44 protein-coding genes and 2 pseudogenes (1 of these 46 running past the window's edge) are annotated in these 57,671 nt (G+C 55.3%); 30 read left to right on the forward strand and 16 right to left on the reverse strand.

The features are described from left to right. Nucleotides 1-278: 278 nt before the first annotated feature. Entirely contained in the window at nt 279-875 is a 597-nt protein-coding gene (locus AACY07_RS21390) for a recombination protein NinG (protein ID WP_339477362.1), read from the reverse strand. Next, entirely contained in the window at nt 872-1,342 is a 471-nt protein-coding gene (locus AACY07_RS21395) for a hypothetical protein (RefSeq protein ID WP_339477365.1), read from the reverse strand. The genes AACY07_RS21390 and AACY07_RS21395 overlap by 4 nt, the downstream gene beginning before the upstream one ends. A 42-nt stretch (nt 1,343-1,384) precedes the next feature. Between AACY07_RS21395 and AACY07_RS21400 the strand changes: the two are divergent. The 3 genes and pseudogenes from AACY07_RS21400 to AACY07_RS21410 form a co-directional block, all read left to right on the forward strand. After that, nucleotides 1,385-2,911: pseudogene (locus tag AACY07_RS21400) on the forward strand (Heme peroxidase); the annotation flags it as partial. Then, entirely contained in the window at nt 2,908-3,150 is a 243-nt protein-coding gene (locus AACY07_RS21405; protein ID WP_339477368.1) for a hypothetical protein, read from the forward strand. The pseudogene AACY07_RS21400 and the gene AACY07_RS21405, both read left to right, overlap by 4 nt. Next, nucleotides 3,147-3,608, forward strand: coding sequence for a hypothetical protein (locus AACY07_RS21410; RefSeq protein ID WP_339477371.1), 462 nt, complete (start codon nt 3,147-3,149; stop codon nt 3,606-3,608). The genes AACY07_RS21405 and AACY07_RS21410 overlap by 4 nt, the downstream gene beginning before the upstream one ends. Nucleotides 3,609-3,846: 238 nt before the next feature. Here the strand turns inward: AACY07_RS21410 and AACY07_RS21415 are convergent, their stop codons facing one another. Beyond that, nucleotides 3,847-4,164, reverse strand: coding sequence for a hypothetical protein (locus AACY07_RS21415; RefSeq protein ID WP_339477374.1), 318 nt, complete (start codon nt 4,162-4,164; stop codon nt 3,847-3,849). A 125-nt stretch (nt 4,165-4,289) separates the two neighbouring features. Beyond that, a complete protein-coding gene (locus AACY07_RS21420) occupies nt 4,290-4,727 on the reverse strand; it encodes a hypothetical protein (protein WP_339477377.1) in 438 nt (145 codons plus the stop codon). Nucleotides 4,728-4,847: 120 nt separating this feature from the next. On the opposite strand from AACY07_RS21420, the gene AACY07_RS21425 reads away from it, so the two are divergent. Then, nucleotides 4,848-5,276, forward strand: coding sequence for a hypothetical protein (locus AACY07_RS21425; RefSeq protein WP_339477380.1), 429 nt, complete (start codon nt 4,848-4,850; stop codon nt 5,274-5,276). A 79-nt stretch (nt 5,277-5,355) separates the two neighbouring features. Beyond that, nucleotides 5,356-5,640 carry a pyocin activator PrtN family protein gene (locus AACY07_RS21430; protein WP_339477383.1) on the forward strand — a complete coding sequence of 95 codons (285 nt, stop codon included), beginning with the start codon at nt 5,356-5,358 and terminating at the stop codon, nt 5,638-5,640. Here AACY07_RS21430 and AACY07_RS21435 read toward each other — a convergent pair. After that, complete coding sequence (locus AACY07_RS21435) at nt 5,618-6,751, reverse strand: tyrosine-type recombinase/integrase (protein ID WP_339477386.1); 1,134 nt, start codon at nt 6,749-6,751, stop codon at nt 5,618-5,620. The two genes, AACY07_RS21430 and AACY07_RS21435, sit on opposite strands and share 23 nt — an antisense overlap. Before the next feature lie 100 nt (nt 6,752-6,851). Between AACY07_RS21435 and dusA the strand changes: the two genes are divergently transcribed. Continuing rightward, complete coding sequence (dusA, locus tag AACY07_RS21440) at nt 6,852-7,862, forward strand: tRNA dihydrouridine(20/20a) synthase DusA (protein ID WP_339477389.1); 1,011 nt, start codon at nt 6,852-6,854, stop codon at nt 7,860-7,862. A 68-nt stretch (nt 7,863-7,930) separates the two neighbouring features. On the opposite strand, the gene rssC is transcribed toward dusA, so the two are convergent. The 3 genes from rssC to AACY07_RS21455 form a co-directional block, all read right to left on the reverse strand. Next, entirely contained in the window at nt 7,931-8,413 is a 483-nt protein-coding gene (gene rssC, locus AACY07_RS21445; protein WP_133078382.1) for an anti-sigma factor antagonist RssC, read from the reverse strand. Next, nucleotides 8,410-9,594 (reverse strand): two-component system response regulator RssB, encoded by a 1,185-nt coding sequence (gene rssB, locus AACY07_RS21450; protein WP_019821883.1) that lies wholly within the window; start codon nt 9,592-9,594, stop codon nt 8,410-8,412. The genes rssC and rssB overlap by 4 nt, the downstream gene beginning before the upstream one ends. A 341-nt stretch (nt 9,595-9,935) precedes the next feature. After that, nucleotides 9,936-10,625 carry an MlaA family lipoprotein gene (locus AACY07_RS21455; RefSeq protein ID WP_219261427.1) on the reverse strand — a complete coding sequence of 230 codons (690 nt, stop codon included), beginning with the start codon at nt 10,623-10,625 and terminating at the stop codon, nt 9,936-9,938. Between the two features lie 306 nt (nt 10,626-10,931). Here AACY07_RS21455 and AACY07_RS21460 point away from each other — a divergent pair, with 306 nt between their 5' ends. After that, a complete protein-coding gene (locus tag AACY07_RS21460) occupies nt 10,932-11,195 on the forward strand; it encodes a DUF4404 family protein (protein ID WP_133078380.1) in 264 nt (87 codons plus the stop codon). A gap of 76 nt (nt 11,196-11,271) precedes the next feature. On the opposite strand, the gene AACY07_RS21465 is transcribed toward AACY07_RS21460, so the two are convergent. Beyond that, on the reverse strand, nt 11,272-16,128 hold the full coding sequence (locus AACY07_RS21465) for an NAD-glutamate dehydrogenase (protein WP_339477396.1): 4,857 nt from the start codon (nt 16,126-16,128) through the stop codon (nt 11,272-11,274). Nucleotides 16,129-16,622: 494 nt separating this feature from the next. Here AACY07_RS21465 and AACY07_RS21470 point away from each other — a divergent pair, with 494 nt between their 5' ends. The 11 genes from AACY07_RS21470 to AACY07_RS21520 all read left to right on the forward strand — a co-directional run bounded on the left by AACY07_RS21470 (nt 16,623) and on the right by AACY07_RS21520 (nt 30,580). Further along, nucleotides 16,623-16,979 carry a hypothetical protein gene (locus AACY07_RS21470; RefSeq protein WP_133078378.1) on the forward strand — a complete coding sequence of 119 codons (357 nt, stop codon included), beginning with the start codon at nt 16,623-16,625 and terminating at the stop codon, nt 16,977-16,979. A 129-nt stretch (nt 16,980-17,108) separates the two neighbouring features. After that, complete coding sequence (locus AACY07_RS21475) at nt 17,109-17,855, forward strand: amidohydrolase family protein (RefSeq protein ID WP_339477400.1); 747 nt, start codon at nt 17,109-17,111, stop codon at nt 17,853-17,855. Nucleotides 17,856-18,221: 366 nt separating this feature from the next. After that, a complete protein-coding gene (locus tag AACY07_RS21480) occupies nt 18,222-19,181 on the forward strand; it encodes an AAA family ATPase (protein WP_016780594.1) in 960 nt (319 codons plus the stop codon). Between the two features lie 3 nt (nt 19,182-19,184). Further along, entirely contained in the window at nt 19,185-20,129 is a 945-nt protein-coding gene (locus AACY07_RS21485) for a DUF58 domain-containing protein (RefSeq protein WP_095023509.1), read from the forward strand. Then, a complete protein-coding gene (locus AACY07_RS21490) occupies nt 20,126-20,620 on the forward strand; it encodes a DUF4381 domain-containing protein (RefSeq protein WP_095023508.1) in 495 nt (164 codons plus the stop codon). The genes AACY07_RS21485 and AACY07_RS21490 overlap by 4 nt, the downstream gene beginning before the upstream one ends. Then, complete coding sequence (locus tag AACY07_RS21495) at nt 20,613-21,689, forward strand: vWA domain-containing protein (RefSeq protein ID WP_339477404.1); 1,077 nt, start codon at nt 20,613-20,615, stop codon at nt 21,687-21,689. The genes AACY07_RS21490 and AACY07_RS21495 overlap by 8 nt, the downstream gene beginning before the upstream one ends. Next, complete coding sequence (locus AACY07_RS21500; RefSeq protein WP_339477406.1) at nt 21,686-23,419, forward strand: VWA domain-containing protein; 1,734 nt, start codon at nt 21,686-21,688, stop codon at nt 23,417-23,419. The genes AACY07_RS21495 and AACY07_RS21500 overlap by 4 nt, the downstream gene beginning before the upstream one ends. Next, nucleotides 23,416-25,050 carry a BatD family protein gene (locus tag AACY07_RS21505; RefSeq protein WP_095023505.1) on the forward strand — a complete coding sequence of 545 codons (1,635 nt, stop codon included), beginning with the start codon at nt 23,416-23,418 and terminating at the stop codon, nt 25,048-25,050. Before AACY07_RS21500 ends, AACY07_RS21505 begins: the two co-directional genes overlap by 4 nt. Before the next feature lie 66 nt (nt 25,051-25,116). Continuing rightward, nucleotides 25,117-26,358, forward strand: a complete 1,242-nt coding sequence (locus AACY07_RS21510) for an exonuclease SbcCD subunit D C-terminal domain-containing protein (RefSeq protein ID WP_339477413.1) — start codon at nt 25,117-25,119, stop codon at nt 26,356-26,358. After that, the gene (locus AACY07_RS21515) at nt 26,355-29,996 is read left to right on the forward strand and encodes an AAA family ATPase (protein ID WP_339477416.1); all 3,642 of its coding nucleotides are present in this window, start codon (nt 26,355-26,357) and stop codon (nt 29,994-29,996) included. Before AACY07_RS21510 ends, AACY07_RS21515 begins: the two co-directional genes overlap by 4 nt. Then, nucleotides 29,993-30,580: a glutathione S-transferase gene (locus AACY07_RS21520; protein ID WP_339477418.1), complete on the forward strand. Its 588-nt coding sequence runs from the start codon at nt 29,993-29,995 to the stop codon at nt 30,578-30,580. Before AACY07_RS21515 ends, AACY07_RS21520 begins: the two co-directional genes overlap by 4 nt. A 112-nt stretch (nt 30,581-30,692) precedes the next feature. Here AACY07_RS21520 and AACY07_RS21525 read toward each other — a convergent pair whose 3' ends face one another. From AACY07_RS21525 to AACY07_RS21545, 5 genes and pseudogenes are all read right to left on the reverse strand, one after another. Then, the gene (locus AACY07_RS21525) at nt 30,693-30,866 is read right to left on the reverse strand and encodes a hypothetical protein (protein WP_162837101.1); all 174 of its coding nucleotides are present in this window, start codon (nt 30,864-30,866) and stop codon (nt 30,693-30,695) included. A gap of 141 nt (nt 30,867-31,007) precedes the next feature. Next, nucleotides 31,008-32,180, reverse strand: a complete 1,173-nt coding sequence (locus tag AACY07_RS21530) for a lactonase family protein (protein ID WP_339477422.1) — start codon at nt 32,178-32,180, stop codon at nt 31,008-31,010. Further along, a complete protein-coding gene (locus tag AACY07_RS21535) occupies nt 32,170-32,469 on the reverse strand; it encodes a DUF5629 family protein (RefSeq protein WP_095023500.1) in 300 nt (99 codons plus the stop codon). Before AACY07_RS21535 ends, AACY07_RS21530 begins: the two co-directional genes overlap by 11 nt. Nucleotides 32,470-32,793: 324 nt before the next feature. Next, a pseudogene (locus tag AACY07_RS21540) lies at nt 32,794-36,009 on the reverse strand (hemagglutinin repeat-containing protein); the annotation flags it as partial. A gap of 516 nt (nt 36,010-36,525) precedes the next feature. Next, the gene (locus AACY07_RS21545; protein WP_339477428.1) at nt 36,526-36,975 is read right to left on the reverse strand and encodes a carboxymuconolactone decarboxylase family protein; all 450 of its coding nucleotides are present in this window, start codon (nt 36,973-36,975) and stop codon (nt 36,526-36,528) included. A 132-nt stretch (nt 36,976-37,107) separates the two neighbouring features. Here AACY07_RS21545 and pdxR point away from each other — a divergent pair, with 132 nt between their 5' ends. Continuing rightward, complete coding sequence (gene pdxR / locus AACY07_RS21550; RefSeq protein WP_339477431.1) at nt 37,108-38,526, forward strand: MocR-like pyridoxine biosynthesis transcription factor PdxR; 1,419 nt, start codon at nt 37,108-37,110, stop codon at nt 38,524-38,526. Between the two features lie 130 nt (nt 38,527-38,656). Here pdxR and AACY07_RS21555 read toward each other — a convergent pair whose 3' ends face one another. Beyond that, on the reverse strand, nt 38,657-40,447 hold the full coding sequence (locus tag AACY07_RS21555; RefSeq protein ID WP_339477434.1) for a putative bifunctional diguanylate cyclase/phosphodiesterase: 1,791 nt from the start codon (nt 40,445-40,447) through the stop codon (nt 38,657-38,659). Between the two features lie 302 nt (nt 40,448-40,749). Further along, nucleotides 40,750-42,945 carry an OsmC domain/YcaO domain-containing protein gene (locus AACY07_RS21560; RefSeq protein WP_339477437.1) on the reverse strand — a complete coding sequence of 732 codons (2,196 nt, stop codon included), beginning with the start codon at nt 42,943-42,945 and terminating at the stop codon, nt 40,750-40,752. A 950-nt stretch (nt 42,946-43,895) separates the two neighbouring features. On the opposite strand from AACY07_RS21560, the gene AACY07_RS21565 reads away from it, so the two are divergent. The 11 genes from AACY07_RS21565 to AACY07_RS21615 all read left to right on the forward strand — a co-directional run. Beyond that, the gene (locus tag AACY07_RS21565) at nt 43,896-44,336 is read left to right on the forward strand and encodes a low molecular weight protein-tyrosine-phosphatase (protein ID WP_445261396.1); all 441 of its coding nucleotides are present in this window, start codon (nt 43,896-43,898) and stop codon (nt 44,334-44,336) included. 40 nt (nt 44,337-44,376) lie between these two features. Continuing rightward, nucleotides 44,377-46,605 carry a polysaccharide biosynthesis tyrosine autokinase gene (locus AACY07_RS21570; protein ID WP_339477443.1) on the forward strand — a complete coding sequence of 743 codons (2,229 nt, stop codon included), beginning with the start codon at nt 44,377-44,379 and terminating at the stop codon, nt 46,603-46,605. Nucleotides 46,606-46,911: 306 nt separating this feature from the next. Further along, a complete protein-coding gene (gene wecB / locus AACY07_RS21575) occupies nt 46,912-48,039 on the forward strand; it encodes a non-hydrolyzing UDP-N-acetylglucosamine 2-epimerase (protein ID WP_339477446.1) in 1,128 nt (375 codons plus the stop codon). 71 nt (nt 48,040-48,110) lie between these two features. Beyond that, complete coding sequence (gene wecC / locus AACY07_RS21580; protein ID WP_339477449.1) at nt 48,111-49,373, forward strand: UDP-N-acetyl-D-mannosamine dehydrogenase; 1,263 nt, start codon at nt 48,111-48,113, stop codon at nt 49,371-49,373. 129 nt (nt 49,374-49,502) lie between these two features. After that, entirely contained in the window at nt 49,503-50,708 is a 1,206-nt protein-coding gene (locus AACY07_RS21585) for an O-antigen ligase family protein (protein WP_339477452.1), read from the forward strand. A 46-nt stretch (nt 50,709-50,754) separates the two neighbouring features. Continuing rightward, nucleotides 50,755-52,221 (forward strand): lipopolysaccharide biosynthesis protein, encoded by a 1,467-nt coding sequence (locus AACY07_RS21590; RefSeq protein ID WP_339477454.1) that lies wholly within the window; start codon nt 50,755-50,757, stop codon nt 52,219-52,221. A 77-nt stretch (nt 52,222-52,298) separates the two neighbouring features. Further along, complete coding sequence (locus AACY07_RS21595; RefSeq protein ID WP_339477457.1) at nt 52,299-53,702, forward strand: Coenzyme F420 hydrogenase/dehydrogenase, beta subunit C-terminal domain; 1,404 nt, start codon at nt 52,299-52,301, stop codon at nt 53,700-53,702. Nucleotides 53,703-53,768: 66 nt separating this feature from the next. Continuing rightward, entirely contained in the window at nt 53,769-55,007 is a 1,239-nt protein-coding gene (locus AACY07_RS21600; protein ID WP_339477459.1) for a polysaccharide pyruvyl transferase family protein, read from the forward strand. Next, the gene (locus AACY07_RS21605) at nt 55,007-56,035 is read left to right on the forward strand and encodes a glycosyltransferase family 2 protein (protein ID WP_339477461.1); all 1,029 of its coding nucleotides are present in this window, start codon (nt 55,007-55,009) and stop codon (nt 56,033-56,035) included. Before AACY07_RS21600 ends, AACY07_RS21605 begins: the two co-directional genes overlap by 1 nt. Nucleotides 56,036-56,094: 59 nt before the next feature. Continuing rightward, nucleotides 56,095-57,120, forward strand: coding sequence for a hypothetical protein (locus AACY07_RS21610; protein ID WP_339477463.1), 1,026 nt, complete (start codon nt 56,095-56,097; stop codon nt 57,118-57,120). Next, a protein-coding gene (locus tag AACY07_RS21615) for a bi-domain-containing oxidoreductase (protein WP_339477466.1) crosses the window boundary here: on the forward strand, nt 57,117-57,671 show its 5' end (the start). Its footprint extends 1,626 nt past the window's final position; the window shows 555 of its 2,181 coding nt (coding positions 1-555); its start codon is at nt 57,117-57,119; the stop codon falls past the right edge of the window. Before AACY07_RS21610 ends, AACY07_RS21615 begins: the two co-directional genes overlap by 4 nt.

Below are 57,671 nucleotides of genomic sequence, written 5' to 3' on the forward strand. Positions count from 1 at the left end.
TTCTTTTCGGTCACTTGATTGACCGCTTGGATTTTGAATTCTTCGGGGTAACGCGGGTTGCTCATGGCACCTCCTAATTGGCCTCAGTTTAAGGCAAAGAGATGTCTACGAAACCCGGGGCGATTCAGACTGATGCATGGCGTGGCGACTGCTCACGAGCCTTTCGGTCTTTTGCACCGAGCATCCAAGCAGACCGATTTGCTCGATATGAGCTCCTTGGCTATCCCATTGAGTGTAAAACGCGTCGTGCCACGACAATCGAGCCGAGTTCAGGTTGATCATGCTGCCGCCCTCTTCAGTTCTCTGGTCTTAGCCCGGTACTCAGCCTTGATGGCCTTGATTTCTTCAACGGTGTACTTACGCGCCGGGTGCGGCCCTTCCAGCCAAGCCAGCTTCTCGGCACCGATGCGCAACACCAGGCGCGTGCGGTACTCCACGGCGTTACCGGAAAGGTTCCGGTTGCACTTCACGCACTGCCGGTGGATGTTCAGCGGCTCGAAGCGAAGTTCTGGGCAGGCGCCCACGGATCGGTAGTGGCCAGCATCCCACCGGCTGCCGGTGAAGAGGTCGTAATCGTTGGGTATGGAATCGCAGCTGATGCACGGGAGGTGGGCGTCACGCAGGCGGATAAACTCGTTTACAGCGGTTTGAGCCTCGCGCAGGTGATCCGCCCTGCTCTTCAGCTTCTCCTTGCGAACCTTGATCTCCCGGCGCTCGACCTGAGCCAACGACTTGCGCGCCCGCTCCAGGTTCTTCGGAGCATCCAGAATCGCGCAGGCAGGACTGCATACGGCCTGGCACAAGCGTGCAGGCACGAATGAGGCCCCGCAGGTTGTGACCCGGCATTTCTTGGGTTTTGGCTGTCTGGCGATCATGCAGCCTCCTTGCTAAGCAGATCAGTGAAAACCACTCCTTGGCTGGTGAAATAGCCGGCGATGCGATCGGTGTAGGCCACACCTTGGGCTCGATTGAACAGACTGGTCACTGGAAAGCCATCAGGCCCGAAGAGCTTGCACGCCCCCATCATGGCCAGCTTCGTTTCGTAGGGAAGATGCCGCATAACCCGGTACCACTCAACCTGAAACCCCCCGTCTTCGTTCAGCAGGATCTGCACACCAAAGTGCAGCTTGCAGTAACGGCGGGCGTCGGCGGCATCGCCGATCTGGGTCATCTCGGCGACGCGCTTGTACATCGCGAACCACAGGGCATTCTGGTCGAGCGTGCGGTCCTTGCCCGGGCGCAGGGAAACAACCACGAACTTCTTCTCCCGGTACATGGTGGTCAGGCAGGTGATGGCCTCAGAAAGCTTGGCCTGGCAGTTCACACTGATCTTGTCGGTCACGGCTTCACCTTCGAATGATCAGCCACGGCGAATACCTCGTAGTTTCAAACCCGTACCGATCTGCTGGCGGCCAAGAAGACTGGCATAACGCCAGACGTCACGCCGTCTCAGCAGTTCATCTTCGACAAAGGCCACGCTACCGAAGTCCTAGCGCGCCCAATGACTGAAGCGTTGATCGGCGAAGAGCTGTATCCGATCGTTGGCACTGAAGGCAACCTGCTCGCCTCCATGGACGGCGCCACGATGCTCGGCGAGACACTGTTCGAGCACAAGCTTTGGAATGAGTCGGTTGTTGCCCAGGTGAAGGCTGGCGAACTGACCCCGCACTATTACTGGCAGCTTGAGCAGCAACTGCTGGTCAGCGGCGCTGAGCGGGTCATCTTTGTTTGCTCGGACGGCACCGCGGAGAACTTCGTGCACATGGAATACCGTCCAGTCGGCGGGCGCGCGGCCCAGTTGGTCGAAGGCTGGAAACAGTTCGAGGCGGACCTGGCCAACTTCGAAATGGCCGGCGCGCCTTCAATCGTGGTCGGCAAGGCGCCGGACGAGCTGCCAGCGCTGCGCATCGAGCTTACCGGCATGGTCACCGCCAGCAACCTGAAGGTGTTTGAAGATTCGGCTCTAGCTGTCATCGACTCGGTGAAAACCACACTCTCCACCGACCAGGAGTTCTCCGACGCCAAGAAAGCGGTCAAGTGGTGCTGTGACGTTGAAGAGGCTGTCGCGGCTGCCAAGAAGCAGGCCCTGTCGCAGACTCAAAGCATCGACGAGCTTTTTTCGTCGCTGGATCGCATTAGCGCCCATGCCCGCGAGACTCGCTTGAAGGTCGACAAGCTAGTGAAGGCTCAAGAGTTGTTGGTGAAGACCAACATCAAGCACAAAGCCGAGCTCGCTCTAGCGGAACATATAGCGGGGATCAACAAAACCTTAGGCAAGGTGGCGCTGCCGCATGTGCACGTCGACTTCACCGGCGCCATGAAGAACAAGCGCACCATCGCCAGCCTTCAGGATGCAGTTGATACAGAACTGGCCCGGGCGAAGATCGATGCAAGTCAGGCTGCCGACGGCATTCGCTTGAACCTGACTAGCCTAGCGGAGCTCGCTGTTGATTACGCCTTCCTATTCAGCGACGTGCAACAGTTGGTGACCAAGGCCAATGATGACCTGGTGACGCTGATCAAATTTCGGATTGCAGAACACCAGAAGGACGAGCAGGCAAAAGCCGACGCGAAGCGCATCACCGAAGAGCAGGAAGCCCAGCGCCTAGCTGCCATCAAGCCAGAGCCGGTCGTGGAGAAAGTGCCGACACCAGATCCTGTCCGCGCGGCACCGGTCCAGATGGCAGCACCCGTCGCCCAGGCCTCACAGCCATTAACGAGCCAAGCGGTCGAGCAGGCAGCGCTACAGGCCAGCGTGACAGACTTCGAGGCCTTGGTGAAAGCCGTGGCATATGGTCAGGCGCCGATCACCGTCCTCCTGGTCAACTGGGAAACGCTCGACGCGATGGTCGCGGCGCAGGGATCAACCTTCAGCATGGCCGGGGTGACGCTGGCCAAGGCGGCAGCATGATCAGCAACCTCAGATCAGATATCGAGTTCCGTCGCGAGAAGGCGCTGGAGCTTTCCAGTCAGGTCCGTCGGCACCTGGCCGCCGGCGGCAAGCTCACCATCGGCGATAGCCCGGCGATCAATCCAGACCCGGCAAAGCGTTCGGAATTCATCGACCCTACAACCATCCTCAAGCGCCGCAAGCCGCCCATCACCCGAGCCGAGCGTGAAGCGCTGCGCAAAATCGCGGAGGCTTTATGAGCAAGCGCAAGCCGCATAGCCTGCAGGCACGCATTGCCCGGTCGTGCCGCTCGCTGCTGGCCTCCAACCACGTCGCTGTCGTAAATATCGACCCCAGCGGCCGCCAGGGCATGATCAATTACAAATCGCTGAAGAACATAGCGCCCGGGAGGATTGGCCAGGCGGTGTGCGGGATTGCCCACTGCTGGACGATCTACCTCAGCGTGCATTGTATTGATGCTCGCGGTGACCGCTACAGCAAATCCATTGAGGTGGCGCCTGACGGTGTCTACCTCTCCGACCATATTGAGGACGTGATCGAGCATTGCTACAAGCAACTGCGCGAAACAGCCAATCAAAACCAGATGGTAGCCTCGGGGTGGATTGCTATTCCGGAGTCGATATCGCTCGAAGAAGATCATGCCGCACGGCTCTTTGAAGCAGTCGGCGCCTGGCGCCAGCACAAGGTCGCAGCATGAGGCGAATCAATAAACTGGTCAGCGCGCGGATGGCGTGGTCTGGAATTACTGAGCAGGGCAGGCGATGACATTGATGATTCATCACCTGCATGCGCTGGGCTCTGCGAAGTGCCAAACGCTGCTAAATCCGCCGCGCCACGTTTTCGAACCTACAGAAAAGGTGGCGAGAGAACTCCGCAATAAAAGCATTCTCACCATCCAGAAAGACCCGGGGGACAAGATAATTGAGCCGGTCTGATTACTCTTCTTCGTCGAAGACGTTAGGACCAAGATCGACTGTAAAGCCATCTCCAGCACCAGCGGCCTGTCGTATATCCAGCGGAGTGGAATCTTCAAATCTCACGGTATAGCCATACAACAGGCCATCATCGCTTTCGTTGGCCTCAAGAGTGACGTACTGCTCAACTTGATCGACAGAAATGCTCAGCTCACGCGCCAGAGTCTCATTGCCTTCATCGCCTTCAAAACCATGACTCATTGTTGTAGCTCCTTGATCCGGCCCCATGCCGGTCATCTGTAATACCCCAACCGAAACCAAATTGCCACTACCGGTCATGGATGGCGGCGCCTGACTGAAGATAATCCATGAGCACATTTGCAGTGTTCGGAATGACCCGTGACGTTGCGTTAGCCGAGGCCAAAAAGCAGAGCGGGTTGGGTTTTGTGAGTAGCGGTTACAGCTCATCTACCACTTGCAGCGCAGCCCACATTCTTTTCGCGACCATGAGTCCAGACGGATGTGAAGTCAAAGGTCTCTCCTGACATTGTATCGACGCAAGGCGCTTGGATGATGAGCAAGGTAAAGTCGTTATCACCGTCTACACCGACGTATTTAACGTTATCTGCTGAAATAACCTTGTCAACTTTAAGCTGGCTGCCCTGTAAGTTTTCAGGCGTTATCCAAGTCAATGTCGTTCCGTTGGCTTTGATCGTCCAGAACGGCTCATTACCTCTTGCAACGAACTCTCTAACAAGTCCGTTCGACTCAATTTTCTGAGATGAACTTGCCTTGGATGCTTGGAGTTCAGCTACATCGCCAACAGGCTGAGACTGGTTACATGCCGTTAACATCGACATTAAAAAAGTACCACCGAGGAACAAAAACATGCTCTGAATCATGGCTTTACATACCTTATAGAAGTAGTGATCCAACATAACAAAATACATGCGCATTACCAGCTCTACCAGTTCGCCCGCCCTCAATTCAAAGCCAGCCGCTACAGCGGCAAGGACGAAGTCATGCCTGAAGAAACAGTATTGATCCAGCCGGTTTCCGTCGAACGCGACAAGAACGGGTGGTGGGTTCACCCCGAAATGCCGGATTTCGATGAAAATTATGCGGCACTGAAGGCATGGATTGCAGAGCAGCATCTGGAGATACAGCAGTGGCACATGGAGGCGGATATCGATGGTCATCACCCGTATGACGACGGTGAGTGTCACTGCCTCGGCTGGAACCCGGTCGCACCTGCTCTAGAGTGGTTCCTGATCAGGATTTTCGATACCGAAGACGGACCCTGTGTTAGCTGGGCGCACCGGGAGTTGGACGCCATGACCAACCCAAAGGGGGTATGTGCTGAGCTTGCCAGCACGCTCGCCACGACTGCAGCACCCTTCCCTTTAAAGCCATGCCGCCGATTCAGCGCGACATCAGCACAGTCATCGTGAAGTGCACTGACTTCAAGCGCCATACCTGAAAAACTCAACAACCCACTACCGACAATCGAAGCGGCATGGAGATATAACCATGAACACACAATTCCTGCTTTTGGCGCAGTACGGTGGCCAAGCGATCATCCCACTCGAACGGGTATGCGCTGATTACTTCAGCCACCTGACGCCCGAGAAGATGAAAATGAAAGTGGCGTCTGGCCAAATCGACCTTCCCCTGGTACCGATGGAACGCAGCCAGAAATCCGCGCGAGGGGTTCACCTTAATGACTTGGCGGCGTATCTCGATGCTCAACACAATCGCGCGCGCACCGAGCATGACAAACTGATGCGCAACTCTAGTCTTCGCCGCGTTTCTTGATTCGCTTCCGGGCCTCAATAATGGGGCCCGCTATTATCCGTTCCAGCCAAGGCCAGTCTTTATAGTGGTCTCCCTCCCCCTTCAAATGCGTATATCTACGCATCGAATTCCAATCCCGGTGGCCGGATACAGAGGCAACTTTCGGGATATCCCAACCCATCTCAAATAAACGACTCACTCCATCATGTCGAAGATCGTGAAAATGCAGATCTTCGATTTCAAGAAAGTGGCAAGCACGCGTAAAGGACGCAGAGATCGAACGGGAGTTGTAGGGGAAGATATCTTCCGCAACCTTCGGCATGGACTGCATGATTCGCCACGCCTCATCAGGCACAAGGCACCAAACGTCATTACCATACTTCTGGCCCGGGTTTTTCATATCGGTGACCAGAACCATTTGACGGGCCTCGTCCAGGGCATTCCATTTGATGCGAGTGATCTCTTCCTGCCGGCGGGTAGAGAACAAGGCAAACGCGGTGACGCGCACCATGTCGATTTCTTGCTTGCGCCTATCCCGCATTTCGCTGAAATACTCAAACAGCTTATCCAGCTCTTCCAGTGTTGGGCGACGGTTCCTCTCCTTGCTGCGAGTCACCGCACCCATCTTGCGCAGAACCTTACGCGCATCCGGCATAGCCATCGGGTCGATGTCATACCCCCAGGCTGGCCGCGCCACTGAAAGCACCGCTCCTAAGTGGGCAAGGTCATTACCCACAGTCTGAGCCTGAATCCCGTCATTCATCATTCGTCCATCAGCGTACTCAACCAGTTTCTGGCTGGTGATCTCCCTATCCTCGAGCTTACCCAGCCAAGTCTCGCTGATAGCTCTGAGCGTGGCGCGCTTTGTCTTACCCAGCGGCCTGAGCTTTTCGTACTCTAAAAGGTAGCGTTCGATCATTTCCTTGACCGTAACACCTGATCGGTTGGCCTTCTCGATTGCCCCAGGGACTGCCATTTCAGTTTCGACACGCTTGATCCAGGCCTGCGCGGTCGCCTTGCGGTCGAACGTCTGGCTTTCCTGATAAACTGTCACACCCTTTTGCATGATGCGGATCTGCGCGGTGTAACCCGTCGATCCATCCTTGCGCTTGCGAACGGTGATAGTGCCCATGATTTTGCTACACGAATATTCGGATTTGCTACATTGTAGCAACGAGCATTCAAAAACAAGCAAAAACAGCGGTAAACAGTAGTGAACAAGAGTTATCCGAATGCCCACCAAACCCGCAGAAAACCTAGCCTCAGCAGCAAATCCGGTAGTTAGGAGGTTTTCTGTTGCGCCCATGATGGATTGGACCGATCGCCACTGTCGATTTTTCCTGCGCCTGCTGTCCAAAAACGCGCTGCTGTACACCGAGATGGTCACCACGGGTGCGCTGCTCAATGGTGATGCCGAGCGCTTTTTGCGTCATGACGAAACCGAGCATCCGCTGGCCTTGCAGTTGGGCGGCAGTGTTCCGGCTGACTTGGCCGCCTGCGCACGCATGGCTCAGGACGCAGGTTATGACGAGGTGAATCTCAATGTTGGCTGCCCGAGCGATCGGGTTCAGAACAATATGATTGGCGCCTGCCTGATGGCGCACCCTGCACTGGTGGCTGACTGCGTAAAGGCTATGCGTGATGCAGTGTCCATCCCCGTTACGGTCAAGCACAGGATTGGCATCAACGGGCGCGATAGCTACGAGCAACTGTGCGATTTTGTCGGCACTGTTCGTGATGCCGGCTGCACAAGCTTCACCGTGCACGCGCGCATTGCCATTCTCGAAGGACTGTCGCCGAAAGAGAACCGCGACATCCCCCCTCTGCGTTATGACGTTGCCGCACAGTTGAAAACAGATTTCCCGGAGCTGGAGATCATTCTCAATGGCGGGATCAAGACGCTCGAGCAATGCCAGGAACATTTGCAGGTGTTTGATGGCGTGATGCTCGGCCGTGAGGCGTATCACAATCCGTATATTCTGGCGGCTGTCGATCAACAGCTGTTCGGCAGCACTGCCCCTGTTATTTCACGGGCGCAAGCCCTGGCGCTGCTACGGCCCTATATCGCTGCACATATCGCCGCTGGCGGGTCGATGCATCACATCACGCGCCATATTCTGGGGCTGGGCCAGGGGTTCCCGGGCGCTCGTCGCTTCCGTCAGTTGCTGTCCGTGGACATCCACAAGGCCAAGGACCCTCTGGCGTTGCTGGATCAGGCCGGGGAGCTGCTGGAAGGCCGCTGAATCGCGAGCAATAAAAAAGGGGCCGTTCCTGCACAGGACGGCCCCTTCTTTATGTGCGCAACTTGCGATCAGTGTCGCTCGAGTGCATTCACCAGGTCATGGAACGCTTCACGGTTGGAGTCGTTGAGGCCCATTAGAATTTTGTGTGCCTCAAGCACTTTCACGCGGACCACTTCTTCGGACTGATCCTGTGAAGGCAAGTCTGTCAGGCACCCCGGGCACGGAATCGGCTGGCCAATGATGTTGAACACCTGATCAAAGCCCATCGACTCCAGCAGTCGGGTGATGTCTTCGTGGGTGGTCACGACCGTCGGCAGCAAGCCTATTTTTTGGCGCGACAAGATCGACAGCTTCGCCAGCAAACCCAGTGTGGTGCTGTCGATACTGCGGGTCTCGGTGAGGTCAATCACGATGGCGTTGAAGTTCAGCGCCGTGAAAATCCTCTCGATTGTTGCATCCAGGGCCGAACACAACGTCAGACGCACTTCACCCACAAACTTCAGGACGAAGGTGCCATCCTGTTCGGCGAACTGAATTCTACCGGTACTCATTTAAGATTCCTGCTCAACACCAACAAGGCGATATCATCCGGCATCTCCCCTAGCGTAGCTAATCCAAACACCTGGCGCAGACCATCCAGGCTGCCGCCTGCTGCTTTCACCAATTGAGGTAACGCAGCTTCTTTCTCTTTGAGCGTCGGCTCAGTCAAAAGATCCAAAATTCCGTCAGACATCAGCGTCAGGCTGAAGGATTCAGGCAATTTCAGAACCTGGTCTTCATACGTGGCTTCGTTGAACAGGCCAACGGGCAACCCTCGTCCTTCAAGATAACTCACACTGTCTGGAGTGTAGAGCACCGGCAGTGGCAAGTGCCCACCAATGCTGTAGGTCAGCAAACCGGTTTCTTCGTCAATCACGCCACCCACCATGGTCACATGCTTGCCCAGCTTGCAGTTGATCAGGCCGCGGTTGATGTGCCCAAGCACCTCGGAAGGCTTGAACTCCGGCAAGGTGCCATTGCGCTTGGACTCAAACAGCAAGCGCGTGGTCATGAACTTGAGCAGCACCGTCACGAACGCTGACGACGCACCGTGACCGGAAACATCAGCCAGGTAGAACGCGACCCGGCGCTCGTCGACCCGGAAGTAGTCAACAAAATCGCCAGACAGGTACAGGGACGGAATGATCTGGTGAGCGAAGTTGAAATCGTCAATGGACCAGGGGCTGACCGGCAGCATGTTCATCTGCACCTGACGGCCGGCGTTCTGGTCTTCCTGCAGCAAGTGCAGGCTGGCCTCAAGCTCCCGGTTGGCAGACTCAAGCTTGTCCCGATAGCGCTTGTTTTCGAGCTGCAGCCGTGCACGATCGAGCGCACGGTGGACCGAGTGCTCCAGAACGGCAAGGTCTTCAAGCGGCTTGATCAGGTAGTCGGCAGCGCCAAGGCGCAACGCCTCGACCACATCGCTCATTACGCCCGCACCGGAGATAACGATCACTGGCGTCTGCACAGACCGCAGGCTGACCTGGCGAATCAGCTCCAGACCACTCATTTGCGGCATGCGCAGGTCACAGATGACTAAATCCGGCTGCTCTTGCTCGAACACCTGTAGCCCTTGCAAGCCATTACTGGCCTGAAGGACGCTGAAGCCGCTGTCTTCCAAGTAGGCCGCCAGACTGGCGCGTACTACTTCGTCGTCATCAATGATCAGCAGCGTGGCACTGGTTTTTTGCATGTGGGCAAACGGCGCCAGAATTAGGTTGCCGCGAGAGCTCGAATACGTCGGACTCACGACTGAATTGGCTTGTGAACATCCCTGATTCAAATCGACTGTGTTGCTCGATCCTACAAAGGTGCCCGTGTAAGGCGCAGACGGTACTCCCATCCGCGGGGGGTTTCAAGCTCAGGCCGATGGTGGTTTGAGGTGTTCGTCACGTTAAATTCCCACGGGTTATAAGAACCACGTTAACGGCAACTAAAACCATGGTCCGAAAGGCTCCAAAGAGGATTCTTTCTCATCTGCCACGATAAAAAAAACGGCCACTCGGGCCGTTTTTTTCACTGTGTTCTCACGAATTAAAAGTCGTCGACTACCTGTCCGTCCTTGACTTTGAATTCACGATTTTGCAGGTACGCATTGCGGATAAAGATGTACTTGTCGCCCGTGATCAGTTTTTCGGCTGACAACAAGCTGGCGCGGGTATCAATCAAGTCCATGCCGATGGTCATGTTACGGGCCGGCACATCACTGATGTAGCGGTACGGTTCGGTGAAGGAATCCGGGTAAATACCTACCGCATCACGCACGGTGCTAGGGCCCAGAAGCGGCAGCACCAGGTAAGGGCCGCTTTCAACGCCCCAACGCCCGAGGGTCTGGCCAAAGTCTTCGCTGTTGCGATGCAGGCCCATCTTGGTGCCCAGATCAAAGAAGCCGGCCACACCCAGCGTGGTGTTGAGCAACAGACGGGCGGTGTCTACACCGGCAGCATGGGGCTTGGCCTGCAGGACATCGTTGGCCAGGTTGCGGATGTCACCGATGTTGCGGTACATGTTGTGGATGCCATCCTCCAGGAACTGAGGAGTGATGTATTGATAGCCCTGGGCAAGTGGCTTCAAGGCATAGGTATCAATCGTGTCGTTGAATTTGAACACGACACGGTTAAACCCTTCCCACGGGTCATCTTCAGTGGCGGCATTGGCAGCCAATGGCAACATGGCCACACCGGCACAAACAAATAGCTGAGCAAGACGATCAGTCCAGCGCATAGCAAAAACTCCCTGAAGTTACTTGATACTTGGGCGCTATGCCCTGAGTCAGATCATCAGTATAACGGCAAATGTCTTTTAGGCAGCCCCCAAGCAATACCCTAAACAGACTTGAGTAGATGATAGACGTTCCACAGCCCCGGGATTCTTTTGAAACCACCGGCTGGCCACCCCGAAAAAACACGCACAAGGGATTGTGATTGAGATCATGCACTCCAGGCGCGAGTGGATTAATCTAGGGTCCTTACAGACCTTTTGTTCACTGCGAAGGTCTACACCAGAGCCTATCAATAAAGGATGAATGCTATGCCTGCCCGCGACCTGCAAGAACAACTCAACACCTTGCGCGAGCAACTGGAACAGAATCCGCCGCTCACTCAAGAAGAGCGTGAGCACTTGGTCCAGCTCTCAACACAAATCCAGGCTCAGATCGACATCGAGAAAGCGACCAACGACACCAGCCTGGCCGACAGCGTCAACCTCGCCGTAGAACGCTTCGAGGTCGAACACCCTACCCTGGCCGTCACGCTGCGCAACATCGTACAAACCCTGGGCAACATCGGGATCTGATCACCCGGCGCCCCACAAACAACAAAGCCCCGACTCACTAAACATGAGTCGGGGCTTTTTTTTGCTACTCAGCCAGTCAGACCACTGATTGACCGCTCAGTGCCAGGTCAAGCAGCTCGCGGTTGGCAACCGCGTACATCGCGTAGTCGTTGCCAGTGGCGGCACGCAGATCGACCAGCATCGAGCGCCAGCGCTCAACCATCGAGTTGTTCTGCTCAAGCCACAAGGCAAGACGTGCTTCGATACTTTCACCGGCATCGGTCATCTGCAACACCGACACGGTAATTGCACGCTGCTGCCAGTCGATATCGTCGCGGAACGCTTCGCGAGCCAGCGCCTGCCAGTTGTTTTCTACCGGCAAGTTGCTGATCTGCTGCAAGTACCAGGTCAGGTCCAGTGCGCTGCCCACGGCGAAATACGCCTTGGCTACATCCGCAGCGTTCTGGCCGGTCACATCCGAGGCTTCGATAATCGGCAGCAAGGTGTACAGGTGCGTAGTACCCGCCACCATCCGCGCCAGCAATTCCGGCACGCCCGCCGCTACGTAAGCCTGATAGCGGGTCTGCCAGCCTTCGCGGGTAGGACCTTCCAGCAGTTCGTCGAGCTTGAGCCCCAACGCTGCCAGATGCGGCCCGAAGTGCGCCACATCGCGCGCCGCGTCCAGCTCGTTACGACGGCTGCGCAGGAACCAGCGCGTAGCACGGCGGCCCAGTCGCATCAGCTCATCCATCAGCGCCAGCTGGATTTCAGCCGGTACCTGATAGTCCAGCGCTTCGATCTGACGGAACCAGTGCGGGAGGTGGAAAATATCCCGCACGATCACGTAAGCACCGGCCACGTTGGCCGCACTCATGCCGGTCGACTCTTTCAAGCGCTCCACAAAGGTGATGCCCATGTGGTTGACCAGATCGTTGGCGATCTGGGTGCTGACGATTTCACGCTTGAGACGGTGACGACGCATGGCTTCGGCAAACTTGCTGACCAGCATCGGCGGGAACGCGGTTTCCATGTCCCGGGTCAGATAGTCATCATCGGGCACCTGAGAGTTGAGCAAGGCTTCCTTGAGGTCGATCTTGCTGTACGAGATCAGCACCGACAGCTCGGCACGGGTCAGGCCATGACCTGCCGCAACGCGCTCGTTGAGCTGCTCTTCTGATGGCAGGAACTCAATGGCGCGATCCAGCTTGCCACGGGCTTCCAGATCGTTCATCAGGCGCTTGTATTCAGCAATTCGCTCATAAGCACGACGGGCCGCCAACGAAATGGCCTGGGTCTGCTTATAGTTGTTGCCCAGCACCAGACCGCCCACTTCGTCAGTCATGCTGCCCAGCAACTGATTGCGCTGCTTCTCGGTCATATCACCCGCCTGCACAACTTCGTTGAGCAGGATCTTGATATTCACTTCGTGGTCAGAGCAGTCAACGCCACCGGCGTTGTCGATAAAGTCGGTGTTGGAACCACCGCCATTGAGGTTGAACTCGACACGACCCAGTTGAGTCATGCCCAGGTTGCCACCCTCACCCACTACCTTGCAGCGCAATTCGTTGCCATTGACGCGCAACGCATCGTTGGCCTTGTCGCCGACATCGGCGTGGCTTTCGCTGCTGGCTTTGACGTAAGTACCGATACCGCCGTTCCACAACAGATCCACAGGCGCCTTGAGCAAGGCGTTCAGCAGTTCGGTCGGGGTCAGCTTGTCGGCAGTGATTGCGAAACGCTCTTTCATCTCAGGGGAGATAGCGATGCTTTTTGCGCTACGGGAGAAAATACCGCCGCCCGCCGACATGATGCTGGTGTCGTAATCCGACCAGGCCGAACGCGGCAGATCGAACAGGCGCTGACGTTCAACGAAGCTATTGGCAGGCTCCGGGTTTGGATCGATGAAGATATGCAGGTGGTTAAAGGCCGCAACCAGCTGCAGTTTGTCGGACATCAACAAGCCGTTGCCGAACACGTCACCGGCCATGTCGCCGACACCGACCACACTGATGCTGTCTTTCTGGACGTTGATCCCGCGCTCTTTAAAGTGACGCTGCACGCCAACCCAGGCGCCCTTGGCGGTGATGCCCATCTTTTTATGGTCATAACCGGCCGAGCCGCCCGACGCGAACGCATCACCCAGCCAGAAGCCGTAATCGATGGCAATGCCGTTGGCGATGTCGGAGAAGGTCGCCGTGCCCTTGTCGGCAGCGACCACCAGGTACGGGTCATCGTCGTCGTGGCGAACCACGTTCAAAGGCGGCACCAGCGCGCCGTCCTTCAAGTTGTCAGTGATGTCCAGCAGGCCGGAAATAAAGATCCGGTAGCAGGCAATCGCCTCGGCCTGGATCTCGTCACGACCGCCGCCCAATGGCAAGCGACGCGGTACGAAACCGCCCTTGGCACCCACCGGCACGATGACCGAGTTCTTCACTTGCTGGGCTTTAACCAGACCCAGCACTTCGGTACGGAAATCTTCTTCACGGTCCGACCAGCGCAAACCGCCGCGAGCCACGTTACCGAAGCGCAGGTGCACGCCTTCAACCCGTGGCGAGTAAACGAAGATTTCAAACTTCGGCACCGGCTTTGGCAGCTCGGGGATCAGGTGCGGGTTGAACTTGAAGCTGAAGTACGAACGGTTGTGACCGTTGGCATCCGGCTGGTAGAAGTTGGTACGCAGCGTGGCTTTGATCAGATCCAGATAACGACGCAGGATACGGTCTTCGTTAAGCACCTGAACGTCGTCCAGGGCCGTCAGAATGGCCTGTTCCAGACGCAGTTGCTTGTCTTCCAGGTCTTCGGCCGTGAGCTTGCGCGCCAGGTAGAAGCGGGTCTTGAACAACCGGGTCAATTCGCGAGCGATGTCGGTGTGGTTGTTCAGGGTGCTGGCGATGTAACCCAGGTCAAAGCCCAGGCGGATCTGCTTCAGATAACGGGCGTAAGCACGCAGCAACGCCACATCACGCCACGGCAAGCCGGCAGTCAGTACCAGACGGTTGAACGCATCGTTCTCGGCATCGCCGCGCACGATATGCACGAACGCATCCTGCAGCGTGTCATTAAGCTGCTGGATATCCAGGTTCAAGCCTTCACCCGCGGTAAAGGCGAAGTCATGGATCCAGAACTCACGACCATTGGCGTGACGCAGGCGATACGGGAATTCACCCAGGACGCGCAGGCCAAGGTTTTCCAGAATCGGCAGCACATCGGACAGCGCCAGCGGCGTGTCGGCGTGGTACAGCTTGCAATGCAGTTCCTGACCGGCGCTCTGACCCAGAGGCTGATAGAAACTCATCACCAGCGGGTTTTTTTCGCTCAGGCTCATCAGGTGCTGCATGTCGACCACGGCCGAGTGCGCGGCAAAGCGCTCGCGGTAACCTGCCGGGAAGCCTTTAGGGAAGTCAGACAGCACCTTAGTGCCGTTGGCCTCGCCAAAGCTTTCAACCACCAGGCTTGCATAGTCGTCCTGCCAGCTGCGGCAGGCCTGGATCACTTCTTTTTCCAGCAGCAGCGGGTCGATATCGATCCGGTTCTTTGGATCAACCCGCAAAATCAGCTGCACACGGGCCAGTACCGACTCAGAGAAGAAGGTCCAGAACTCGCAATCAGAGGCCTGCAGACGCTCCATCAGCACCTGCTGGATCTTCTGCCGCACTTCGGTGGAATACACATCACGCGGCACGTAGGCCAGGCAATAGCAGAAACGGCCATACGGGTCTTTGCGCAGGAACACGCGAATCTTGTTGCGCTCCTGGATTTGCACAATCGACATCACAGTGGTGAACAACTCATCCACTGGCGTCTGGAACAAGTCATCACGGGGCAGCACTTCAACGACCTGGGCCAGTTCCTTGCCCAAGTGAGCCTTGGGCTGGAAGCCCGAGCGACGTTCGATTTCTGCAACCTTGCGACGGATATAAGGGATCACCCGCACGCTTTCGCCGTACACCGAGGAGGTGTACAAGCCCATGAAGCGGCATTCCTTGATGACCTTGCCGTCGGCATCGATCTGGCGGATCGACACATAGTCCGGGTAAGCCGGGCGATGAACGCGGCTAGGATGTGCCGCCTTGGCAAACGACAGCAGGGTCGGCATGCGCAGGTAGCTGACGGCGTAATCTTCGATACGCAGGTCTTCGGCAGTCAGGCCCGCGCGCAGCAGCTTGGTCAGACCGAGGAAGGAGTCGGCGTCGTATTCAATATGCCCGCCATCCGCCTCGTCACGTACCACAAATTCTTCGTAGCCCAGGAAAGTGAAGTGGTTACCCACCAGCCATTCCAGGAAGCTTTTGACTTCGGCTTTCTCATCGGCATCGACGGCGTACTGGCAGTGATCGACACTGGCCAGCAACTCCTGAACCTTGGCCTTCATCGGCTCAAAGTCAGCTACCGCCACGCGCACTTCACCCAGAACCTGCTCCAGTTCCTTGCTCAGTACATTCAATTCGGCTACGTGGGCGCAGCGATCGATTTCCAGGTACATCAGCGACTCTTGCGAGACGCCTTCCCCTGAAGTGCCCTTGGGCAGGATTTCCAGCAACTCGCCCTTGCTGCCGCGGCGAACGCTCAACACCGTGGTTTGCAGGGTATGGATGCTGTAACCGCGACGGTTCAGCTCGGTACGCACCGAGTCCACCAGGAACGGCAAGTCGTGATGCAGCACCTCGACGGCAGTGTGCGTCGACTGCCAGCCGTGGCGTTCGTAATCGGGGTTGAAGACGCGCACTTGCGGCTGCGCAGGGTCGAAGCGCTCCAGCAGACGCCAGGCCGACAGTGTGCAGCCGGCCAGGTCGGACATCCGACGTTGGGTGAGTTCATCCAGAGAAATGATGCCGAAGAATTGCTCAGCGAACAGCGCCACTTGTGGCAGTGCCTGTTCACTGATGTGCTGCGCCAGTGCTGCTTGCAGTTGATGCTGGAAGTCGGCTTTGCTGGCTGCGGTGAAGAACGCCATCTGTGGTACTCCGCTTGGGCTTGTTATTGAGAGAAGCGTCGCATGCTGTTCCCGCGTGGGGAGCTGTCAATACTGTGCAAGGCCTATCTTGGCAGTTACCTTCAACGCACAGCATGACAGGGAGGTGAAGCTGGCCGTGACCCACGGGTCACATTCACGTTCCAGGATGGGTATCTACAAAAACGACTGCCGGATAAACAGGCTGTGCCTTTAGAGATAACTATCACCGCGCAGCTTAACGATTGAGCCGCACAACCTGCTTACGGTGCGGCGACATATTCGGTCATCGGGACGCAACCTCACGTGCTGTCAGGGAATAACCCTAGCATTCACAAGCGAAAAACCTTCATAGAAGCACCGTACTTTCTCTAGTCAGTCTCAGAAATAACTGACCATTTGCCCTGTTGCGCCATTCCCGCATGCACAAATCGGTTGAGACTGGCAAAATCCGCCCCTGTTCGACTTGCCCGCGCCCAGAGCGCCAGGAACCCCCCATGCAAATGACCACCGACCACCTGCTTGCCAACCCGTGCGACGACGAAGAAGACAACATGGCCATGCTGTGTTGCCACACTGACAGCGGCGAAATGTTCCTGATGACCCGCTACCCCGACGAAGACGAGCTGGAAATCACCCTTGAAGACGAGCCTTCGACACTGGACGGCATCAAGGTCACCTTGAGCCCTACCCGCCTGCTGATCGAAATCGGCGCGGGCGATACAGACGTGCTCAAGGGCGACGACCACCTGGAAATCCGCCACAACACGGCAGCCGCAGACCTGGCAGAAGTCGAAGAAACCTTGCAGAACATCCTCAAGGGCACCGGCACCTACGTCAGCGAACTGGGCTAACCCCTGTGGGAACAGGCTTGCTCGCGATGCAGGCGCCACGGTTCTTCTGCTGAACCACAGTGATGCAATCGCGGGCAAGCCCGGCTCCCACGGCTTCCCCTCCACTTCAGACGCAAAGGTATCAACCGGATGCCCCCGATCTTCGACGCCCACTGCCACATCATCGACGGCGCTTACCCGTTAGTGCCCAACAACGGCTACCTGCCTGATTTCTTCAGTGTCGATGACTACCTGTCACGGACAGAACCGCTGGGCATCGTCGGCGGGGCAGTGGTTTCGGGATCCTTTCAGGGGTTTGATCAGACTTACCTGATCGCTGCGTTAAAACGTTTAGGCCCAGGCTTTGTGGGCGTCACCCAGCTTGCAGCCAGCGTCACTGACGAGCAACTGCACACCTTGCACCAGCACGGCGTGCGCGCCCTGCGCTTCAACCTCAAGCGCGGCGGATCAGAGCAGCTCGACCAGCTCGAATTCCTGGCCAGGCGGGTACATGAGCAAGTCGGCTGGCACTCGGAGCTGTATATCGATTCTCGCGAGTTGTCCGACATTGAAGCCCGGCTGCGCCGATTGCCAGCACTGAGCATCGATCATCTGGGATTGAGCCGCGAAGGGCTGCCCTGCCTGCTTCGCCTTGCCGAGCAGGGTGTACGCATCAAGGCCTGCGGATTTGGCCGGGTTGATTTTGATGTCCCACCCGTACTGCAACAGATACTCAGTGCCAACCCCAACGCCCTGATGTTTGGCACCGACCTGCCCTCAACCCGGGCACCTCGGGCGTTTGCAGACAGCGACATTGCCTTGCTGATCGACGCACTGGGCGAAGACGGCGCCCGGCGAGCCCTGTGGCACAACGCCCGGGCATTTTATGGGCTGTAGCCGTTGCGACCGCTTCGCGATCGATCGCAGCCTCGCGGAGCTCGTCAGCGACTACAGATTCGTCGCCTACCCCGCACCGTAGTCGCTGACGAGTAGAACGAGGCTGCGTCAGGTTTGGTGCGCCACTGCGACGAAGCAGTCGTAAACCGGCCACCATGGCTCATCAGGAAAACCGCGCGCACCCCGTTTTATCTTCCATCCACCCACCCAGATGCGCACCATTCTCAACAACATCGTACTTTTCCGAATTTTCCTACAAAAAGCCCCACCGCCATTAGTCCGCAGCGCCCTCAATGGATTAAAGTAACGCCCCCAGCCCCGGTGTAATTCTTGCGCCGCCGGTGTCCTTTTCAGGAACAGTCATCGATGGAACATCGTGAAGCGCTGCTTGCGCTGCGAACCTTTCTCTCAACGCAGATCCTCGGTCAGGAAAAGTTGATCGATCGCCTGCTGATCGCGTTGCTCGCAGACGGCCACATGCTCGTCGAAGGTGCACCGGGTCTGGCCAAGACCAAGGCCATCAAAGAACTGGCCGAGGGCATTGAAGCGCAGTTCCATCGTATCCAGTTCACCCCCGACCTGCTGCCAGCCGATATCACCGGCACCGAGATCTATCGCCCCGAAACCGGCAGCTTCGTGTTTCAACAAGGGCCGATTTTTCACAACCTGGTGCTGGCGGATGAAATCAACCGGGCGCCGGCCAAGGTGCAGTCGGCCTTGCTTGAAGCCATGGCCGAGCGCCAGGTCAGCGTCGGGCGCAGCACCTACGAGTTGTCGCCGCTGTTTCTGGTCATGGCCACGCAAAACCCCATCGAGCAGGAAGGCACCTACCCGCTGCCCGAAGCCCAGCTCGACCGCTTCCTGATGCACGTCAAAATCGGCTTTCCGGACGCTGCCGTCGAACGCCGCATCCTGCAACAGGCCCGTGGCGAAGCCCTCAACGGTGAAACCAAGCCCGAGCGCCGGGTCAGCCAGCAGGCCATTTTTGCTGCGCGCAAGGAAATCCTCGGCCTGTACATGGCCGATGCGGTGGAGGAATACCTCGTACAACTGGTGATGGCGACCCGTACCCCCGGCAAGTTCGACCCCGAAATGGCGGAATGGATTGCCTACGGCGCCAGCCCCCGTGGCTCGATCGCGCTGGATCGCTGTGCTCGGGCCCACGCCTGGCTGGCCGGACGCGACTTCGTCAGCCCCGAAGACATTCAGGCCGTGCTGTTTGACGTGCTGCGCCATCGCATCATCCTGTCATTCGAAGCCGAGGCCGCCGGTATCGACCAGGACCGCGTGGTACAGCGCATCCTCGACGTCGTTGCCGTTGCCTGACCGATGAACAACCCCCTGCCCGCCGAACCCGGTATCCGCGTCACGCTCGCCGAACTGATCGAGATGCGCCATCGGGTACGCGAAGTGCAACTGTTCTCCTCCCCCAGCCAGCGCAGCCCGCTGGTGGGGTTGCATCACTCGAAATTGCGCGGACGCGGGGTCGACTTCGATCAGGTGCGGGTCTACCAGGCCGGGGACGATGTGCGCACCATCGACTGGCGCGTGACAGCTCGCACCCAGGAACCGCACACCAAAATGTTCCATGAGGAACGCGAGCGGCCGATCTTTATCCTGGCCGAGCAAAGCCGACGGCTGTTTTTCGGCTCGGGGCTGATGTTCAAGTCGGTGCTCGCAGCCCAGGCTGCCAGCCTGATCGGCTGGGCCGCACTGGGTCACAACGACCGCGTCGGCGGGCTGGTGTTTGGCGACCACGAGCACTACGAAATCAAACCCCGGCGCAGCAAGCAAAGCCTGCTGCAATTGCTCAACCGGCTGGTGCGGGTCAATCAGTCACTGCACACCGACGTGCAATCGGACCGCGATGCCTTGGGCATGGCGCTGATCCGCGCCCGTGAAGTGCTGCGCCCCGGCAGCCTGGTGATCGTGATCTGTGATGAGCGGGGCCTCACCGACGCTGCCGAGCAGCAATTGAGCCTGTTATCACGCCATTGCGACCTGATCCTGCTGCCGCTGTCCGACCCGCTGGATCACGCCCTTCCCGCTGCCGGGCTGTTGCGTTTTGCCGAGCGTGGCGCCCAGCTGGAACTCGACACCCTCAATTATGATTTGCGCCAGGCCTACCGCGCACAGGCCGAGGCCCGGATTGCCCGCTGGGAACTGCTGGCGCAAAAGCTGCGGGTTTTACTCATGCCCCTGAGCACCCAAAGTGAAATGGTCGAACAACTGCGCGAATACCTGAACGCCAAGCGTCCCGGCAAAACCTCATGAAAGAACTCGAACAGCTGCAACCCCTGATCACGCCCCCGGCGATTGGCTTCTGGCCGCCAGCGCCGGGCTGGTGGTTGCTGCTCATCATACTGCCCGCGCTGGGCTGGGGACTGTGGTGGTTGCGCCGCTACCTGCCCGCCAAACGCCAGCCGGGCCGTACCGAGCAACCCCTGGACCCGGTGCGCCTGGCCGCCCTTGAAGAACTGGCGCGTTTTCCAAAACCTTACGACGGCGCGCCCGCCGGTGCCTGGCTGCAACAGCTCAACGGCCTGCTCAAGCGCCTGTGCCGCAACCACTACCCCTACAGCCAAAGTCACACACTCAATGGTCGCAAGTGGCTGGCGTTCCTCGACAACCGTTGCCCGGCTGCCGGGTTGACGCGCTGGATGGTACTGGTTGAAGGCGCCTACAAGCCCGAGTGCAAGCTCGATGACAAAGCCATCGCCGGACTCAATCAAGCGGTTGAAACCTGGATTCGCAAACATGTTTGAATTTGCATGGCCGTGGCTCTTCGCCCTGCTGCCCCTGCCCTGGCTGATGCGCCTGTTACTGCCGGCCGCCGACAGCGGTGAGGCTGCGCTGCAGATCAGCTTTCTGGGCGATCTCGAAGAACTGGCCCGGCGCAAGGCGCGAACCACCCTGCCTTCGTGGCGCCAGCAAACCCCCTATGTGCTGCTCTGGCTGTTGCTGTTGACCGCCGCCGCCCGCCCGCAATGGCTGGGTGAGCCGCTGCCCATTGCCGCCAGTGGCCGCGACCTGCTGGTTGCGGTGGATGTCTCGGGCTCGATGGACTACCCGGATATGCAATGGCAAGGCGAAGACGTCAGCCGTCTGGATCTGGTCAAAAGCCTGCTCGGCGACTTTCTGGAAAAACGTGAGGGTGATCGCGTGGGGCTGATCCTGTTCGGCAGCCAGGCCTACCTGCAAGCGCCCCTGACCTTCGACCGGCGCACCGTGCGCACCTGGCTCGACGAAGCGCGCATCGGCATCGCGGGCAAGAACACCGCCATCGGTGACGCCATTGGCCTGGCCCTCAAACGCTTGCGCCAGCGTCCTGCACAAAGCCGGGTGCTGATCCTGATCACCGACGGGGCCAACAATGGCGGACAGATCGACCCACTGACCGCCGCCCGCCTTGCCGCCGAGGAAGGCGTGAAAATCTACCCCATCGGGATTGGCGCCGACCCGGAAGAAAGCAGCAGCAAAGGCATGTTCACCATCAACCCCGGAGTGGACCTTGATGAACCGGCGCTTGAAGAGATCGCCAAAGTCACCGGCGGCCAATACTTCCGTGCCCGCGACGGCGGTGAACTGTCAGCCATCAAGGACACCCTCGACCAACTTGAACCCGTGGCCCAGCAACCCACCCAGGCACGCCCGGCACAGGCACTCTACAGCTGGCCATTGGCGGCAGCCCTGCTGCTGAGCGTGCTGCTGGTGATCCGCGAGCTGTGGCCCAACAACCCTGTACAACGCTGGCTGAGCAAGGAGCATTTTTTGCAGCAACATCCTGACTGGCGCGCACGGCTCAAACGCCTGCGTCTGCGCAGGCGCCGATGAGCGCGCTCTGGCCCCACTGGTTTCGCCCCGAATGGCTGCTTGTCCTGCCGCTGCTCGGCTGGCTGCTATGGAAACGCTGGCACCGTGAAAAACGCGCAGGCCGCTGGCAGATGATCCTGCCGGTGGCGTTTCATCGCGTATTGCTCAGCGGCGGTAATGGCCGTAACAGCAAGCTGCCCTGGATTGCCCTGGGGCTCGGCTGGCTGCTGGCTGTACTGGCGTTGCTGGGGCCCAGCTGGCAAAGGGTTGAGCAGTCCACGCAAAAGCCCGCCGACCCGCTGGTCGTCATGCTGGAACTGACCCCCAGCATGCTCGCCACCGACAGTTCGCCCAACCGGCTGGAGCAGGCGCGACGCAAGATCTATGACCTGCTGCAAAACCGTACCGATGCGCAAACTGCCGTGATCGTCTACGCCGGCAGTGCCCACACGCTGGTGCCGCTGTCCGATGACCTGGCCACCAGCCGCAACCTGCTTGAAGCCCTCAAGCCGTCGATCATGCCGCAACCGGGCCATCGTGCCGATCTTGCAGTCACCAAGGCCCTTGAGCTGCTCGATCAGGGCGCGCTGGGTGAAGGTCGCCTGCTGTTGATCACCTCATCGCTCAGCGACCAGGAACGCAGCGGCATCCGCCGGGCCCTGAATGGTCATGCCCCGCAACTGCTGATACTCGGCGTGGGCAGTCGCGAAGGCGCCCCCGTGGTCGACGAAGGCGGGCAGTTTCTCAAGGACGATCAGGGCGCCATTCTCCTGCCGCGCCTGGACAGCCCAAGCCTGCGGGCATTTGCCCTGGATGTGGACGGACGCTATCGCCAGGCACGCCTGGATGACAACGACTTGCGCGGCCTGGGCCTGCTCGACGGCCCAGCGCATCTGCGCGATGACGGCCAGACCCTGCATCTGGACGCCTGGTCTGACCAGGGTTACTGGCTGCTGCTCCCGCTTCTGTTGTTGGTGGCCTGTGCCGGACGGCGTGGCTGGCTGTTCTGCCTGCCCTTGCTGTTCATGCTGGCACCCCAGCCCGGCTACGCCATGAGCTTTACCGACCTCTGGTTGCGCCCCGACCAACAAGGCATACGCCTGCTGCAGCAAAAAAAACCATTGCAGGCACTCGAGCACTTCAGCGATCCGCTCTGGCAAGGCGTGGCGCTGTACCAGGCGGGCGACTACGCCGGTGCAGCCCTGCGTTTTGCCGAGGTCAACAGCGCCAGCGCGCACTATAATCGCGGCAATGCACTGGCCATGAATGACGAGTTGGAAGCCGCCATCGATGCCTATGAACAGGCACTCGAGCTGCAACCCGAGCTTCAGGCCGCCGCGCAAAACAAAGCCCTCGTCGAGCAAATACTCGAGCAACAGCGCGCTGAGGCCCAGGCAAAGGCCGAACAGACACCCGAGCCGCCACCTGCGCCAGCCGAATCGCAAAACCCGCTGAGCACCAGTGCCCAGGGCGCGTCCAGCACCACGGGGCAAAATGAGGACAACAACTCGGCCGCCACCCCCACCACCGAAGCGCCCCCGGACGAGCCGCTCAACCCCGGCGCCGAAGCCGACGGTCAGCCCGGTGACGAGCAGACCACGCGCCCGCCGGTACCGGCCGCCAACCAGACCGGCGAAGAACAGCGCCAGGCGCTGGAACAATGGCTCAGACAGATTCCCGACAACCCCAGCGAATTGTTGCGACGCAAATTCTGGTACGAACAGCAGCAACATCAGGACACGCCTAAATGAACCGCCTCTGCGTTTTGCTTCTTTTGCTGTGTTGCTGGACCCTGCCGGCCCATGCCGGTGGCCTGGTTGCCAGCGTTGACCGGGACCAGCTCAGCTCCGGTGAAACCGTCGAGCTGACACTGGAGTCCACCGACGTCACCCAGTTTGGCAAGCCCGACCTGACACCACTGGACAACGGGTTTGAAGTGCGCGGCACGCGCCAGGTCAACCAACTGACCAGTCTCAGTGATGACAACAAAGCCACTACCCGCTGGATCATCACCCTGCAACCCAAACAAACCGGCACCGTGACGATCCCGGCACTGCAAGTCGGTGAATACCACAGCCAGCCGATCAACCTGACCGTGACCCAGAGCGTGGCCAGCGACAACGAACTGGCCCCGGTCTTTATCGAAGTCAGTCTGGACCAGCCCAGCGTCTACGTGCAGGCCCAGGCCCTGCTGACCTTGCGCGTCTACCACTCCGTTGCGCTCTACGACGACAGCAGCCTGACCCCGTTGCACATTGACGACGCCATCGTCGAGCAACTGGGCGAGTCGCGCACCTATGAAAAGTTGATCAATGGCGTGCGCCACGGCGTGATCGAGCGCCGCTACGGGATCTACCCCCAGCGCAGCGGCGAACTGCTGATTCCGGCACAAACTTTCAGTGCCACCCAGGTCGACAGCCAGCAATCCACGGCCCCCGCTCCCCTTGGGCCCAAGCCTGGAAAGCTGCTGCATGTGACCTCCACCGAGATCCCGCTGACCGTCCTGCCCAAGCCCGAGACCTATCCACCCAATGCCCCGTGGTTGCCAGCCCGAAGCCTGAGCATGAGCGAAACCTGGAACCCCGAGCCTGACCATACGCTGGTGGGTGATTCCCTGACCCGAACCCTCACCCTCAAGGCTGAAGGCCTGTCCAGCGCCCAGTTGCCGCCCCTGCCCGCCACTGACGTCAACGGCTTGCGGCGCTACCCGGACTTGCCGCAGTTGAGCAATCAAGTCACCGAAAACGGCCTGATCGGCAGCCGCGAAGAGCGCGAGGCGCTGGTGCCGACACGGGTTGGCCAGATCGAATTGCCCGCCGTCGAAGTGGTCTGGTGGAACACCCACGAAGACCATCTGGAGCGGACCTACCTGCCCGCCCGCACCCTGCTGGCAGCAGCCAACCCCAACCTTGCCGTGGACACGCCTGTCAGCGGTGCCGTGGCAGCCATGAGCGAAGAATCGTCGCTGTGGATCTGGCAGCTCAGCACCCTGTTTCTGGCCTGCACCACCCTGGCGAGCCTGGGCTTGTGGTGGCGTGCCCGCTGGCAGCCTGCAATCTTGCGTGCAGCGCAAACCGGGCCCAGCCCGCGCACCCTGCTCGACGACCTTAAACGCGCTTGCCTGGCCAACGACCCCCACGCCACACGCCAGGCACTCGATGCCTGGGCGCGGCAACAACCCGAAACCCTGGCCGACATGGCCGCGCGTTTCGTGTTGCTGTCCGATGCCCTCGATGGCCTCAATGGCGCGCTGTACAGCGAGACCGGCCAGTACTGGCAAGGCGAAGAGCTGTGGAAGGCCATTCGCAGCATTCCGGCTACCGAGCGCGAGCAAGACGCTGCCAGCGAGCCAAGCAGCCTGCCGCCGCTCTACCCCAAATAAATTTCCAGGCAACCCGAGGACCGCCCGAGCGAGCGGGTTGCCAACCCCTTTAAAACGGATTCTGTTATGCGCCTGTTTCACACCTCCGACTGGCACCTGGGGCAAAACCTCCACGGCCAGGACCGCGACTTCGAACACGCCTGTTTTCTTGCCTGGCTACTGACACAGCTCAGTGAGCAGCAGCCGGACGTGCTGCTGATTGCCGGTGATATCTTTGACACCGTCAACCCGCCGGTAAAAGCCCAGGAACGGCTCTACGACTTTATCGTCAGCGCCCATGAGCAACAGCCGAAACTGACCATCGTGATGATTGCCGGCAACCACGACTCCGGCTCGCGCATCGAACTGCCCGCGCCCCTGATGCGTCGTTTACGCACCCATGCACTGGGCCGCGTGCTGTGGCTCGACGATGGCCAGCTCGACGCCGAACGCCTGCTGATCCCCTTGCCCAATGCCAACGGTGAAACCGCTGCCTGGTGCCTGGCGCTGCCCTTTCTGCGCCCTGCAGAAGTCACCGGAGCGCACCTGGGTGATGACTACCTGCGCGGCATCGGCCAGGTCCACGAGTGGCTGATTGCAGCCGCCAACGCCAAGCGCACGCCGGGTCAGGCCCTGATTGCCATCAGCCACGCCCACATGGCGGGCGGTTCGGTGTCCGAAGACTCCGAGCGCAGCCTGATTATCGGCAACGCCGAAGCCCTGCACGCCAGCCTGTTCGGGCCGAGCATCAGCTACGTTGCCCTGGGCCATTTGCACAAGCCACAACGGGTCAACGGCGAGGAGCGGATCCGCTACTGCGGCTCACCGATTCCGTTGTCATTCTCTGAAATCGGCTATCAACACCAGATTCTCGACGTGACGCTGGAGGGCGAAACCCTGGTCAGCGTCGAGCCGCGACTGATCCCGCGCGCGGTCAATCTGCAACGCATTGGCCCACTGCCCCTGGCTGACATCCTCACCCAACTGGCCGACCTGCCGGACACCGACCTGCTGGCCGATACCCAGCGCCAGCCCTGGCTCGAAGTGCGGGTCAAGCTCGACGAACCGCAGCCCGATTTGCGCCAGCAAATCGAAACCGCACTGCAGGGTAAATCCGTGCGCCTGGTGCGCATCTCGGCCGAATATGCCGGCAGCGGCAGCCGTGCATCGGACGACGACGCACGCCTGATCGAACTGGACCAACTGACACCCCAGGAACTGTTCAGCCGCGCCTGGCAAGACAACTACGGCAGTGAAGCCGACGAACAAACCCTCAAGGACTTTGCCGTGCTGCTGCAAGAAGTTCAGCTGGAAGGTGAACAGCCATGAAAATCCTCGCCATTCGCCTGAAAAACCTCGCCTCACTGGCCGGGCCCTTTGAGCTGGATTTCACCGCCGAGCCCCTGGCCAGTGCCGGGTTGTTTGCGATCACCGGCCCCACCGGCGCCGGCAAAAGCACCCTGCTCGACGCCCTGTGCCTGGCCCTGTTTGGGGCTGTGCCGCGACTCAACAACACGGGGCGCGATGCAAAAGTACCGGATGCCGATGGCGAAATTGCCACCGGCGACCCGCGCACATTACTGCGCCGTGGCACCGGTGAAGGCTATGCCGAAGTCGATTTTGTCGGCATCGACGGCCGCCGCTACCGCGCCCGCTGGGAAGCCAACCGTGCTCGCGAAAAAGCCACCGGCAAGTTGCAAGCCAGTCGCCAAAGCCTGCGCGACCTGGACAACGATCAACTGCTGGCGAGCCAGAAAGGCGATTACAAAGTCCAGCTGGAAGCGCGACTGGGGCTCAATTTCGAGCAATTCACCCGTGCCGTGATGCTGGCCCAGAGTGAGTTCAGCGCCTTTCTCAAGGCCGATGACAACGAGCGCAGCGAACTGCTGGAAAAGCTCACCGACACCGCGCTCTACACCCGCCTGGGCAAGCGCGCATTCGACAAGGCCAAAGAGGCCAGGGACGCGCACAAGCAACTGCAGGACCAGGCTGTTGGTGTGACGCCCCTTGAGCCCCAGGCCCGTGCCGAACTGGATCAACAGTTCAACGACGCGCAGCAGCAGCTAAAGAACCAGCAAGGCCAGCTCAAGCAACTGGAGCTGCAACACACCTGGCTCAAAACCCTGGGCGAACTGCAAGAACAGCAACTCAGCGCTGCGGAGCAATTACAGCAAGCACAAACCCTGTGGGACAGCCAGGCCACCCAGCGCCAGACCCTGCACCTGCTCGAACAACTGGCGCCACAACGTCATCAGTTTGCCCGCCTGGCCGAGCTTGAGGGGCAACTGAGCCCATTGGCCGGGCACATCAACGCCCATCTTGCTCAACAGGCCGAACTGGGCCAGCGTCAGACCCGCCTTGAAGCAGAGCTGCAAACCGCCCGCCTGGCTGCAACCCAGGCCCAGGCCCTTCAGCGCGAATGCGCGCCCCAGGTGCAGCAGGCCCTTCTGGAGCAGGCCAACCTTGACCGCCTGACCCAGGCCCTCAACACCCAACAAACCCTCCAGCAGCAGGCCGAACAGGCGTGCGTCGAAGGGCAACTGGCGCTCAACACGCTGCTTGAGCGCCAGCAGCAAGGCGCTGAGCGGCTTGTACTCATCGCCACCCAGCTCGAACACAGCAATGCCCTCGCACCACTGGCCAGCGCCTGGGACGCCTATCGCCCAAGGCTTCAGCAACTGGTGCGGTTGAGTAATAACCTGAGCACCGGCCGCAAGGAACTGCCGGGGCTTGAACAGCGGGCCCTGCAGGCCACGCAGGAACTGACCGGGTTGCGCGACAGCCTGGAAATTTTGTTCCAGGAAGCCGGCGCAGAACCCCACGCGGTCAACGAGCAAATCCAGACCCTGGGCAGCCTGCTGCAAGACAACCGTCAGCAACAGCGTGCGTTTGAAGACCTGCAGCGCCTGTGCAGCAGTCAGCAGGCGCTCGATAGCCGCCTGCACGAACTGCAACTCAAGCAACAGGAGGTGCAGCAGGAGCGCGAGCGCCTGAGCCAGCAAGGCATCAAGGCCAAAGCCGACCTTGAAGTGGCTGAGCAAACCTTGCAGGTCACCCGCCAACTGCTGGAGCGTCAGCGCGTGGCCCGTAGCGCCAGCGTTGAGGAACTGCGCGGGCAGCTGCAGGATGGCCAGCCCTGCCCGGTGTGCGGCAGCGCCGAGCATCCGTATCATCAGCCTGAAACCTTGCTGCACAGCCTGTCCCGCCATGATGAGCAGGAAGAAGCCAGTGCCCGCGCCGTAGTCGACGGGCTCAAGGAAACCCTCGCCCAGCTGCGGGAAAAAGTCGGTGGCCTGATCGCCCAGCAAAAAGAATTTTTGCTCCAGCAAGAGCGCATCCACCAAGAACAGCAAGCCCTCGCCCCGAGCCTTGAAGCGCATCCGCTCCATGAGCAATGGCTGGCACAGGACCCGGCCAAGCGTGAGCAATGGCTGACCCTGCGCCTGAATCAGTTGCAGCACAGCATCACCCAGGACGAACAGCGCCAGAACGCCCTGCTCGCCTTGCAAAAAGAAGCGGCCCACTTGCAGCAGCAAGTCCAGCGCTGCACCGAAGCCAGCCAGCTCGCCACCCAGCAACTGGCTGAGCAGCAATTGCACCTCAATGCCGACACTCAGCGCCTTGAGGATGAACTCGGCGAGTTTGCCAGCGTGCTGGCCCCGGCCACCCTAGACGCCCTGCGCGAAAACCCGTCCGCCTGCTTCATGGCCCTCGACCAGCAAGTGGCTGATCGTGTGGCCCAACTCGATCAGCAACGGGACGAACTGGCGGAGCAGGCTGAAAGAGCGAGCAGCATCGAGCGCGAGCAGTATCAGCAGGCCAATCGCAGCAAGGAACTGGACACCTTGCAGCGCAGCGTCAAGGCGCTGGGCGAGCAGCAACAGGCCAGCCAGCACAGCCTCAAACAATGGCTGGGTGACTTCAGCAGCGCCGAGCAGTGGCAGCAAAGCCTCGAGCAGGCCGTCGAACGGGCCCGCACGGCCCAGACCCAGGCCGAACAAGCCCTGCAAGCTACCGCTAACCAGTTGCTTCAGCTCGCGACCGAGCTCAAGTCCGAGCAAGAGCGCCTGCACGCCCTGCAGCAAGAACACGACACCCTCAACGCCCAGCTCGCGCAATGGCGGGCACAGCACAGCGAGGTTGATGACAGTCGCCTGCAGCATTTGCTGGCCCATGACGAAGCACAGGTACGCGAACTGCGCCTGCACCTGCAGAACAGCGAAAAAGCCGTCGAGCAAGCCCGGGTATTGCTGCAAGAACGCGAACAACGCCTGGCCCAACACCAGGCCCATGCCAATGGCAACCTGGACAGCGAGTCACTCAACATCGCCCTTGAGGCGTTGCACGCAGAACTGGCTGCCAGTGAGCAGCAATGTGCCGAACTACGTGCCCGGCAGAGCGAGGATCAACGTCGTCAACAGGCCAATCAGGCATTGGCTCAACGCATTGCACTGGCCTATGACGAATGGCAGCGCTGGGCACGCCTCAGTGATCTGATCGGTTCCGGCAGTGGCGACAAGTTTCGCAAAATCGCCCAGGCCTACAACCTCGACCTGTTGGTCCATCACGCCAACGCGCAGTTGCGCCAACTGGTCCGCCGTTATCGCCTCAAGCGCGGTGGCAGCATGCTCGGCCTGCTGGTGATGGACACCGAGATGGGCGACGAACTGCGCTCGGTGCATTCACTCTCCGGCGGTGAAACCTTCCTGGTGTCGCTGGCATTGGCCCTGGGCCTGGCCTCGATGGCCTCCAGCACATTGAAAATCGAATCACTGTTCATCGATGAAGGTTTTGGCAGCCTCGATCCCGAGTCCCTGCAACTGGCGATGGATGCACTGGACGGCCTGCAGGCCCAGGGGCGCAAGGTGGGGGTCATCTCCCACGTACAGGAGATGCACGAACGCATCCCGGTCCAGATCCAGGTAAAACGTCAAGGCAACGGTTTGAGCACCGTGGAGGTTAAATGACCGGGCATGTGCTGTATTCATTCCGCCGCTGCCCCTACGCCATGCGGGCGCGCATGGCCCTGCGCTACAGCGGCGTGCCATTGTCGATTGTGGAGGTCAGCCTGAAAGCCAAACCGGCCGAAATGCTCGCTGCCTCACCCAAGGGTACGGTGCCGGTGCTGGTGTGTGCCGATGGCAGTGTGATCGAGCAAAGCCTGGACATCATGCACTGGGCGCTGGCCCGGCATGATCCGGATAACTGGTTGCAGCCGGGCTGCGCGGCATTAATCGAAGAAAACGACACCCGCTTCAAGGTGCTGCTGGACCGCTACAAATACGCCATTCGCTACCCTGAGCACCCGATGGAGTATTACCGGGCGCAAGGGGCAGAGTTTTTGCAGCGGCTGGAAGACATGCTTGCGCGCTCGGCATACCTGGCCGGGCCTGCGTTGAGTCTGGCGGATGTAGCCCTGGCGCCGTTTGTGCGCCAGTTTGCCCATGTGGACCGCGACTGGTTTGAGCAAGCGCCCTACCCGCGCCTGAATGCCTGGCTGGAGCGGTTTTTGGCATCGGAATTGTTCAGTTCGGTGATGAGAAAACCCTGATGACTCCATGGTGGGAGCGGGCTTGCTCGCGATACAGGCACCCCGGTGGTTCAGATACACCCCGTTGCCTTTATCGCGAGCAAGCCCGCTCCCACAGGAAAACAGGTGCCGCTCAGCTTCGGGTTTTATGATCCAGGGCCGCATAGAAATTGGCGCTTTGTTGCAGGTATTTTTGGGTGTAGGCCGCGGATTTCTTGTCGCTGACCAGGGTGGTTGCGCTGGCAGGCAGGGCCACGGTGGCAGAGATGGCGCAAGCGGAAATCACGGAGAAAAGATTGAAATTCATGACGATAACCCTCGACGATTCAGTTGGCGTGCTTGCCTGTTAAGGCCGTGAAACCAACTTAACGCCAAGGGTCATCCTGAAGAAATTCATTGCAGCACTAGCGTCTATCAGCGGGATTGATGGACAGCTGCACGCCTACGTTTACGGGCGGTTGATAAATTTCAGATCAGACGGTGCATCCATTGCCAGGGTTTGTACGGTCTTGCCCAACGTGCCGGTTTCAGGGTCGCGCTCCAGTACCACGATGGCATTGCTCATCTGGTTGGCGATTAACAAAAACTTGCCGTTGGGGCTCAGGGCAAACTCACGCGGGTGATCGCCGTCCACCGAGCGACGCTGGATTTCAGTCAACTCGCCATTGCCCGGATTGATTGCAAACACCAGGATTTCATTGGCCTTGCCACGGTTGCTGACGTACAGGAACTTGCCGTCCTGTGAGGCATGCAATGCACCGGCTGCACGGTTTTGCGCGGGCATGCCGTGGGCCAGTTCCAGTGCCTGACGCTGCTTGAGTCGACCATTGTCATAGTCGAATACAAACACCTGGGCACTCATTTCAGTGGTCAGGTAAGCGTGTTTGCCGTCACCGGAAAACAGCAGGTGACGTGGCCCGCTACCTGCCGGCAGCTCTACAAACGCCGGGTCGGCGGCCACCAGCGGATGGTCCGGGTTGGCTGCCGGGTCGTACCGGTAGACAAACACCTTGTCTGCACCCAGATCACTGGCGTACACAAACTTGCCGTCCGGGGAGGACACCACCGAGTGCACGTGGGCGGACATCTGGCGCTCAGGATTGACCCGGCTGGCAGGATGACTGCTCATCTGGGTCACGGGCTGCAACTGACCTTCAGCATTGATCGGCAATACGGCAAGGCTGCCGCCAGGGTCGGCATGCACGCCGTAGTTGGCCACAAACAGATAGCGCCCATCCGCACTCAGGCTGGAATGAGTCGGCTCTTCACCCAGGGTCTTGACCTGGTTGATGAGGGTCAGCTCATTGGTTTTCGGGTCGATGGCAACGCTGCTGGCGCGACCGACGACATCGCTCTGGCCCTTGCCGTTTTCATTAACCACGAACAGACGGGTCTGGTCTTTGGACAAGGTCAGCCACGAAGGGTTGGCGGACTTGAACACTTGCAGCGGCTCAGGGGTGATACGCCCTTTGGCGCTGTCAAACTGCAACCGGTAGATGCCCTGGCTTTTGCCCTGGGTGTAGGAGCCAACCAGCAACTCGACTTCATCCCGGGAATCGGCCTGGGCCGACATTGCACCTACGCTCAGAGCCATCAACACAGGTAAGGTTTTAAACTTCATCTTCAACCTCGACTTCATCGTCATCGTTGTTTGCACTCAAGGCGCTGAGGCAAACCAGACGGTGTTCACCGGAGTCGCCAACGAGGGTCCAGCTTTGCAGGGTGTCGTCAAAGACGCTGGCGTCGATCTGTTCAAGGGTGAACTTCCAGCGCTTTTCGGCTCGTCCGTCCATGCATTTGATGAGCAACTGCACATCGTCCAGAGAAAAATCCCAGGCATGCAGCCCGTCAATCACCAACATGTCGCTGGTTTCAAGGGCTGCGCGCAAGGTCTGGTTTGAATCGCTCATTAATCATTCACCTGTTGGAAAGGCGTAATGATAGGTCAAATCAGCGGTGCAACCCATCACCGTGACGCGTGATTGCTCGGTTGTGGGCGCACCGGACCCCTGACTTTAGTTTATGGCCTGGTCAATGTTGGCCTGTAACGACTGGCGCTCTTTGTTTTCACCCTTCAACAGATCACCACCAACCGTGGCACCAGAGAGCCGCAGCCGTTCCTGCCCACGGAACGTCGCGACATGGGCCTCGCTGGCTGGCGAGTTGTCGGGCTGGTAGTCAAACTTCACGCCGCCGGGGCTGAGGTTGATGCCCTTACCGGCTTCCACCGCCAACGAGCCGCTGGCACTCAGGCCCATGGCGCTCTGGCTGCGGGTGTCAGTAACTTGCTCCAGCGCCAGTTTGCCACCGGCATTGAGGTTGACTGAGCCCGCACCACCGTCAAAGTCGCCGCCTTCATAGCGGGCATCGCCTTGAGTGTCGATGCTCACCCCCTTGGCTCCGGCATAGCGGCCTACCTGGGCCGTACTGGTGCTTTCCTGCGCCCGGTTGAACTCGCCCGAGCCGTTGGCGCGCACATTCACATCTTCCCCGGTTTTGGTGTAGACGCGTAGGCCAACCTTGGCCGCTACGCCCTGCTCGCTGCGACTGTGGGTGTCGACAGCGGCGCTGGCGTCATGACTGCCCGCCTGGATATTCAAGGCACCGTCGGTTGCACGGTATTGGGTGCCTTCATCCTGCAACTTGCCGCCAACATTGACCTGTACCGTGGCGCCACTGAGCTGGCTGACCAGCGCCGTACTGTCCTGCTGCGCCTGCGTATTGTTGTGATACCCCGCCTGCCCGTCGAGCCCCACGCTGGCCAGCTCCACGCCGTCCATTAAAGCGGACTGGGGCATCGTGCCCTTGACCAGGCCTTTGACGACTTTTTCCAGCGGATTGCTGAGGCCACTGATCTCGGCACTCACCCCCAGCCCGGCCTGCCAGCCGGTCTCGGTGTGGGAGCTGGACTCGGTGTTGTGTGCCGCCCGGTTGTCCACCCGGGCTGCATTGACTTGCAACCCTGAGCCGGCAACGATCCGGGAACCCTCATTGACCAGGGTATTGTCGGCCTGCACCTGCACATTGCCGGTGGCTGTCACATTGCTGGTTTTGGCCGTGGTCCGGTTGGCGTTGTCCTTACTGTCCTGTCGGGAAAACTCCAGGCCGCTGCCAACCTTGTCCAGGCTTGCTGTCCAGGCAATGCCGCCACCCGTGGTGACATCTTGGGTTTTGCTGTCAGTGCTGTCATGTGCCGCCAACAGTTCGATGCTTTTGCCTTTGAGGTTCACATCGCCCCCGGTCGCGGCAAGGTCCGAGCCCTTGATGCTCACGTCGCCACCCGCGTTAACGGCCACAGTACTGCCACTGATGCTCGCCCCCTGCTGCTGCGTTGTTTCGGTGACATTGGTGTGCTGCTGATCCTTTAAACCCGCACCCACTCGGTACTCATGGCTGCCGGGCGCAGTTTCTTTGGCACTGGCAGTGAAACCACGGTTGTCGGTACGGGTGGTGTCCCGGGCGGTATTTTCAGCCGCTACGATCTTGATATCACCCTTGGCCAGTACTCCGGTTTCACCTGTCGCCGACACTGTGGAGCCGCTGACGGTTATGTCCCGGGCGCTTTGCAGCGTGAGGTTACTGTCCGAATGCAGGTCACTGGCGACGAGCGTACGGTCGCTGTGGTCCTTGCGGCTTTCGTCATTAATCAGGGAGAAAAACTTGCTGTCCTTGTTATGACTGCTGTCGCGGGACCTGTCACGGACGCCATCGATCACCAGCGAACCGGTGTCGCTGATCACGCTGGCCTGGGTCCCGCCGCGCACCTGACTGGCGCTGATGTGCACATCGTCAGCCTTGACGATCAGCTTGCCACCGGCGTTGACCTGGCTTCCGGTGTGCAGGGTTTTGTCCCCGTCACCCTCGCCCTGGCTGCCGAAGAAGCTGCCACCCAGCAAATCGCCGGAATAGCGCGTGCCGGTGTGGTTCTGGCTGCGGCTGGCACTGGCGATCTCGACTTCACGGGCGCTGAGCTGGATATCCCCCGGGGTTTTCAACTCGGCACCTTGCAACTGCAGCTTTTGCCCGCTGGCCAGCTCGATCGACTTGCCTGCCTTGAGGCTGCTGGCAACAGTGCGCTCATCATGGGTTGAGGTGTCCCAGCTTTCCTTCCATAGATGTTTGCGGTGATTGCCCTGATCCCGGGTGTCATGGGTTTCGGTCGCGGCAACAAGACGCAGGTCTTTGCCGCTGTTGATTCCAAGGGTATCGCCCGCCTCTACGTGGCTGCCCTTGATCAGGGTGTCGGCGCCGGAAGACAGCGCGGCGTTTTGCCGGGCCGTGATCTGGGTCCCGTGCTGACGCGAGTCCTGGTCGGTGGTGGTGCGATCAAAGGTTTCATAGGTCACAAAGAGTGCCTTGTTATTCCATTGCTCCCGTTTTTCCTGAAGGGCCGTACTTTCCAGGCTGCTCAGGGTCAGATTGCGACCCGCGTCGAGCTTGACGTTACCGCCGCTGATATCGGCGCCCGCCAGTGTCACGTCTCTGGCGCCGTGCAGGTCGACATCGCCCTTGCTGCTGTTCACCCCGGCACGGGTGGCCTCAAGGCTGTTGGCGTGGGTCTGGCCGCTGATCTCGAGATCGCCCGCAGAGCGGATACTCACCCCGTCAGTGCCTGCCACCGGCACCGCGCCTATGCGAACCCCCGCCCCTTCGGCAGTGCTGATGATATTGATGCGCCCGGCCTTCATCGCCCCGAACAGGCTGGCGTCGATGCGCCCGTCCTTGGTCGTGCCACCCGGATAGACCCTGTTCACCGCGCCACTGGCGGCGTCGACCTGATTGCGCCCAACCACAAGCGTCAAGGAGTCACGGGCACTGATCTGGCCCTGACTGTCGATCTGCGGCGCGATCAGGCCGATCGCTCCGTCAGGGTTGTCCAGCCCCTGCTGCTGCACGCTCAATTGGCCGTGGGCATCAGCGGTGTTGAAGGCGTGCAGCTTGCCGTTATCCAGTTCGGGCCGCCCCACCACCAGGCTGGCGCTGGGCGCGTTGATGAAGCGGGCGCCATTGACCGAAATCCCGTTGGGGTTGGCCAGCACATAATCGGCCTTGCGCCCGAATATTTCCTGCGCGCCATTGAGTGCCGACGCGTTGCGACCGATGACCTCATTGAGGATCACACTGGCCGCCTGGCCATGAAATTGCGGATTGGATGCCAGTTGCCCGGCCAGTTGGGATTGCCCCGCTTGCAGTGCATTGTTCAGCACCACACCCTGGCGATCGACGTTGTAATCGAGGAATTGATTGTGAGACAGCCCGGCCGTGTTGGGAGCGACAATATTGACGATGGGCACTCCGCCCTGGTTGTGCAGTTGCGGCGTGCCGCCGGGGCCATCGACCCCGGTAATGCCATTGGCCAGCGCCAGTGGCGGCAACAAAAGCAGGCTGGCAATCGCACGGCGCAGCGTTCCTTGGGGGGACAGGTAAAAGTGTTGTCTGTTAATAGGCATAGCATCTTCCTTTGCGTGAGTGATGCGGCGACACACGTCGCCCGGTGTAACGCTTCAGGGGCTTGTCGGGCCCCTGCAGGCGTTAAATCTGCACGCTCAGGCGTGCCAGCCAGACATGCGGCTCCTGGCTAAAACCCTTGACCGGGCTGCCCTCCTTCGGCCGCGGCCAGCGCAGAGGAGCACAGACACAGCGAACACAGAATTCGTGCCAGGGTAAAACACCGGGACCTGATCAGGAGAAGCGCCATCACACGACATCCTTAATACGCCTTGAAGGCGATTCATGGCTCTGAAAAATCCGTATTCAGACCATGTGTCGTTCTGACAGGGGAAAAGTATCCTTATTACATTAAGAAATATTTAGTCACATATCGTTATAAGCCGCTGAGGAACGGCAGGGATACCTCAACCGTGGGAGCGGGCTTGCTCGCGATTCATGCACTGCGGTATTGCAGTTAAATCCTGTCGATGCCATCGCGAGCAAGCCCGCTCCCACAAAACCACCCCACAGCAGCGTTACAACGCCGCCGCAGGCTTTAAGCGAAAGGCCACGCCAAACCGGTTGTAGGCATTCATCAGGCCGATGCCATAGGTCAGGTCCGCCAGCTCCTTGTCGCTGAACTCGGCGGCTGCGCTCTGGAAGTCCGCATCCGGGATTCCGGTTTGCGCGACGAGCGTGACTGTTTCGGCCCAGGCGAGGGCCACCCGCTCACGGGTCGTGAACAACTCGCCTGCCTCGCGCCACACCGGTACCAGTACCAGCTTTTCGACGCTCAGGCCGGACTTGAGCAGGTCCCGTGAGTGCATATCGATGCAGTAGGCGCAGCCGTTGATTTGCGAAACCCGCAGATACACCAGATCAATCAGTGCCTTGGGCAATCCGCTGTTTTGCACATACCCGTACACCCCGCCAAAGACCTTGTAGCCCTCGGGTGAAGCCTTGGAATAATCGATACGCTGGTTCATGACGTGCCCTTGCATTGACTGTTTGAGTGGCGCCATAGTGGGGTTTCTTGGCCCTGTCAAAAAGAGCCAAGATTTGGCTTTATCACCAGGCCATGATCTATCCAGCTCCGGGATCAGGCACAAGGGAACACCATGAAACCCCCTATTCCACACTTCTCCCCTCTTGATCCGGACACCAGCGAACCCATTTACCGGCAACTCTACTGGCGCTTTCGGGAAGCCATTGCCAACGGTCTGCTGGCCCCCGGAGAGCGAGTGCCTGCAGCCCGGGCCTTGGCCAAGGAGCTGGGGCTGGCCAGGGGCACCATCGACACGGCGTATTCCCTTCTGACCTCAGAGGGCTATTTGCAAGCCCGCGGCCAGGCAGGAACCATCGTGACGCCGGATATCACGATCAAACCAGCACTCGCCACCCGCACCCCCGAGTCAAGCCCGCCCGTGAGGCACCAGCCCGAAACACTGCCCTTCCAGATGGGCCTGCCAGCGCTGGACGCCTTTCCAAAAAAGGTATGGGCACAAATCGGCGCGCGATGCGTGCGCAGCACCCGTGCCCAGGACATGGCCAACCCGTCGGCTCACGGCCTGCAATCATTGCGTACGGCCATTGCCACTTACCTGCAGGTTTCCCGCGGTATCGCCTGCTCTGCCGCCCAAGTCTTCATCACAGCCGGCTACCGGGACACGTTGTCGCTGATCGCCCATGCTCTGCTCAAGGCCGGTGACAGGGTCTTGATTGAAGACCCCGGCTACCCGCCGACCCGCCAGTTACTGGAGCAACTGCAGATCCGGACCGTGGCCCTGCCGGTCGATCATGACGGCATGCAGCTGCCTGCACAGGGTAGCGAGGCGCTGCACGCCCAGGCGGCCGTCGTCACACCCGCCCATCAAAGCCCCTTGTGCGTATCGCTATCGCTGTCCCGCAGGCTGGAGCTGCTGGCCTGGGCCAGCCGGCAACAGGCATGGATCATCGAGGACGATTACGACGGCGAATACCGCTACGTCAGCCGCCCGCTACCCGCACTCAAAAGCCTGGACCGTGATGGAAGGGTGCTCTACAGCGGCACGTTCAGCAAAGTGCTGTTTCCGGGGCTACGCCTGGCTTATGTGGTGGTACCCCAAGCCCAGGTTGAATGCTTTCAACAGGCCAGCCAGACCTTTCGCAGCGGTTGCCCGGAACTGACCCAGGCCATCGTCGCGACGTTCATGACTGAAGGCCATTTCGCCCGGCATATCCAGCGCATGCGCAAGCTTTATAGCGAGCGCAGGGCGTTTACCATGATCGGGCTACAAAACGTGCTGGGGACTCGCGTGCGCATTGATGCCAACCCGGGGGGGATGCACCTGATCCTGCGCCTTGAAGGCCAGCAGCCGGATTGGCAACTGGTGGAGCGCATGCGCCAGGACGGGCTCTTTGCCGAAGCCCTGAGCGAGTGGAGCCTGCAGGGGGAAAAACCTTCGGGGCTGCTGCTGGGGTTTGCCAACATCGCCTCCCAGGCCAGTGCCGAAATACTGGGCGAGCGGATTCTGGCGCTGCTCAAGCCTGCCGGTTAGAACCTGTGGGAACAGAGGCAAAACGCGGTGATGCCATCGCGAGCAAGCCCGCTCCAACACTGTTGTGTGAACACCTTAGTCCTGCGATACAGGCGCCACCCATCAACGATCGGAGCCCTACGTCTCAACATCAAATAAAACAGCGAGGTTCGCGCAAAAGCGCTTCCAGCTCCACCGACGGCAGAGGCCTGCAAAAGAGATAACCCTGCACCTGATCGCACCCGTTTTTCGTCAAGAACTCTAGTTGCTCACGGGTCTCCACACCTTCAGCGATGACTTGCAGGCCAAGGCTGTGAGCCAGCTCGATAATCGTACGTGCAATGGCAGCATCCTGAGGGCTGAAGGTGACTTCACGGATAAAGGCGATATCGATTTTGAGCGTGTCGATGGGGAAACGGCTCAGGTACGCAAGGCTCGAATAACCGGTGCCAAAGTCGTCGATGGAGATTTTCACGCCGATGTCCCTCAGTGTCAGCAAACTGCTGACGGTATGGGGCGTGTTCTCCATCAGCGAGCCCTCGGTCAGCTCCACCTCAAGCAAATGGGGGTCGAGCTGATGGGCCTTGAGGGAGCGCTCGATATCATTGACCAGATCGCCTTCGCAAATCTGTTGCGCCGACACATTCACCGCCACTTGCAGCGACCCCAGTCCTGAGCGCTGCCATTGGGCAATCTGGCTGCACACGCGGTCGATCACCCACTGGCCCACCCGGGATATCAGCCCTAGGCTTTCCAGCAGCGGCACGAAAACCGCCGGAGAAACAGCGGCATGCCCCGGCCGGTGCCAGCGCAACAGTGCTTCCACACCGCAGATCCGACCGTCTGCCAGGCCTATCTTCGGCTGGTAATACACCTCGAACGCCTGCTTGCGAACCGCATCGCGCAACGCGGTTTCAAGTTCCTGGCGAGCCATGACCTCGACGTTCATTTGTGCCGTGTAAAAACGGTAAGTGTCTTTGCCCGCCTGCTTGGCGAGCCCCATGGCCGTATTGGCATGCTTGATCAGGCGGTGCGCCTCGGCGCCATCGTCCGGGTACAGGGCAATCCCGTAACTGGCCGTCATCGGTGTGTCATGGCCATGCAGCTTGAACGGATCACGCAGCACCTCGCGGATGCGGTCAACCATCTGCCTGGGGCCTGCCTGGCCTTTGCGGATCATCAGGATCAGCGCAAGTTCGTCGCCATCCATCCGTCCCAGGGTGTCACTGACATTGAGGCAATTGGACAATCGCTGGCTGAACTCTGCCAGCACCTTGTCCCCCATCAAATGGCCCCAGGTCAGGTTGATGTTCTTGAAGTCGTTCAGGCCGATCGTGACCACGGCCAGCTGCCAACCCCGCAACGCAGCCTGGGTCAGCCCCATCTGCAGGGTGGTGTAGAACAGGTCGCGATTGGGCAAGCCGGTCAGCGGGTCGTAATTGGCCATTTTCAGCAGCCGCTCATCGGTCCCCATCGCAGAGCGAAAACGCTCCAGGTCGCTGGTGCGTTTTTCCAGCTGCTGCTCAAGCATCAGGGTATGCACCGCCCGATGGTCGCCAAACGCCTTGAGCCGCAGCAGATTGCGCACCCGCAACCACAGTTCGTCACTGGCGACCGGCTTGCACAGAAAGTCCTCGGCACCCGCCTCAAGCCCCAGAAGACGGGCGCTCTGCTCGCCCTGGCCCGACAGCATGATGATGGGAATATTGGCCGTAGACGCATTTGCCTTGAGTCGACGGGCCACCTGATAGCCGTCAATGCCGGGCATCGTGGCGTCGAGCAGGATCAAGTCCGGAGGCTGTTGGGCGACCGTGGCCAGGGCCTGTTCACCCGAGCCGGCAGTCAGCGTGCGATAACCCTGTTCTTGCAACAAGGCTTCGAGCAGTGAGCGGATCTGAACGTCATCATCAACGATCAGGAGTGTGGCAGGTATGTTGGACATGGAAAGCGCTCAAATAAGGGGCCGCCAAGGCAATTTCAAGCTTGATCTGCAGGGAAATCCACTTAGCGTCTGATACCCGTATAGAGGAGCAGTTAAGCACCGATACGGGTGCTTCACCACGACAGCAGAAAACAAAAAAGCACCCTCAGGTGCTTTTGCTTGTCAGTCCAGCGCAGAAACTTGAACCCGTGTGGGAGCGGGCTTGCTCGCGATGCTAGCGACACGGCAAGACAGTCACACCGCGCCGTTCCAATCGCGAGCAAGCCCGCTCCCACAGCACTCATTGAATGAAGGGCACGCCATCAACCCTGGGTTCTGGCCCGCGCCGTGTGCAGCTTCTTGTAGCTCTCGATCAGGCGCAGATGCTTGTCCAGCCCTTCGAGCTTCATGCTGGTTGGCGTCAAGCCATGGAAGCGCACGGTGCTGTCCACCGACCCGATCGCGGCATCCATCCGCTCGTTGCCAAACATGCGACGAAAGTTGGCTTCGTAGTCTTCCAGCTCCAGGTCTTCGTCCAGCTTCATTTCCAGCACAGCATTCACGGCCTGGTAGAACAAGCCGCGCTCTACCGTGTTGTCGTTGTACTGCAGGAACATTTCCACGGCTTCCTTCGCCTCTTCATATTGCTCCAGGGCGAGATAGATCAGCAGCTTCAACTCCAGGATCGTCAACTGGCCCCAGGCGGTGTTGTCGTCAAACTCGATGCCGATCAAGGTAGTGATATCGGTGTAGTCATCCAGCTCGCTTTCCACCAGACGCTCAACCAGACCTTTAAGCTCGTCCAGATCCAGGCGATGCAGATTCAGGATATCGGCACGGAAGAACAGCGCCTTGTTGGTGTTATCCCAGATCAGGTCGTCGGCCGGATAGATTTCCGAATAGTCCGGCACCAGGATGCGGCAGGCCTTGGCGCCGAGATGCTCATAGACCGCCATGTACACTTGCTTGCCCATGCCTTCGAGAATCCCGAACAGGGTTGCGGCCTCTTCGCTATTGGCGTTTTCCCCCTGGCTCGTGAAGTCCCACTCAACGAATTCGTAATCGGATTTCGAGCTGAAGAAGCGCCACGACACCACACCGCTGGAGTCGATAAAGTGCTCGACGAAGTTATTGGGCTCAGTCACCGCGTGACCTTCAAAGGTCGGCTGAGGCAAATCGTTGAGGCCTTCGAAACTGCGGCCTTGCAACAACTCCGTCAGGCTGCGCTCCAGTGCCACTTCCAGGCTCGGGTGCGCACCGAATGAAGCGAACACGCCGCCAGTGCGTGGATTCATCAGGGTGACGCACATCACCGGGAACTCACCGCCCAGGGATGCATCCTTGACCAGCACCGGGAACCCCTGCTCTTCCAGCGCCTGGATACCGGCCACGATTCCCGGGTACTTGGCCAACACCTCTTGCGGCACATCCGGCAGGGCGAATTCACCCTCGATGATTTCGCGTTTGACCGCACGCTCAAAAATCTCCGACAGACACTGCACCTGCGCTTCGGCCAAGGTATTGCCTGCGCTCATGCCGTTGCTCAAAAACAGGTTTTCGATCAGGTTGGACGGGAAATACACCACCTCACCGTCCGACTGGCGCACGAACGGCAGCGAGCAGATACCGCGCTCCTCATTGCCGGAATTGGTATCGATCAGGTGGGAGCCGCGCAACTCGCCCTCGCGGTTGTAAACTTTCAGGCAGTGGGCATCGAGAATCTCGGGCGGCAGCTCATCCTTGCGCCCTGGCTTGAACCAGCGTTCTTCGGGGTAATGCACAAACTCGGCATTGGCGATCTCTTCGCCCCAGAACTGGTCGTTGTAGAAGAAGTTGCAGTTGAGCCGCTCGATAAACTCGCCCAATGCCGACGCCAGGGCGCCTTCCTTGGTCGCACCCTTGCCGTTGGTGAAGCACATCGGCGATTGCGCATCGCGGATATGCAGCGACCACACATTCGGCACGATATTGCGCCACGACGCGATCTCAATCTTCATGCCCAGGCCAGCCAGAATGCCGGACATATTGGCAATGGTCTGCTCCAGTGGCAGATCCTTGCCGGCAATATAAGTACCCGCCTCGGAACCGCTTGAAGGCATCAGCAGCGCCTGAGCGTCGGCGTCGAGGTTTTCCACCTCTTCAATCACAAACTCGGGCCCGGCTTGCACCACCTTCTTAACGGTGCAGCGGTCGATGGAGCGCAGGATGCCCTGACGGTCCTTCTCCGAGATATCCGCAGGCAACTCGACCTGAATCTTGAAAATCTGGTTGTAGCGGTTTTCGGGGTCAACAATGTTGTTCTGCGAGAGGCGGATATTCTCGGTAGGAATATTGCGGGTCGCGCAGTACAACTTAACGAAGTAAGCCGCGCACAACGCCGACGAAGCGAGAAAGTAATCGAACGGACCAGGAGCCGAACCATCGCCCTTGTAACGGATAGGCTGATCGGCAACTACGGTGAAGTCATCGAACTTGGCTTCAAGTCGGAGGTTGTCGAGAAAGTTGACCTTGATTTCCATGCGGGATTACCAGAATAACCAGACAAATAATTGGCGGCCATTATCCGGTTTTTCAGCGTGAAGTCTTGTGCTTTTGCGCGGCGCCCGCTGGCCGGCGCCAAGCGGACCCTGGGCAAAAACTGTAGCCGCTGACGATCAGCGCGAGGCTGCGTCAGGCTTCATGCGCCGCAGCAGCCGCATGAACCGATCCGAGACTCCGGATACACAGGATCACCAGGCCCAACCTTCTGCGCAGTAACTCACAACCGCACAAACACCCAAGTAAGCGTAAAGAACAAACAAACACTTATATAAGAACTCACTTATTCACCAAACTTAAAACCGAAAACATATATACCCGATGCATCAATAATCTCGACCCAATGTTCTAACCAAGTGCCACACACTAAACAGCTTCAGCGGCGCTATTTACACAGACATATCAGAATGCCACTATCGCTACAGGCAAACCGACCACAAGGCACGGTACGCCCCCGGCACGACTCGCTTTCAGGCCAACTCACACTGGCCAGCGCACACCTCCCCGCCCGTACAAGGCCCAGGCAAGGGTCGCCACACCGCCCTGAGCAGTGCCCGCTACCACAGGGCCCGGCTCCAGGCACCTGCCATTGGGCGGAGTTATTTTTAGTCGGGAACGGCCAAAATGTTATTTATTGTCAGGCAATAAATATTGAAATACGCCTATATAGCCTGAATATAAATCTCTGCCGATTTAAAGGTTGATATTGCAATCGTTTCGCAGTTAATATTTTCGTTGTTCAACTTCGTACCGCCCATTATCTGTAATAAAGCAGGAGTCACTGTGCTCCCGCCCAGGCCATCGCCACATCAAACTGATGCGGGCAGCCTTTATTGATAGGCACTGCCATCTCCTGGATCGGGGATATTGGTCGTGACGAATCGTTAAATGCTCTCGCCGGCTGAGCATGTTTGGCACAAAGGAAGCTGCCTTGTTTAAACGAATCATGATTGTCTGCATTGGCAACATTTGCCGCAGCCCCACCGCCGAACATCTCATGCGGGTCGCACTGGCGCCCTCCGACATCGTCGTGAGTTCCGCAGGCCTCAGTGCCGTAAAAAACAAGCCCATCGAAGCCACAGCAGGCCTGGTCCTCGAAGAGCACGGCCACATCGTGCCCGAGCACAGCGGCACCCAGCTGACGGCTGCTGCCATAAATGAGTCCGATCTTATTTTGGTCATGGAACAACATCATATTGGTGGTGTCCTAAGCATCTCTCCAGAGGCACGGGGCAAAGTGTTCCTGCTGGGCAAATGGCAAGACAACCGCGAAATCAACGACCCGTACCGTCAAGGCAAGCCAGCCTTTGTCCACGCGTATGCGCTGATCGACGCCGCAGTAAATGCATGGGCCCAGCGGATCAAACGCTGAGCCATCCCTCGAATTACCTGTGAAGATAAAGAACCGACTTATGCAGCAAGCACCTGTGACAAAGCCCCATGAGCACGATGACGACAACGACGAAATTGACCTGATGGGGTTGTTGGGCACGCTCATCGATCATAAATGGCTGATTGCAGGCGTGACCGGCGTCTTTATGGCTGCAGGTGTTGCCTATGCCCTGCTCGCTACACCGGTGTACCAGGCGAATGCGTTGATCCAGGTTGAAGCCAAGAAAAACGATATGCTGGGCTTCTCTGATATCGGCAGCATGCTGGGTAAAGAATCGCCATCGGCAACAGAGATTGAACTGATCAAGTCCCGTAAAAATATCGGTGCTGCTGTCGACAATCTAAAGTTGGATATTAAGGTTGAACCTAATTACTTCCCGCTGATCGGCGAGTTTGTAGCACGTCGCTTTAAACCTGATGCAGAAAACAGTGTGGCCAGCCCGATGTTCGGCATGGACAGCTTCGCGTGGGGTGGCGAAAAACTGAAGCTTGCTGAATTCGAGCTGCCTCAGGAGCTACTGGGTACGGAACTAACTCTAGTCAACGGAGAGTCAGGTAATTTTACCCTGCTAGATGCCGATGATAATCTTCTGCTCAAAGGCCAGGTAGGTCAGAAGATCAGTAGCAATGGTATCGAACTGCATGTTGAAGACTTGCGTGCCAACCCCGGAACTACTTTTAATCTGGTTCGTAGTCCTCGCCTGACTACAATCCTGAATTACCAGAAAGTACTGGATGTGTCCGAACGCGGTAAAGAGTCTGGGATGGTCGGACTGGCACTCGAAAGCACTGAGCCCGCTAACGCCATTCAGATCCTTAATGAAATAGCTCGTTTGTATGTTTTACAAAACATTGAACGCACGTCTGCCGAAGCAGCTCAAAGCTTGGGCTTTTTGAAAGATCAGCTGCCACAAGTGCGTAAAGATCTCGAAAAAGCAGAAGACGCACTGAACAAGTTTCAGATTCGTAGCAAATCAATCGATATTAGCCTTGAAGCTAAAGCAATTCTTGATCAGATAGTGTCATTAGACACGGCCATCTCAACTCTTAAACTTCAGCAAGCCGAGATGGATCGTAAATTTACCCCACAGCATCCGGCATATCGCGCATTGATGGGGCAACTTGCAGAATTGACAAGCAAGCAACAACGCTTAGCTAAGCAAGTTGAAGGACTTCCTAGCACACAACAAGAGCTACTCAGCTTAACTCGCGACTTAAAAGTCAGTACCGAAATCTATACTCAACTACTGAACAAATCCCAAGAACTAGATGTAATGCGAGCAGGTGCAGTGGGTAACGTACGCCTCATCGACACTGCAGATGTAGACCTGCGCAATCCAGTGAAACCGAAAAGAACATTGATTGTTTTGATCGCAACACTATTCGGTGGGTTTCTAGCGGTTGGTTATGTGCTGTTTCGTAAAGCGCTTAACCGTGGCGTAGAAAACCCTGATGATATTGAAAAACTTGGCTTGCCTGTATATGCCTCGATTCCATTTAGTTCGCTGCAAAAAGTCGAAGACGATAAAAGTATTAATGGCCGTGGTACTCGCGTCACCCCTTTGCTTGCAAGTAGCCATCCGACGGATCTGGCAATTGAAGGGCTGCGTAGCCTGCGAACCAGCCTGCACTTTGCAATGCTGGAAGCCAACAACAATCGGTTGATGATATCGGGCCCTAGCCCCAAAGTCGGTAAGTCCTTTGTCTCCGCCAACCTCGCAGCAGTAATTGCGCAATCGGGACAAAAAGTATTACTGGTCGACGTGGATATGCGCAAAGGCTATATCCATAAAATGTTTGGTATTCCTGTAGAGAACGGCTTGTCCGATGTACTGGCAAAACGTTGCGACCTAGCCACCGCCATACACAAAACTGAAGTCGAAAATCTTGACGTTATCGGCCGTGGGCAAATCCCACCGAACCCTTCAGAATTGTTGATGCATAAAAACTTCAGTGATTTCCTAGAGCAAATTAGTGCCGAATACGACCAGGTTATTCTAGATACACCACCGTTCTTGGCTGTAACTGACGCAGCCATTGTTGGTCGCCAATCAGGCACGAATCTGATCGTTACTCGCTTTGAATTAAACCCAGCTCGCGAAATTGAATTGACCATGCGTCGCTTTGCCCAAAATGGTATTGAACTTAAAGGGGCAATTTTCAATGGCGTAGAGAAACGTGCATCGGCCAAATATGGCTACGGCGCATATGGTTATTACAACTACGAGTACAAGTCGGATCGCGTTTAACAACAGAGCCAATTAACATTTTATTGAGCGCCCTTAATATTTAGGGGCGCTCTTTTACTGCATTAATTAAATAGCATACACAATTTCAGCCAACTTTCGCTTTCAGGGACTTGCGAGTAATCCTGGGGCGGTAGCGTGCCTAATCGAGAAAAACCCCATATTTATCATGTTAATTCCGCAAGTATAACTTGAAGCATTAAGTTGCAATGAAGCTATAAGAGACTTCATTTAAGACGTATTCGCAAAAGGCAAAGCATCAATCGAAGATGTCTAAAATTTATTGACGTACAGATAAAGGAACGTTCTATGAAGACCTTGTGTATCTTTGGTACTCGACCTGAAGCCATTAAAATGGCCCCGCTGGTACTGGCACTTGCGGCAGACGAGCGTTTTGAGGCAAAAGTGTGTGTTACCGGTCAACATCGAGAAATGCTCGATCAGGTGCTCGAGTTATTCGCCATAAGCCCTGACTTCGACTTGAAGATTATGAAGCCTGGTCAAGACCTTACTGATGTAACCACTGCTATCTTGCAAGGTTTAAAAGCTGTACTGACCGAATTCAAGCCGGATATTGTGCTGGTTCATGGCGACACAGCCACGACATTTGCAGCCAGCTTGGCTGCTTACTATCATCAGATTCCAGTGGCACACGTAGAAGCCGGTTTACGCACTGGTAACCTTTACTCGCCTTGGCCTGAAGAAGGCAACCGCAAACTCACCGGCGCCTTAGCCAAACTCAACTTCGCACCTACAGAAACCTCTCAGAACAATCTGTTGCTCGAAGGCGTCAACCCGGACAATATCGTTGTGACAGGCAATACTGTTATCGATGCCCTTTTGGATGTCGTCAAGCGACTAGATCAAGACCCTGAACTATTAGCTCAAGCTTCTGCGCCCGCAGCATTTCTAGATCCATCTCGCAAACTGATTCTTGTAACAGGCCATCGCCGTGAAAGTTTTGGTGACGGTTTCGAACGCATTTGCCAGGCACTTATGGAGGTTGCACAGCAGCACCCTGAAGTTGATATCGTTTACCCGGTTCACCTTAATCCCAATGTTCGTGAACCTGTGAATCGTCTGCTGAAAGGTATTGGCAATATCTACCTGATTGCCCCACTGGACTACCTCCCTTTCGTTCACATGATGACTCGCGCATATATCATTTTGACTGACTCCGGAGGCATCCAGGAAGAAGCCCCGTCTCTAGGTAAACCAGTACTCGTCATGCGTGACACTACCGAGCGACCAGAAGCCGTATCAGCAGGCACCGTTAAACTTGTCGGCACCAACACTACCGATATCGTACGTGAACTTAATCGCTTGCTAATTGATACAACAGCTTACCGTGACATGAGTTATGCACACAATCCGTATGGCGATGGCAATGCATGCCAGCGTATTCTGGAAGCATTGATCAGCAATCACGCAAGTTAATCAAGCGCCATGCGCAGAATGTTTACTCCGATTAAATATTAAAAGCACTCTATCTTAGTCAAGGATGCTCCATGCCTTTCACAACTATTTCCGTCATCGGTCTCGGCTACATCGGTTTGCCAACAGCAGCAGTTTTCGCTTCGCGTAAAAAACAAGTGATCGGGGTCGATGTTAATCAGAATACCGTCGACATCATCAATCGCGGACAAATTCATATTGTTGAACCTGACCTGGATATGGTTGTGCATGCAGCAGTCACTGAAGGTTATCTGCGCGCAAGCACTCATCCAGAGCCCGCTGATGCGTTTTTGATTGCCGTACCCACGCCTTTCAAGGGCGATTACGAACCAGACCTGAGCTATATCGAATCTGCCAGTAAAAGCATTGCCCCAGTCTTGAAGAAGGGCGATCTGGTCATTTTGGAGTCTACCTCCCCTGTTGGCGCTACCGAGCAAATGGCTGCTTGGCTTGCTGAAGCACGTCCAGACTTGAGTTTTCCGCAAACCCATGGCGAGAATTCTGATATTCGTATTGCTCACTGCCCAGAGCGTGTATTGCCAGGGCATGTACTGCGCGAACTCGTACAGAACGACCGCGTGATCGGTGGCATGACGTCGAAGTGTTCACAACTTGCAATCAGCCTGTATAAAATTTTCGTGCAGGGCGAATGTATAGTGACCAATGCCCGTACCGCAGAAATGTGCAAGCTAACAGAAAACAGCTCCCGCGACGTAGGTATTGCCTTTGCCAATGAACTTTCCATGATCTGCGACAAACTCGATATTAATGTTTGGGAACTCATTAGCCTGGCTAATCGTCATCCACGCGTTAATATTCTACAACCTGGGCCAGGAGTGGGTGGTCACTGTATTGCAGTAGACCCATGGTTTATTGTCAGTAAAACACCTGAACAAGCTCGCTTAATCCGCACAGCTCGCGAAGTCAATGACAGTAAGCCACAATGGGTAATTGATAAAGTAAAAATAGCGGTTGCTGATTTCCTACAAGCTAACCCAGATAAAACCTCTAAAGAAGTTACTATTGCTTGCTTTGGCTTAGCATTTAAGCCTGACATCGACGATTTACGCGAAAGCCCAGCTGCAGCGATAACTCAAAAAATTGCCAAAGCCCACGCGGGTCGAGTTTTAGTAGTAGAGCCAAATATTGAAGTTCTACCAAAAAATCTTCAAGAGAAACTCGAACTAACAAATTCAGAGCATGCTTTGCAGGAAGCAAACATTGTAGTGCTTCTAGTTGATCACAAAGAGTTCAAATCCATATCCAAATATCAACTAGCAAGCAATGTAATCATTGACACAAAGGGCATCTGGTAATACCGATACCATTGACTCTAAACCCCCTAAGCAATCCTCGCACACATCAAAATGAAAGGTTTTATCATAATGTATCCTACGGGCCTCCCAAGTAGAACAAAAAATCCCGAGAAGGAAACATTCTCATATTTGAAGACGGCATTAATTGTCATAGTGATTTTAGAGTCAGATGCATTGCTAACTAGCGTCGTAGGCGCTGATAAAGTTCTGATGCGATGGGCCTACGCAGCCTTAATGGTGGGCTCATTATTTTTAACTTTTTTTAAATTAAGCATCGCCAAAAAAAGCGCTAAAAATATCTATTTCTTCTACCCAATACTTATTTTTTTAGTGGTTTTTTTAGTTTCAGCCGGATCTGCTTTTTTTATATTCCCTAAGCCAATAAGTGACTGGCTACCATCTCTATATGCATACGCTCCAATATTTATCTTCTACTTTTTCTACATCATTGGAGCCAAAGAAAAAGAGTTAGCTACTGCATTCATGCTAACAGCAGTAATAATTTCGACTCTGCTTTTGGGTGATAGGCTATTTAATTTCACCTTTCTGAACGAGTACCAGCGCCTTTCTTCATTCTTCGGGCAAGGCGCACGAAGGATTGTACTATTGAAAAACGAAGTTATTTTTGGACTTGTAATCCTTGCTTCCTTAATCATGTTTGGAAAGCAAACAGCAGGAAAAAAACTATTTTTAATCATAGTTGCCGTTTTTTTATTTTTTGTACAGACCATAATTATGGAGAGCCGTCTTGGCTTTTTAGCCATTGCAGTAGCATTTTGTAGCTTGCTATATCTCGCTGGAATAACCAAAAAAAGTCTAGGCATCAGCGTTGCTGCAATAGCAGGAGCATTGATCATACTACCTACAGTCTTTGCCCAATATATCGACAAAATGATGGGCATGTCCATAAGTGATGACTCAAGCAATATCGGCGTGCGCATTGAGTCAATAATGTATTTATTTAAATTATATGCCGATAGTAATGGCTGGGGCGTAGGAATGATGTCCCCTACTGGAAGTACAAATAATGTTTTATATCCAGGAACAGCATTTAACGTTGCTGATACCGGTGTTTTTTCTTCACTAGGCCAATTTGGCATACTTGGGTTTTTACTATGGTTCACACTAACATTTAAATGCTTTAGCACATTTAGGAAAATATTTAATCGCAGTGAAAAACGAAACTATTTCTCCGCAGCCTGTTATGCCTTCCTGATGTCATTTACGATCTCATTATTACCATTAAGCTTATTCACCCAAGCATGGAATATCACCATGGGTGGCACATTACTATATATCCTCTGGTTATATAACTCCCGGAACAAGGCAATCTAATGAAAAATACCGGGGCAAAAAATACAAAACAAACCAGGCATTACCCATGAGCTCCTTTTTAAAAAACACTACAAAGCTTTTAGGTGGGAATATATTTGCTCAGTTAATCGGCATTATAGCAATACCCATAATTACTAGACTTTATAGCACAGAACAATTTGGATCATTTGCTATCACCCTGTCTATTGCAACAATAATATCTTCAGTTTCAACATTGGGATTCCATCTAGCCATATTAATACCAAAAGAAAAATCTCAAGCTAAAGCACTAGCAAAAATATCACTAATTTCTCTATTCCTAACTTCATTGCCGATTAGCTTATTCGCCTCTTTGTTCCCCTCTCAAATAGCAGTCTTTTTTGGCGAAGGCATAGATCAGCAAACAGTCCATATCATTTCGATAATGGTAGTGTCACAAGGTCTGTATTCAATCGTTTCATATTGGTGTATACGCGAAAAAAAATTCGGCTTAGTTGCAACATCTAAAATATTTGAAAGCATTTCAGATCGAGGCCTTGCGATAGGTTCAGTCGCTTTTGGTTGGGCATCAGCTCTATCACTATCTATAGCAAGAATACTCGGAGTTATCACCTCCCTCATATTCTTGTTGCTTTCTATACGCCACACAAAAAAAGAAACACACACGATTCAGCTACCCATTACTTCAGCACCTATATGCGTTACATTTAAAAACTTTAAAGAGTATGCCATATATAACACACCATCAGTATTATTAATAAACGCCATGGGACAACTTCCAACTATTATGATTGGATATTTTTACTCCCCTGTGGCCGCTGGTTTGTATGCAATCGCCAATCGCCTGGTCTCAATCCCTGTTCAAGCGCTTGGTAGTGCCTTGTCGACTACCGTAACTCAGCACTTTGCATCTCTGGTTTCAAATGATGACTTAGAAGTTGCTAAAAAAAATGCCGTCGACATGCACTCGAGACTATTCGCCTTTTTATTAATACCTTTCTCATTTATATGTGTTACAGGCGAGCATGTAGTTGAATTATTATTAGGGTCTCAGTGGTTAGTCGCAGGAAATCTAGTTCAGTGGATGTCTTACTTTGCGTTTTCAACATTGATGGCCCAAGCGTTTGGAGGGCTATTTGACGTTATGAAGCGCCAAAAAATAAGATTACAATTCCATATTGCCAATTTTTTCTTTCGCATTGGCGTGCTGGCAATATGCGGGTTCATGGATCTCCATATAGTTACAACAATTGCATATTTTGCAGTTGTATCTAATCTCATGAATTTGATAGCAGTAAGAATAGCATTTGACGGTATTGGGGCGGGAAGAGAAATCATTAACTCCATTATTCGTAATGCCCCTCCCCCCATATTTATGATTCTGTGCGCATGGTGGCTAAGCTCAACCTATAGCGACGCTGTCGCAATAGGTTTCTCATTTCTATACTGCTTAACCTGGCTATCAACCTTACTGAACATATTTTATAGAAAAGAGTGTGCTGCTTTTTTTTGCAAATTAAAGAAATGCACATAAAGCCACATACAAAAAAACTAATTGCTCACACTTAACTCTACATTTAAACCCCATAGCTAAATTGAGGCAACTATCTTATGACTAACACTCTTGCAGCGGGGGGCGTTGAAGAAGTAATAAAAGGCGGATACTGTATTGGATGCGGCGGCTGCTCTGTTAAAGACCCCGAAATAATTATCCGCGAAAACGATACAGGCTTGTATCAAGCTACAAGTGTGGAAACACCATTACTAGAAGCAAATGCTGTATGCCCTTTCTCTTCGTCAGTTGACGAAAACTTAATTGGCAATCAACTCTATGGCACATTAAACAAGCACGACTCCCGTATTGGCTACTACAACGAAATATATGCTGGTCATGTAGCCGAAGGCGAATACAGAAAAAACGGCAGTTCGGGTGGAGTTGTCACATGGGTTTTACATGAACTGATGGCACAAAATCATATCGACGCAGTTATACATGTAGGCGAAGTCAACAAAGTCGGCGAATTATTTGGTTATAGGATATCTCACTCCAAAGAAGAGATTCGATCTCATTCTAAATCAAGATATTATCCAGTTCATATCTCTGATGTCATGAAGGAAGTAAAGCTTAATAACTTGAGATATGCCTTTGTTGGAGTTCCTTGCTTTGTTAAGGCAGTTCGACTTTTAGCATTAAATGATCCTATCATTGCAGAAAGAATCAAATATTGCATTGCAATTTTTTGCGGACATCTTAAAACCAAAGCTTTTTCTGAAATGATTGGATGGCAACAAGGTGTCCCTCCAAATATGTTGGGCGGAATTGACTTTCGAGTTAAGACACCGAACCTTCCTGCTAATAGGTATAGCATTCAGGTATCAAAAACGGATGATGCCAAAACTCGAAAACTAACACCCGTGCAAGCCAACAAACTTTATGGCATGGATTGGGGCCTCGGGTATTTTAAGCCAAAAGCCTGTGATTGGTGCGACGACATCGCAGGTGAAACTGCAGATTTAGCTTGTGGTGACGCATGGTTGAAGGAGTTTGATAGTGATCCAGGCGGGAATAATATTTTAGTAGCTAGAAATGGCTTAATCTCGAAACTGCTTGAGGTCGGGGTGAGAGAAGGCAGGTTACAGTTACAAATACAAACAGTCGATAAAGTTTATGAATCTCAGGCAGGAAATTACCGTCATAGACAAGAAGGTTTGTCTGTGAGAACAAAAAAAGCTATAGAGAACAATATTTGGTATCCCAAAAAGCGATTTAATGAAAACAGCTTTGTTGTACCTAGCATCCGATCTAAAATTTATACATTACGCTCACTAATTTCCGAACGCTCTCAGTTTCATTTTTCAAAATCAAGAAACTCAAGTTCATTCTTTTCCTTTGTATTAAAAATGGCGCCCTTAGAGATAAAATATTTCTGCCTCACCAGAGGATGGCTTAGAGGAATAAAAAAAGGGCTTAACACATATACTTCATTCAAAACCCGTAAAAACATAGACTCATAAAAACACCAAGCTTAATTATTCTTTCATTATTTTTTAAAACACATATAAAACTTACAGGTGCAAAACATGTCTCCCAAGAAAATTTACTTTGCAGGGCACAATAATTTTGGTAACCGAGGATGCGAAGCTCTTATTCGCTCAATAACAAAACTAATCCGTGAAAAATCTCCACATGTTACTTTCAAAACACCATCCCGCGAAATCAGTCTCGACAGTGCTCAATGGCCTAACAGTAGTACTGAAGGAATAAGCTTTGTCGAAGCCAATACCGCTAATTCAAAAATTGTCTGGTGGGATCGATGCCGCCGCATTATTCCATTAATAGAACAGTTTAATAGACCCATTTTTAAGCTTTCAGACCAGGTAATTAAAGATATCGCAGAAAGCGACTTAATGATAATGACTGGCGGAGATAATATAACTCTAGACTATGGTCTTGGCTCATTATATGGCATCACTTCTTTTGTTGATTGCGCGAAAAAGCATGGCGTACCAGTAATTTTATGGGGAGGATCAGTAGGGCCGTTCACTAACAAGCCGCATATAGAGAAGTTCATGCGTACGCACTTGGAAGATTACTCGCACATATCCGTTAGAGAAAGTTATAGCAAAAAATATCTGTCCGACTTAGGGCTCAGCAATGTATCCCTGATAACAGATCCGGCTTTTGCTTTACAACCAGAAACCTTTGACTGTTCAAACATCATGCCCTCATCTGATAAAGGGGTCGTGGGAATAAATTTCAGCCCTCTAGTCAGAAAATTCAGAGATAACGAAGAGTCTAGAAAGACATTTGACAACGATATAATCATGTTTGTTAACTGGATCATTGAGCAAGGTTATGGTGTGGTGCTAATACCACACGTCGGACAACTAAATGGTAGTGATATTAATAGCGACTACCATTACATGAACGGCTTACTCGGTAATATGTCCATATCTAATCAGCAAGTAAAACTTGCCCCACCGAATCTCAATGCAGCCCAACTTAAGCACCTCATTTCAAAAACCAGATTCTTCATTGGAGCTAGAACACACTCCACCATCGCCGCACTTTCAAGTTGCATTCCAACAACATCAATAGCTTATAGCGTTAAGGCCTTGGGTATCAATAGAGACCTTTTTGGCAATATCGATTACATTTTAAATACTCAAGACGTCTCGCTTTCAACTTTAAAAACACACTTTACTACTCTTGTGGATAACGAATCTTCTATTAAGTCTCTACTGCAAACAAAAATCCCCAAATGGAAAAAATCAGCTGAACTCCCAGTTGACATTGTCTGCAAATACCTAGGTGCTTAATGGACATACAAGTCAGCGTTATAATTAAGGCGCTTAACGAGCAGGAAAATATAGCTCGCTGTATTGAATCCGTTATGAACGAGGTCAAAAATCTTAAATCCGAAATACTAGTCGTCGATTCTTTATCTACAGACTGTACTGTTGAAATCGCTAAAAAATATCCTGTTGAAATCATACAATTCTCTAGCGTTGATGATAGGAACTGTGGTGCAGCAGCTCAATTAGGGTATCAACAGTCCACAGGGAATTTAATTTATCTGATTGATGGCGACATGGAAATAGTGCCCGGTTTTTTGGATAAGGCAATCAAGTATCTTCAAGAGCACATTAATGTTGCTGGTGTTGGGGGATTATTGATAGATACTGATATCAGCTCTATATCTGATGTTCGCAGATCACGCGAGTATTCAAAAATCCAATCTACGCAGCTAGTAAACTCACTCGGAGGCGGAGGGTTATACCGGCGAGAGATGATCGAACAAGTCAAATATTTCTCTCACCGAGGCCTAAGGGCATGTGAAGAAGCAGAGCTTGGCGTTCGATTAATCAGTTCTGGCTGGAGCCTGGTACGTCTGGCAACCCCAGCGACATACCATACTGGTCACAAAGAGAGTAGCACCCAGTCCATAAAAAGACTTTGGGCTAATGGTCGCCTAGCAGCGCATGGCGTATTCTTGAAAAGCTCTATAGGCACTAAGTGGTGGTGGAAAACTCTTCGCCATGAGTGGTTTCTAGTAACGCCCTTCGCCGTAAATTTCTCAGTTCTGTTAACGTATGGAATTGTGTGCATGGCATATGGCTTCTCGCCATTTCTACTTGCAGGTATATTTATCGGTTTCTGGCTACCTATTTGCATATTGCTTGCAGTCAAACAAAAGAGCTTCTCCGCTGCGATGTTTTCAATTTGCACGTGGCACATTCTCGCAGCAGCCTCGATACGCGTGCTTTTTTCACCAATTAAGAGCCCATTAGAAAAAATAAATTTTAGGGTCCTAACAAATCCCGATCAAAGGAAGGAAAATGACTAACAACCTTTCAATAGCCATAAATAAACCTTTAGCCCCATTACTTAGATCTTTACAAAAACATGTGTAAAGTCCTTATCTGCGGGCCATTCCCAGAACCTATCGGCGGCATTTCTATTCACATACAACGCTTGACGCATCTTGTCAAACAAGCCGGGTTAAATCCTAAAATTTGCGATGAGTCATCAACTACTAAACCCGGCATATTTAACATAAGAAGCCTAAACTTACTAACCTATCTGAAACTAGTGTACCAAGCAGAAATCATCCACATCCACTCTTCAGTTGGAGTTTTCAGGCTTACCCACTTAATCAGCGCATTTATTTTAAGAAAAAAAATCATCGTCACCATTCACTCTTGGAGAAAAGGTTGTATTGCTAGTTGGCTTTGGTCAAAAACTCTTAACCTTTTATCTACTAAAGTCATACTAGTTAGTGAAGACATAGCAACACGTATACGATTACCAAAACTAAAACAAATTTTCTTTCCTGCATTCATTCCATCGATAGCCTCTCCAGAAGAGCTACCTGCAGGAATATTACACTTTATTAATAACGCCATTAAAAATCGTAAAAAAATTATTTCCTCGAATGCATTTAGAATAGTCAACCATAACAATCAAGAACTTTATGGGCTTGACTTATGCATTGATGCCTTCTCAGACATCGAAATTTCTAAATCAGCAGTTTTAATATTCTCCATATCAGACCCTTCAGTAAATATAGAAAAAATAGAAAATTATCAAAAAACTATAAACGACCGAAATTTAAGCAGTGTAATATACATCCAACTGGGAGCTATAAATTTTTACTCACTGCTATCAATCTCTGATATTTCCATTAGAGCCACAAATACCGATGGCGATGCACTTTCAGTTAGAGAATCCCTATTTCTCAATAAGCCATGTATCGCGTCTGATTGTACAAAAAGACCTGAAGGTGTATTGCTTTTTGAAAATAGATCTGCCACTTCTTTGGCAAAAATCATTTCAAATCAACTTAGAACGCCTGCTCCTGTTATAGAGCAAAATGATAACGCCTCTAAAATCGAAAACTTCTATTTGAACCTCTATAAAGGTATCCAATGAAACAAGTAACCCAAACCCTCCGCACAGGCGTTGTCGAAATTAATGAAGTTCCGGTACCGGCTCTTACTGACAAATTTGTCTTGGTACGTAACAGCACTTCCGTAATCAGCGCCGGCACTGAAAAAACCAAAATTGATATGGGCAAGAAAAGCCTGTTTCAAAAAGCGAAATCTCGCCCGGACCTCGTTAAACAAGTCATCGGAAAAATCCGCACTGAAGGCCTGAAGAAAACTCTCCAGACTGTCAACTCGCGACTCGACTCCCCTTCTCCACTTGGCTATAGCTGTGCAGGTACTGTGGTTGCTGCAGGTGGCCTGGTTGAAGGTATTCAGCCGGGTGATCGTGTAGCTTGCGGCGGCGCAGATTATGCAAACCATGCCGAGTTCGTGGCAGTGCCAAAGAATCTGGTCGTGAAGATTCCAAGCAATGTCTCTGATGAAGAAGCCGCATTCACCACTGTAGGCTCAATTGCTTTACAAGGTGTACGCCTTGCTGAGCCGCTGCTGGGCGAGACCTTTCTGGTTGTAGGTTTAGGCCTGCTGGGTCAGATC

Source organism: Pseudomonas sp. RL_5y_Pfl2_69 (assembly GCF_963970465.1).
GTDB lineage: Bacteria > Pseudomonadota > Gammaproteobacteria > Pseudomonadales > Pseudomonadaceae > Aquipseudomonas.

Coding starts and splice junctions, on each gene's coding strand:
- AACY07_RS21415 (WP_339477374.1), bottom strand. CDS start 4,164: ATGACCGGTAGTGGCAATTTGGTTTCGGTTGGGGTATTACAGATGACC.
- AACY07_RS21605 (WP_339477461.1), top strand. CDS start 55,007: ATGGACATACAAGTCAGCGTTATAATTAAGGCGCTTAACGAGCAGGAA.
- AACY07_RS21510 (WP_339477413.1), top strand. CDS start 25,117: ATGCGCCTGTTTCACACCTCCGACTGGCACCTGGGGCAAAACCTCCAC.
- AACY07_RS21485 (WP_095023509.1), top strand. CDS start 19,185: ATGAACAACCCCCTGCCCGCCGAACCCGGTATCCGCGTCACGCTCGCC.
- AACY07_RS21525 (WP_162837101.1), bottom strand. CDS start 30,866: ATGAATTTCAATCTTTTCTCCGTGATTTCCGCTTGCGCCATCTCTGCC.
- AACY07_RS21545 (WP_339477428.1), bottom strand. CDS start 36,975: ATGAACCAGCGTATCGATTATTCCAAGGCTTCACCCGAGGGCTACAAG.
- AACY07_RS21470 (WP_133078378.1), top strand. CDS start 16,623: ATGCAAATGACCACCGACCACCTGCTTGCCAACCCGTGCGACGACGAA.
- AACY07_RS21420 (WP_339477377.1), bottom strand. CDS start 4,727: ATGATTCAGAGCATGTTTTTGTTCCTCGGTGGTACTTTTTTAATGTCG.
- rssC (WP_133078382.1), bottom strand. CDS start 8,413: ATGAGTACCGGTAGAATTCAGTTCGCCGAACAGGATGGCACCTTCGTC.
- AACY07_RS21555 (WP_339477434.1), bottom strand. CDS start 40,447: ATGTCCAACATACCTGCCACACTCCTGATCGTTGATGATGACGTTCAG.
- AACY07_RS21435 (WP_339477386.1), bottom strand. CDS start 6,751: ATGGGCACTATCACCGTTCGCAAGCGCAAGGATGGATCGACGGGTTAC.
- AACY07_RS21595 (WP_339477457.1), top strand. CDS start 52,299: ATGACTAACACTCTTGCAGCGGGGGGCGTTGAAGAAGTAATAAAAGGC.
- AACY07_RS21600 (WP_339477459.1), top strand. CDS start 53,769: ATGTCTCCCAAGAAAATTTACTTTGCAGGGCACAATAATTTTGGTAAC.
- rssB (WP_019821883.1), bottom strand. CDS start 9,594: ATGCAAAAAACCAGTGCCACGCTGCTGATCATTGATGACGACGAAGTA.
- AACY07_RS21505 (WP_095023505.1), top strand. CDS start 23,416: ATGAACCGCCTCTGCGTTTTGCTTCTTTTGCTGTGTTGCTGGACCCTG.
- AACY07_RS21430 (WP_339477383.1), top strand. CDS start 5,356: ATGAACACACAATTCCTGCTTTTGGCGCAGTACGGTGGCCAAGCGATC.
- AACY07_RS21610 (WP_339477463.1), top strand. CDS start 56,095: ATGTGTAAAGTCCTTATCTGCGGGCCATTCCCAGAACCTATCGGCGGC.
- AACY07_RS21530 (WP_339477422.1), bottom strand. CDS start 32,180: ATGAAGTTTAAAACCTTACCTGTGTTGATGGCTCTGAGCGTAGGTGCA.
- AACY07_RS21535 (WP_095023500.1), bottom strand. CDS start 32,469: ATGAGCGATTCAAACCAGACCTTGCGCGCAGCCCTTGAAACCAGCGAC.
- AACY07_RS21390 (WP_339477362.1), bottom strand. CDS start 875: ATGATCGCCAGACAGCCAAAACCCAAGAAATGCCGGGTCACAACCTGC.
- wecC (WP_339477449.1), top strand. CDS start 48,111: ATGCCTTTCACAACTATTTCCGTCATCGGTCTCGGCTACATCGGTTTG.
- AACY07_RS21500 (WP_339477406.1), top strand. CDS start 21,686: ATGAGCGCGCTCTGGCCCCACTGGTTTCGCCCCGAATGGCTGCTTGTC.
- AACY07_RS21425 (WP_339477380.1), top strand. CDS start 4,848: ATGCCTGAAGAAACAGTATTGATCCAGCCGGTTTCCGTCGAACGCGAC.
- AACY07_RS21405 (WP_339477368.1), top strand. CDS start 2,908: ATGATCAGCAACCTCAGATCAGATATCGAGTTCCGTCGCGAGAAGGCG.
- AACY07_RS21560 (WP_339477437.1), bottom strand. CDS start 42,945: ATGGAAATCAAGGTCAACTTTCTCGACAACCTCCGACTTGAAGCCAAG.
- AACY07_RS21590 (WP_339477454.1), top strand. CDS start 50,755: ATGAGCTCCTTTTTAAAAAACACTACAAAGCTTTTAGGTGGGAATATA.
- dusA (WP_339477389.1), top strand. CDS start 6,852: ATGCCCACCAAACCCGCAGAAAACCTAGCCTCAGCAGCAAATCCGGTA.
- pdxR (WP_339477431.1), top strand. CDS start 37,108: ATGAAACCCCCTATTCCACACTTCTCCCCTCTTGATCCGGACACCAGC.
- wecB (WP_339477446.1), top strand. CDS start 46,912: ATGAAGACCTTGTGTATCTTTGGTACTCGACCTGAAGCCATTAAAATG.
- AACY07_RS21515 (WP_339477416.1), top strand. CDS start 26,355: ATGAAAATCCTCGCCATTCGCCTGAAAAACCTCGCCTCACTGGCCGGG.
- AACY07_RS21455 (WP_219261427.1), bottom strand. CDS start 10,625: ATGCGCTGGACTGATCGTCTTGCTCAGCTATTTGTTTGTGCCGGTGTG.
- AACY07_RS21475 (WP_339477400.1), top strand. CDS start 17,109: ATGCCCCCGATCTTCGACGCCCACTGCCACATCATCGACGGCGCTTAC.
- AACY07_RS21465 (WP_339477396.1), bottom strand. CDS start 16,128: ATGGCGTTCTTCACCGCAGCCAGCAAAGCCGACTTCCAGCATCAACTG.
- AACY07_RS21490 (WP_095023508.1), top strand. CDS start 20,126: ATGAAAGAACTCGAACAGCTGCAACCCCTGATCACGCCCCCGGCGATT.
- AACY07_RS21495 (WP_339477404.1), top strand. CDS start 20,613: ATGTTTGAATTTGCATGGCCGTGGCTCTTCGCCCTGCTGCCCCTGCCC.
- AACY07_RS21460 (WP_133078380.1), top strand. CDS start 10,932: ATGCCTGCCCGCGACCTGCAAGAACAACTCAACACCTTGCGCGAGCAA.
- AACY07_RS21410 (WP_339477371.1), top strand. CDS start 3,147: ATGAGCAAGCGCAAGCCGCATAGCCTGCAGGCACGCATTGCCCGGTCG.
- AACY07_RS21480 (WP_016780594.1), top strand. CDS start 18,222: ATGGAACATCGTGAAGCGCTGCTTGCGCTGCGAACCTTTCTCTCAACG.
- AACY07_RS21520 (WP_339477418.1), top strand. CDS start 29,993: ATGACCGGGCATGTGCTGTATTCATTCCGCCGCTGCCCCTACGCCATG.
- AACY07_RS21570 (WP_339477443.1), top strand. CDS start 44,377: ATGCAGCAAGCACCTGTGACAAAGCCCCATGAGCACGATGACGACAAC.